The following is a 44,304-nucleotide window of genomic DNA, read 5'->3' as shown; positions in this document are numbered from 1 at the left end:
CAGCAGCACGGTACCTCAGCTGAATTGCTTGACGACCATAGAGCATTGGAACCACCTGATCCCATCCCGAACTCAGTAGTGAAACGATGCATCGCCGATGGTAGTGTGGGGTTTCCCCATGTGAGAGTAGGTCATCGTCAAGCGCCTATACCGAAACCCCAGATCTTGAAAAAGGTCTGGGGTTTCTTCTTTGGGCGCAGGAAAATGCTCGACTTCTTTGCTGTGGCACTGGCCGTGAGGGTTATCTCAGGCTCGTGAATGTGATCAGGTAGGCAACTTCCTGTTTGCATCGTTATCATGCCCGCCTTGTCGGTGTAGGGATCAACATGCAGTCATTACTCGAGCTTCTGCAGGACGGGCGCTTTCATTCGGGCGAGGACCTTGGGCGTATCCTGGGGGTTAGTCGTTCAGCGGTCTGGAAGCAGTTGCAGGTGTTTCAGGGCGATCTGGGCATTGAGGTTCATCGTGTGCCGGGCAAGGGTTACCGCCTTGCGCGCCCGCTCTCTTTGTTGCGCTCTGATCAGCTCGCTGCTGCTGAGCTGCCGTGGCCACTACGCGTTATGGGGTCGGTAGACTCAACCAATGTCCAGGCCGTTCGGTTGTTTGGTGATGGGTGCGCGCCGCCTTTTGCCGTGCTCGCTGAGCGACAGACTGCTGGACGTGGGCGGCGCGGACGTCCCTGGGTAAGCCCCTTCGCCGAGAACCTGTATTACAGCTTGCTTTGGCAAGTAAGCGGCGGCATGCGTCAGCTTGAGGGGCTCAGCCTTGTCGTCGGTCTGGCGCTTGTCCGCACGCTGCATGACATGGGGGTCGGTACTGCAGGCTTGAAGTGGCCAAATGATGTGCTGGTAGACGGTCGAAAGATCGCCGGCATTCTCTTGGAGTTGTCCGGCGACCCTGAGGATGTTTGTCAGGTGGTGATCGGCGTGGGCGTCAATGTGAACATGCCAATGACGATTGCGCGGGAGATTGATCAGCCCTGGATATCAATGCGCGATGCGCTTGGCGAGCCTGTGGACCGCAATGAACTTGCCATCAAATTCAGTCGGCATCTGCAGGATTATCTGCAGCGGCATCAATCTCAGGGATTTTCTGCATTCACTTCTGAATGGGAGCAGCATCATTTGTGGCAAGGGCGGCAGGTCGCTCTCAGTTCCGGTGCCCAGCCGATTGTAGGTATGGTTATTGGCGTTGATAGCTCAGGGGCGCTGCGTCTTATGGTTGATGGCGGCGAACGAGTCTTCAGTGGTGGAGAGCTCAGCTTGAGGTTGCATCATGATTCTTGAGCTCGACTGCGGGAATAGCTTTATCAAGTGGCGCCTGGTCAGCGCCGCTCAGGGTCTGGTTGCCGAGGGCGGGGTGGTCAATTCGGCCGAGGGGTTGCTTGAGTCGGTGCAGCAAATTGCGCCTCAGCTCACGAGCTGTCGTTTGGTAAGCGTGCGTACCGATGAGGAAACCCAGTCGTTGGTGCGAGTCATTGAGTCGACATTTTCAGTGCGCTGCACCTGTGCTCAACCTGCTATTGAGTTAGGCGGGGTGCGAAACGGTTATGAGCAGCATGAGCGTCTTGGCCTTGATCGCTGGCTTGCTGTTGTCGGTGCTTATACGCAGGTAGGTGGCGCTTGCCTCGTACTGGATTTGGGGACTGCTGTAACCTCTGACTTTGTCGATGGGCTGGGGCAGCATCTCGGCGGCTTTATCTGTCCAGGTGTGCCTTTGATGTTGAGTCAGTTGCGGACCCATACGCGGCGGATACGCTACGACCACCAGGTTGCCGAGCATGCTTTGCGTCATCTGGCCCCTGGGCGCTCGACTGCTGAGGCCGTTGAGCGAGGGTGCTCCTTGATGTTGCAGGGCTTTGTGAAAACTCAGCTCGATCTGGCTCATGAGTATTGGGGCAAAGATTTTGTGGTGTTCTTGACCGGGGGGGATGCTTCTCTGGTCGAGGCGTTGGTGCCTGAGGCGCGGGTCGTGCCGGATCTGGTTTTTATAGGGCTGGCGATTGCCTGTCCCCTGAGTTGAGATCGAATGATGCGTTGGATGTTTCTGCTGTTGCTTGTGCTCAATGGTTTTTATTACGTCTGGCATCAGCAGCAGGCACCTTTACGTGCCAAGGAGATCGCCCCGCTGGTGTTAGCTAAAGAGGAGAAGCGCGATATCCGCCTCCTTAGCGAGTCCGATGTGCCTGCTCGTCGCGCGCAGTCAGTTGCACCTGTGGCCGAAGCGGTCTGTTTGTTCCTGGGCAGCTTCGAGCAAGAGCAGCAGGCCCGGCTTGTCGAGCAGCGCTTGCTCAGCTTGGATATACGCTCTCGCGTGCAGTCGATCGATGCGGCGGCAGGCATGGATTACTGGGTCTATTTGGCCCCGCTGGGGTCGCGCCAGGCATCTTTGCGCCAACTGCGTGAACTGCAAGCCCGCAAGATCGACAGTTACATCATTACCCAGGGCGATTTGGCCAACGGTATTTCGCTCGGAATATTTCCGCGCAATGACTCTGCTCAGAGCGTCATGCAGCGTTTGCGCAGCGCAGGGTACGAGCCGCAGATCCGCGAGCTGACGCGCGCACACCGTAATTACTGGGTCCGCATTGCCCCGGAAAGCCGTCGCCTGGCCGATGAGCCGCTGTTGGAGCGTTTGGCTTTTGACTTCAAAGGGTTACAGCACCAATTAATGCCTTGTGAGGGGGTTGCAACCCCTCAATAGAATGCATAGAATGGCGCCCGCTTCGCAGGGTGGCGCTAACAAGTGTTCTGCGAAGTTGCTGTCAATGTAGCTAACCTCAGGTTTTTTAATGAGAAATTGCTTGACAGTAGGTCGGCATAGAATGAGAATGCCGCCCCGTTTGGAGGGATTCCCGAGTGGCCAAAGGGATCAGACTGTAAATCTGACGTCATCGACTTCGAAGGTTCGAATCCTTCTCCCTCCACCAGATTTAGCGTGAGCTGCAAGCTCCGCGGGTATAGTTCAGTGGTAGAACCTCAGCCTTCCAAGCTGATGATGCGGGTTCGATTCCCGCTACCCGCTCCAGTTTTGTTGTTCGCGCAATGTTTTTCGCTCATGTAGCTCAGTTGGTAGAGCACACCCTTGGTAAGGGTGAGGTCAGCGGTTCGAGTCCGCTCATGAGCTCCATTTAAACAAGGCAGATATGCAAGTATCTGCCTTTGTTTTAATGGTGATACGGCTTGCTCAATTCTTCGCTTGGGGGACGGTCAAAATGGCTAAAGAAAAATTTGAACGTAACAAACCGCACGTCAACGTAGGCACCATCGGTCACGTTGACCACGGTAAAACCACCCTGACCGCTGCTCTGACTCGCGTCTGCTCCGAAGTATTCGGTTCGGCCAAGGTCGACTTCGACAAGATCGACAGCGCGCCGGAAGAAAAGGCACGTGGTATCACCATCAACACCGCGCACGTAGAGTACGACTCTGCTGTTCGTCACTACGCACACGTTGACTGCCCGGGCCACGCTGACTATGTGAAGAACATGATCACCGGTGCTGCGCAGATGGACGGCGCTATCCTGGTTTGCTCGGCCGCTGATGGTCCGATGCCGCAAACCCGTGAGCACATCCTGCTGTCCCGTCAGGTAGGTGTACCGTACATCGTTGTCTTCCTGAACAAGGCTGACATGGTTGACGACGCTGAGCTGCTGGAACTGGTTGAGATGGAAGTTCGCGACCTGCTGTCGACTTACGACTTCCCGGGCGACGACACTCCGATCATCATCGGTTCTGCTCTGATGGCCCTGAACGGCCAAGACGACAACGAGATGGGCACTACCGCTGTCAAGAAGCTGGTAGAGACTCTGGACAGCTACATTCCTGAGCCGATGCGCGCTATCGACAAGCCGTTCCTGATGCCGGTAGAAGACGTGTTCTCGATCTCCGGTCGTGGCACCGTGGTAACTGGCCGTATCGAGCGCGGTATCGTCAAGATCCAGGAAGAAGTCGAGATCGTTGGTCTGCGTGACACCGTCAAGACCATCTGCACCGGCGTTGAAATGTTCCGCAAGCTGCTGGACGAAGGCCGTGCTGGTGAGAACTGCGGTATTCTGCTGCGCGGCACCAAGCGTGACGACGTAGAGCGTGGCCAGGTTCTGGCCAAGCCGGGTTCGGTTAAGCCGCACACCAAGTTCGAAGCAGAAGTGTACGTCCTGTCCAAAGAAGAAGGTGGTCGTCATACCCCGTTCTTCAAAGGCTACCGTCCGCAGTTCTACTTCCGCACTACCGACGTAACCGGTAACTGCGAACTGCCGGAAGGCGTTGAAATGGTAATGCCGGGCGACAACATCAAAATGGTTGTCACCCTGATCAAGTCGATCGCCATGGAAGACGGTCTGCGATTCGCGATTCGCGAAGGTGGCCGTACCGTTGGCGCCGGCGTGGTTGCCAAGATCATCGAGTAATCGATTGATCTAGAAAAAGCCCCCGCTTGCGGGGGCTTTTTTATACCCGTCATTTTTTGCTGCCCACTCGGGCTATTCCCAGGGTGGGTTGACACCTGCTAGGGGCGTCTATAGAATCACGCCTCCTTTTAACGGGCGTATTGCGCTCGTTGGGAATAGCAGCTTGGAATCTGAGGTCAAAATGCAAAACCAACAAATCCGTATTCGGTTGAAGGCTTTTGACCATCGCCTGATCGATCAATCAACCCAGGAAATCGTGGAAACCGCGAAACGTACTGGTGCTCAGGTGCGTGGTCCGATTCCTCTGCCTACCCGCAAAGAGCGGTTTACCGTACTGACCTCTCCGCACGTCAACAAGGACGCGCGCGATCAGTATGAAATCCGCACTCATAAGCGTGTTCTGGACATCGTCCAGCCGACGGATAAAACCGTTGATGCGCTGATGAAGCTTGATCTTGCGGCTGGCGTGGAAGTGCAGATCAGCCTCGGCTAAGACCGTTTTAGGTTTTAGTCGTGTAACGCTCTGAAATGGGCGGCCATAGCGGGTGAAAGCCCCGTACACTCATGAGGTTACAACATGACTATTGGTGTAGTCGGTCGTAAGTGCGGCATGACCCGCATTTTCACCGAAGAAGGTGTCTCCATTCCGGTTACGGTCATTGAGATCGAGCCGAATCGCGTCACCCAGTTCAAAACTGAAGAGTCCGATGGCTATCGCGCAGTGCAAGTCACTGTTGGCGAGCGTCGCGTTTCTCGTGTCAGCAAGGCTCAGGCCGGTCACTTCGCCAAGGCGAACGTCGCGGCAGGTCGTACTGTTATGGAATTCCGTCTCGAAGACGGCGATTACCAGGCTGGCGATCTGATCAACGCTGAAATTTTCCAAGCTGGTCAACTGGTGGATGTCACCGGTCAGTCCAAAGGTAAAGGCTTTGCCGGTACCATCAAGCGTTGGAACTTCCGCGGCCAAGACAACACGCACGGTAACTCCGTGTCCCACCGCGTTCCGGGTTCGATTGGCCAGTGCCAAACGCCGGGTCGCGTCTTCAAGGGCAAAAAAATGTCCGGTCACATGGGTGCTGAGCGCGTGACTGTGCAGTCCCTGGAAGTAGTGCGCGTCGATGCTGAACGCAACCTGCTGTTGGTCAAGGGTGCCGTTCCTGGCGCTACTGGCGGCAACCTGGTTGTGCGTCCGGCAGCCAAGGCTCGCGGTTAAGGGGAAGCTGACATGCAATTAAATGTAAATGGCGCTCAAGCAATCGAAGTCTCGGAAGCGACTTTCGGTGGCGATTATAACGAGACCCTGGTTCACCAAGCAGTTGTGGCCTACATGGCCGGCGGCCGTCAAGGCAGCAAGCAGCAGAAGACTCGTTCCGACGTATCCGGTGGCGGTAAGCGCCCATGGCGTCAGAAGGGTACTGGCCGCGCTCGTGCTGGTACCACTCGCGGCCCGATCTGGCGCGGCGGTGGTGTGACCTTTGCGGCCCGTCCGCAGAATCACGACCAGAAGCTGAACAAGAAGATGTATCGCGCAGCCCTGCGCTCCATCCTTGCTGAGCTGGTACGTACTGATCGTTTGGTCGTGGTTGAAGACTTCAGCGTTGACGCGCCGAAGACCAAAGACCTGCTCAACAAACTCAATGGCATGGGCCTGACCGACGTTCTGATCGTGTCCGATGCGATTGATGAAAATCTGTACCTGGCTGCTCGCAACCTGCCGCACGTCGATGTTCGTGACGTTCAAGGTTCCGATCCGGTCAGTCTGATCGCGTACGAAAAGGTGCTGGTCACCGTTTCTGCCGTGAAGAAATTCGAGGAGCTGCTGGGATGAACCAGGAACGCGTATTTAAAGTGCTGCTTGGCCCGCACGTCTCCGAGAAGGCCACGGTTCTTGCTGACAAACAAGGTCAGTTCGTTTTCAAGGTTGCAACTGACGCAACCAAGCTGGAAATCAAGAAGGCCGTCGAAAGCCTGTTCAACGTGAATGTTGCTGCTGTTAATACCGTGAATGTTCTCGGTAAGAGCAAGCGCACCGCTCGCGGTCTGGGCAAGCGTAACGACTGGAAGAAGGCGATCATCTCCCTTCAGCCGGGTCAAGATCTCGATTTCGCCAGCAGTGCTGAGTAAGGAAGGGGTGCATCATGGCAATCGTTAAATGCAAACCGACTTCCGCGGGCCGCCGTTTTGTGGTCAAGGTGGTCAATCAGGAGCTGCATAAAGGCGCTCCTTACGCTCCACTGCTCGAGAAGAAGTCGAAGACTGGCGGCCGTAACAACAATGGCCGTATCACTACCCGTCACATCGGTGGTGGTCACAAGCAGCACTATCGTCTGGTCGATTTCCGTCGCAACGACAAAGATGGCATTCCAGCCACTGTCGAGCGTATTGAATACGATCCGAACCGTACCGCGCACATCGCTCTGCTGATGTACGCAGACGGCGAGCGTCGCTACATCATCGCCCCTAAAGGCGTGAGTGCTGGCGATCAGCTGGTAGCCGGTATCATGGCGCCGATCAAGCCGGGCAACAGCCTGCAGCTGCGCAACATTCCGGTAGGTTCGACCGTTCACGGTATCGAGCTGAAGCCGGGCAAGGGTGCTCAGATTGCTCGTTCCGCTGGTGCTTCGGCTCAGCTGATCGCGCGTGAAGGCGTCTACGTCACCCTGCGTCTGCGCAGCGGTGAGATGCGTAAAGTGCTGGCCGAGTGCCGTGCGACCCTGGGTGAAGTCTCGAACTCCGAGCACAGCCTGCGTTCGCTGGGTAAAGCCGGTGCCAAACGCTGGCGTGGCGTTCGCCCGACCGTTCGTGGTGTTGCCATGAACCCGGTCGACCACCCACACGGTGGTGGTGAAGGTCGTACCTCTGGTGGTCGTCATCCGGTGTCTCCATGGGGCTTCCCGACTAAGGGCGCGAAGACTCGTGGTAACAAACGCACCGATAACATGATCGTCCGTCGTCGCAAGTAAATAGAGGGATACGACAGTGCCACGTTCTCTGAAAAAAGGTCCTTTTATTGATCTTCACCTACTGAAGAAGATCGAAGTGGCGGCGGAAAAGAACGATCGCAAACCGGTGAAAACCTGGTCGCGCCGTTCCATGATCCTGCCACAGATGGTCGGTCTGACCATCGCTGTACACAACGGTCGCCAACATGTCCCGGTCCTCGTGAACGAAGACATGGTCGGCCACAAACTGGGCGAATTTGCCGGCACACGTACCTATCGCGGGCACGTGGCTGACAAGAAAGCCAAGCGTTAAGGGGTAAGGAAATGGAAGTAGCCGCTAAGTTGTCGGGCGCTCGCATCTCCGCCCAGAAAGCCCGCTTGGTCGCCGACCAGATTCGCGGGAAGAAGGTGGGCGAAGCGCTCAACCTGCTGGCTTTCAGCAGTAAGAAAGCCGCCGAAATCATGAAAAAAGTGCTGGAGTCGGCTGTGGCCAACGCCGAGCACAACGAAGGCGCAGACGTTGATGACCTGAAGGTCAGCACCGTATTCGTCAACGAAGGGCGTTCGCTGAAGCGAATCATGCCGCGTGCCAAAGGCCGCGCTGATCGCATCGTCAAGCGGTCTTGCCATATCACTGTCAAGGTTGCGGACAAGTAACGGAGTCGATCAGATGGGTCAGAAAGTACATCCCATTGGCATTCGCCTGGGAATCGTCAAGGAGCACACCTCCGTCTGGTACGCCAGCGGTCGGACTTATGCGGACTATTTGTTCGCTGATCTGAAGGTGCGCGAGTATCTCCAAGACAAATTAAAAAGCGCGTCCGTAAGCCGTATCGACATTGCTCGCCCGGCTCAAACCGCACGCATCACCATCCACACCGCTCGTCCCGGTATCGTTATCGGTAAGAAAGGTGAAGATGTTGAGAAACTGCGTCAGGACCTGACCAAGCAAATGGGTGTGCCTGTGCACATCAATATCGAAGAGATCCGCAAGCCGGAACTCGACGGTATGCTGGTTGCGCAGAGCGTAGCTCAGCAGCTGGAGCGTCGTGTGATGTTCCGTCGCGCTATGAAGCGCGCTGTACAGAACGCCATGCGTATTGGTGCCAAGGGCATCAAAATCCAAGTGAGCGGTCGTCTCGGCGGTGCTGAAATTGCACGTACCGAATGGTATCGCGAAGGTCGTGTGCCGTTGCACACCCTGCGTGCCGATATCGACTATGCCACGTACGAAGCGCACACCACTTATGGTGTGATCGGTGTCAAGGTTTGGATCTTCAAAGGTGAGGTCATCGGTGGCCTCAAAGAAGAACTGAAACCGCAAGCACCTGCGCCTCGTAAAAAAGCTGCTAAGTAAGGGGTACGCCAAATGTTGCAACCAAAGCGTACGAAGTTCCGCAAGCAGATGACCGGCCACAACCGTGGCTTGGCTCAGCGCGGTAGCAAGGTCAGCTTCGGCGAATTCGCGCTGAAGTCTGTCGCCCGCGGTCGTCTCACCGCCCGCCAGATCGAGTCCGCTCGTCGTGCTCTGACTCGTCACGTTAAACGTGGCGGGAAAATCTGGATTCGCGTTTTCCCGGACAAGCCGGTTACCAAGAAGCCTCTCGAAGTGCGGATGGGTAAAGGTAAGGGTGGCGTTGAATATTGGGTAGCCCAGATCCAGCCAGGCAAAGTCCTGTACGAGATCGAAGGCGTTTCCGAAGAGTTGGCGCGTGAGGCTTTTGCCCTGGCTGCTGCAAAGCTGCCGCTCGCCACCACTTTTGTTAAGCGGACGGTGATGTGATGAAGGCGAATGAACTTCGTGAAAAATCAGCACAGCAGCTGAACGAGCAACTGCTCGGCCTGCTGCGCGACCAGTTCAATCTGCGTATGCAGAAAGCAACTGGCCAGTTGGGGCAGTCTCACCTGCTCTCGCAAGTTAAGCGCGACATCGCTCGTGTGAAAACTGTGCTCAACCAGCAGGCAGGTAAGTGATCATGGCTGAAGCCGAAAAAACAGTCCGTACGCTGACCGGCCGTGTCGTCAGCGACAAGATGGACAAGACCATCACCGTACTGATCGAGCGTCGCGTCAAGCACCCGATCTACGGCAAATATGTCAAGCGTTCGACCAAGCTGCACGCGCACGACGAAACCAATCAGAGCAAGATCGGCGACAAAGTTTCCATTCGCGAAACTCGTCCCGTCGCCAAGACCAAATCTTGGGCGCTGGTTGAGATCATCGAACGCGCAGTGGACGTCTAAGGGCTTAGGGTCGGAGAAATTATATGATTCAGACTCAATCCATGCTCGACGTCGCTGACAACAGCGGTGCTCGTCGCGTTATGTGTATCAAGGTGCTGGGCGGTTCGCACCGCCGTTATGCTGGCATCGGCGACATCATCAAAGTCACCGTCAAGGAAGCAATTCCACGCGGTAAAGTGAAGAAAGGCCAAGTGATGACTGCTGTTGTAGTCCGCACGCGTCACGGCGTTCGTCGCCCTGATGGCTCGATCATTCGCTTTGATGGCAACGCTGCTGTTCTGCTGAACAACAAGCAAGAGCCAATCGGCACTCGTATTTTTGGGCCAGTGACTCGTGAGCTTCGTACTGAGAAGTTCATGAAGATCGTCTCGCTCGCCCCTGAAGTGCTCTAAGGAGATCCGACATGCAAAAGATTCGTCGTGACGACGAGATCATCGTGATCGCCGGTAAAGACAAAGGTAAGCGTGGCAAGGTGCTCAAGGTTCTCGCTGACGACCGTCTGGTCGTTGGTGGGATCAACCTGGTGAAGCGCCATACCAAGCCGAACCCGATGTCGGGCGTTCAGGGCGGTATCGTCGAGAAAGAAGCGCCACTGCACGCTTCTAACGTGGCCATCTTCAATGGCGAAACCAACAAGGCTGATCGCGTTGGTTTCAAAGTAGAAGAAGGTAAGAAAATTCGTGTCTTCAAGTCGACCCAAAAAGCGGTTGATGCTTGAACACTGCTAGGTAGAAGACCATGGCACGACTAAAAGAGATTTACCGGAAAGAAATCGCTCCCAAGCTTAAGGAAGAACTTAAGCTGGCTAACGTGATGGAAGTTCCGCGCATCACCAAGATCACCCTGAACATGGGCCTGGGCGAAGCAATCGGTGACAAGAAAATCATCGAGCACGCTGTTGCCGACCTGGAAAAGATCTGCGGTCAGAAAGTCGTTGTGACTCATGCCCGTAAGTCGATTGCAGGCTTCAAGGTTCGTGAGGGCTGGCCGATTGGCGTCAAGGTCACACTGCGTCGCGAACGCATGTATGAGTTCCTGGACCGTCTGCTGTCGATCTCCCTGCCTCGGGTCCGCGACTTCCGCGGCCTGAATGCCAAGTCCTTCGATGGTCGTGGTAACTACAGCATGGGCGTGAAAGAGCAGATCATCTTCCCGGAAATCGATTACGACAAAATCGATGCGCTGCGCGGTCTGGATATTACCCTGACCACCACCGCCCGTACGGATGACGAAGGCCGCGCTCTGCTGCGTGCTTTCAAATTCCCGTTCCGCAACTGATTGGAGTTGGATCATGGCCAAAACCAGCATGAAAAACCGCGAGCTGAAGCGTCAGCAAACGGTAGCCAAGTACGCCAAGAAGCGTGCTGAGCTGAAAGCTACCATCGCCAATCCGAACACCAGTCCGGAAGCGCGTTGGGAAGCCCAGGTGGCACTGCAGAAGCAGCCACGTGACGCAAGTGCTGCGCGCCTGCGTAACCGCTGCCGCATCACTGGCCGTCCGCACGGTGTATACCGTAAGTTCGGTCTGTCGCGCATCAAGCTGCGTGAAGCAGCCATGCGTGGCGATGTACCAGGTCTGGTGAAAGCCAGCTGGTAAAAACAAAGCCGGCCTAGTGCCGGCTTTGTCTTATCTGTGAATCAGGCCCCTTTGGGGCTTGATTCATTTTTGATCAGTCTCTAGAATGCTCGGCTCGCCTGAGCCTGGGTTTGGTTTTTTCCAGAATTCTCAGCGACTGTAGCCGCAAGGCTAATTCTTTTTGTATCAGGAGCGTCTAGCCCATGAGTATGCAGGACCCGTTAGCGGACATGCTAACTCGTATCCGTAATGCCCAGATGGCTGAAAAGTCCGTCGTAAGCATGCCGTCTTCCACGTTGAAGGTGGCTGTAGCCAAAGTTTTGAAAGACGAAGGTTATATTGCGGGTTATCAGATCAGCGGCGAAGTTAAGCCGCAGCTGTCCATCGAGCTGAAATACTTCGAAGGCCGTCCAGTCATCGAAGAAGTGAAGCGCGTGAGCCGTCCAGGCCTTCGCCAATACAAATCCGTCGATGATCTGCCGAAAGTTCGTGGCGGTCTCGGGGTATCCATCGTCTCCACCAACAAAGGTGTGATGACGGACCGCGCTGCGCGCGCTGCCGGTGTCGGCGGCGAAGTGCTTTGCACAGTGTTCTAAGGGGGGATAAGCATGTCTCGCGTTGCTAAGAACCCCGTTGTGCTGCCAGCTGGTGTTGAGGTCAAACTCACCGGTCAGCAGCTCTCGGTAAAGGGTGCCAAGGGCGCTCTCGAACTGAATGTTCACTCGTCCGTTGAAGTCCTGCAGGAAGCTGGTGAGCTGCGTTTCGCTGCTCGCAATGGCGATCAGCAGACTCGCGCCATGGCCGGCACTACCCGTGCTCTGGTCAACAACATGGTGATCGGCGTCAGCACTGGCTTCGAGCGCAAGCTGCAGCTGGTCGGCGTAGGTTACAAGGCGCAAGCCAAAGGTCAGGTGCTGAACCTCGCTCTCGGCTTCTCCCATCCGATCGACTATGAGTTGCCGGAAGGTGTGGTTGCTGAAACCCCGAACCAGACCGAGATCCTGATCAAGGGTGTCGACAAACAACTGGTTGGTCAGGTCGCTGCGGAGATTCGTGACTTCCGTCGTCCTGAACCTTACAAGGGCAAAGGTGTTCGTTACGCTGACGAAGTCGTCCGCCGTAAAGAAGCCAAGAAGAAGTAGGGCATAGCAAATGACCGACAAGAAAGTTACTCGCCTGCGTCGCGCTCGCAAGGCACGCCTGAAAATGCACGAGCTCGAAGCCGTGCGTCTGTGCGTCCATCGCTCGTCGCAGCACATCTACGCCCAGGTCATTTCGGCCGACGGCAGCAAGGTTCTGGCCAGTGCCTCTACCTTGGACAAAGCACTGCGTGACGGCGCCACTGGCAACGTCGACGCGGCCAAGAAAGTTGGTCAACTGGTTGCCGAGCGTGCGAAAGCCGCTGGTGTGACTCAGGTTGCATTCGACCGTTCTGGCTTCAAGTACCACGGCCGCGTCAAGGCGCTGGCTGATGCTGCTCGTGAAGGCGGGCTGGAGTTCTAAGTTATGGCAAATAACGACCAAAAGCGCGACGAAGGCTATATCGAGAAGCTGGTACAGGTTAACCGCGTAGCCAAGACCGTAAAGGGTGGCCGTATCTTCACTTTCACCGCGTTGACCGTGGTAGGTGATGGTAAGGGTCGCGTCGGTTTCGGCCGCGGCAAATCCCGTGAAGTGCCTGCTGCTATCCAGAAGGCTATGGAAGCTGCTCGTCGCAACATGATTCAGGTTGACCTGAAGGGCACCACGCTGCAGTACGCCATGAAGGCCGCCCATGGCGCCTCCAAGGTTTACATGCAGCCGGCCTCCGAAGGTACCGGCATCATCGCCGGTGGCGCCATGCGCGCTGTCCTGGAAGTTGCAGGCGTGCAGAACGTTCTGGCCAAGTGCTACGGCTCGACTAACCCGGTGAACGTGGTTCATGCCACCTTCAAGGGTCTGAAAGCTATGCAATCGCCTGATTCGATCGCTGCCAAGCGCGGCAAGAGCGTCGAGGAGATTCGCTAATCATGGCCAGTACCGTAAAAGTTACGCTGATCAAAAGCATGACCGGCCGCATCCCCAACCATAAGCTCTGCGTTAAGGGTTTGGGTCTGCGTCGTATCGGTCACACCGTAGAAGTCCTGGATACTCCCGAGAATCGCGGGATGATCAACAAGGCTTACTACATGCTGCGAGTCGAGGGTTAATTCATGTACCTGAACGATTTGAGTCCTGCGCCGGGTTCCCGTCGCGAGAAGCACCGTCCGGGCCGTGGTATCGGTAGCGGTTTGGGTAAGACTGGTGGCCGCGGCCACAAAGGTCAGACCTCCCGCTCCGGTGGCACCATTGCTCCGGGTTTTGAAGGCGGCCAGCAGCCTCTGCACCGTCGTCTGCCCAAGTTCGGCTTCGTCTCTTTGAAAGCTATGGATCGCGCAGAAGTGCGTACCTCCGAGCTGAACAAGGTCGAAGGCGGCATTGTTACTCTGCAGTCGCTGAAGGATGCCAACCTGATTAACCAAAACGTACAGCGTGTGAAAGTCATGCTGTCCGGTGAGGTTACTCAAGCGGTCACCCTTAAAGGTATCGCCGTCACCAAAGGTGCGCGTGCGGCTATCGAAGCAGCTGGCGGTAAGTTCGAGGAATAAATGGCTAAGCAAGGTGCTCTCTCAGCGCTCAGCAACGGCGGGTTATCCGAGCTCTGGGCTCGTCTGCGCTTTCTGTTCATGGCGATCATCGTCTATCGAATCGGCGCGCACATCCCAGTTCCAGGCATCAACCCGGACCGTCTGGCGGACCTGTTCCGACAGAATGAGGGGACCATTCTTAGCTTGTTCAACATGTTTTCTGGTGGTGCGCTGGAGCGCATGAGCATCTTTGCACTGGGGATCATGCCGTATATTTCGGCATCGATCATCATGCAGCTCATGACCGCTGTCAGCCCGCAGCTGGAGCAGTTGAAGAAGGAAGGTGAGGCTGGTCGTCGCAAGATCAGCCAGTACACCCGCTACGGCACTCTCGTCCTGGCGTTTGTCCAGGCCATCGGTATGTCCGTTGGTCTGGCCAGTCAGGGCGTAGCGTTTTCGGTTGATTTCGGCTTCCACTTCGTTGCAGTGACCACGTTTGTGGCCGGTGCGATGTTCATGATGTGGTTAGGCGAGCAGATCACCGAGCGTGGTGTTGGCAACGGTATTTCGATGCTGATTTTTGCGGGCATCGTAGCCGGTCTGCCGTCGGCGATTGGGCATTCTTTCGAGTCTGCTCGGCAGGGCGATATCAACATCTTCGCCTTGATCGCCATCGGTTTGCTGGCAGTAGCGATCATCGGTTTCGTGGTGTTCATTGAGCGTGGCCAGCGTCGCATTGCGGTGCACTACGCCAAGCGTCAGCAGGGCCGCAAGGTCTTCGCTGCGCAGACCAGCCACTTGCCGCTGAAGGTGAATATGGCGGGGGTTATCCCGGCTATTTTCGCCAGCAGCCTTCTGTTATTCCCGGCTTCGCTGGGTGCCTGGTTTGGTCAGTCCGAAGGTATGGGCTGGCTGCAGGATATTTCGCAGGCTATCGCTCCTGGTCAGCCGTTGAACATTTTGCTGTTTAGTGCAGGGATCATTTTCTTCTGCTTCTTCTATACAGCGCTGATGTTCAACCCGAAAGACGTAGCGGAAAACCTGAAGAAGTCCGGTGCCTTTATTCCGGGTATCCGTCCCGGTGAGCAATCGGCGCGCTATATCGATGGCGTGTTGACTCGCTTGACCATGTTCGGTGCTCTGTACATGACGGCCGTATGCTTGTTGCCCCAGTTCCTGGTGGTGGCGGCCAACGTACCGTTCTACCTTGGCGGGACCTCGTTGCTGATCGTGGTAGTGGTTGTGATGGACTTTATGTCGCAAGTACAATCGCACCTCGTTTCGCACCAGTACGAATCCCTGATGAAGAAAGCCAACCTGAAGGGCTACGGCAGCGGCATGCTGCGCTGAAGTCCATAAGGTTCGAGGAGTTGGTGATGAAAGTTCGTGCATCGGTGAAAAAGCTGTGCCGCAACTGCAAGATTATCCGTCGCGAAGGTGTTGTTCGCGTGATTTGCAGCGCGGAACCGCGTCACAAACAGCGCCAAGGCTGAGTGTGATTGATCGTTACAAACCCGGCAGCTAGTGCGCTGTCGGGTTGATTATTTGTTTCTACAGCGATAATATCTCGCGCCCTATTTCTTGGCTTCCGGGGCGTAGGTAGCTGTCAATTGGAGTTACACTGAATGGCCCGTATTGCAGGCGTTAACATTCCGGATAACAAACACACTGTTATCTCGCTGACCTACATCTTCGGTGTCGGTCGCACCACTGCACAGAAAATCTGTGCAGCCACCGGGGTTAATCCGGCGGCAAAGATCAAAGATCTCTCTGACGAGCAGATCGAGCAGCTGCGTGGCGAAGTAGCCAAGGTGAATACCGAAGGCGACCTGCGTCGTGAAGTGAATATGAAAATCAAGCGCTTGATGGACCTGGGCTGCTACCGCGGTCTGCGTCATCGTCGTGGTCTGCCGGTTCGCGGTCAGCGTACCAAGACCAACGCACGCACCCGCAAGGGCCCGCGTAAGCCGATCCGCAAGTAATCGCATTCGCGCATCGACAGGAATTTAGTCATGGCAAAACCTGCTGCTCGTACTCGTAAGAAAGTCAAAAAGACGGTGGTTGATGGCATCGCCCACATCCACGCTTCTTTCAATAACACTATCGTGACCATCACTGACCGTCAGGGCAACGCTCTGTCCTGGGCCACCTCCGGCGGCTCTGGCTTCCGTGGTTCGCGCAAGAGCACCCCGTTCGCTGCCCAGGTGGCTGCTGAGCGTGCTGGTCAAGCTGCGCTGGAATATGGCCTGAAGAACCTCGACGTGAACGTCAAGGGTCCCGGTCCGGGTCGTGAGTCCGCTGTCCGTGCTTTGAACGGCTGCGGCTATAAGATCGCCAGCATCACCGATGTGACGCCCATCCCGCATAACGGGTGCCGTCCTTCGAAGAAGCGTCGCGTGTAATCAGGAGACAGTGAGAAATGGCTCGTTACATTGGTCCCAAATGCAAACTGTCTCGTCGTGAAGGCACAGATCTTTTCCTGAAAAGCGGTGTACGCGCCCTGGAATCGAAGTGCAACATCGAAGCAGCCCCAGGTATTCACGGTCAGCGCCGTGGCCGTCAGTCCGACTACGGCACCCAGCTGCGTGAGAAGCAAAAAGTTCGTCGTATCTACGGCGTACTCGAGCGTCAGTTCAGCGGTTACTACAAGCAAGCAGCTAGCCAGAAGGGCGCCACCGGCGAAAACCTCCTGCAACTGCTGGAGTGCCGTCTGGATAACGTCGTTTACCGTATGGGCTTTGGTGCAACTCGCGCCGAATCCCGTCAGCTGGTCTCGCACAAGTCGATCAGCGTAAACGGCCAGACTGTAAACATCCCGTCTTATCAGGTGAAAGCCGGTGACGTGGTGGCTGTTCGCGAGAAGTCGAAGAATCAGCTGCGCATTGTTCAAGCTCTTGAGCTGTGTGCCCAGCGTGGCCGCGTTGAATGGGTAGATGTAGACACCGAGAAAAAGTCTGGCGTGTTCAAAAACGTCCCGGCTCGTGGTGATCTCTCCGCTGACATCAACGAAAGCCTGATTGTCGAGCTCTACTCCAAGTAAGGGCTAGAAAATAGGTGTATCCATGCAGATTTCGGTAAATGAGTTCCTGACCCCCCGCCATATTGATGTGCAGGTGGTCAGTTCGACCCGCGCCAAGATCACTCTCGAGCCTCTCGAGCGTGGCTTTGGCCATACCCTGGGCAACGCGCTGCGTCGCATCCTGTTGTCCTCCATGCCTGGCTGTGCAGTAGTCGAGGCCGAGATTGACGGTGTACTCCATGAGTACAGCGCCATTGAAGGTGTTCAGGAAGATGTCATTGAAATCCTGCTCAACCTGAAAGGCTTGGCCATCAAACTGCACGGTCGTGACGAAGTGACACTGACTCTGGCGAAGAAGGGCTCGGGCGTAGTTACCGCTGCCGATATTCAGCTGGATCACGATGTTGAAATCGTCAATGGCGACCACGTAATCGCCAACCTGGCTTCCAATGGCGCGCTGAACATGAAGCTCACAGTAGCTCGTGGTCGCGGCTATGAGCCAGCGGATGCGCGTCAGAGCGATGAAGACGAAAGCCGCAGCATTGGTCGCTTGCAGCTGGATGCTTCCTTCAGCCCGGTGCGTCGTGTGTCCTACGTGGTGGAAAACGCTCGCGTTGAGCAGCGTACCAACTTGGACAAACTGGTTATCGACCTGGAGACCAACGGTACTCTGGATCCTGAAGAGGCTATTCGCCGCGCTGCAACCATTCTGCAACAGCAGTTGGCTGCGTTCGTCGACCTCAAAGGTGACAGTGAGCCTGTGGTTATCGAGCAGGAAGACGAGATCGATCCGATCCTTCTCCGCCCGGTTGATGACCTGGAACTGACTGTACGTTCGGCTAACTGCCTCAAGGCAGAGAACATCTACTATATCGGCGATCTGATTCAGCGCACCGAAGTAGAGCTGCTCAAAACGCCGAACCTGGGCAAGAAATCCCTGACCGAAATCAAGGATGTTCTGGCTTCTCGCGGTCTGTCCCTCGGTATGCGCCTCGACAACTGGCCGCCGGCAAGTCTGAAGAAAGACGATAAGGCGACTGCCTGATCGTCATCATCACCGAACGTGAGTTTGGTAAGGAATTGAACCATGCGTCATCGTAAAAGTGGCCGTCACCTCAGCCGCACCAGCGCACACCGCAAGGCCATGTTTCAGAACATGGCGGTATCGCTGTTCGAGCATGAGCTGATCAAAACTACTCTGCCGAAAGCCAAAGAGCTGCGTCGCGTTGCCGAGCCGCTGATTACTCTGGCTAAAGAAGACAGCGTTGCCAATCGTCGTCTGGCCTTCGATCGTACGCGCTCGAAAGCCATCGTCGGCAAGCTGTTCAACGACCTGGGCAAGCGTTACGCCACCCGTCAGGGCGGTTATCTGCGTATCCTCAAGTGCGGTTTCCGTACTGGCGACAATGCTCCAATGGCTTATGTTGAGCTGGTTGACCGTCCGGTCGCTGGCGCGGCTGTAGACGCTGAGTAAGTCGTAGGTTGTATAAGAAACCGGGCCTTGGCCCGGTTTTTTTATGTCTGTAGTGCACATCGTTCGCGTTGCGCAATGCGCGCGCACATTGCGCTTGACCCAGAGGCTGGGTACAGCCAGCATCAATTTTGTTTGTCGCTTGTTTGAGGAAGTTCCTATGAAAGGCCATGTAGAAGTTATCGATTACCTGAAGGTGCTGCTCAAAGGCGAGCTGGCCGCTCGTGATCAGTATTTCGTGCATTCGCGCCTGTATGAAGACTGGGGTCTCAGCAAGCTTTACGAGCGCATCAACCATGAAATGGAAGAGGAGACTCAGCACGCTGACGCCATCCTCAAGCGCATTCTGTTTCTCGAAGGCACGCCGGACATGGTTCCAGACAGCTTCAGTTTTGGGCAGACAGTGCCGGAGATGCTCAAGCTCGATCTGGCCCTGGAATACCACGTGCGCGCTGCGCTGAGCAAAGGCATCGCATTGTGTGAGCAGCATCAGGATTATCAGACGCGCGACATCCTGCTGATTCAGCTCAAGGACACCGAAGAGGATCACGCTTACTGGCTGGAAATTCAGCTGGGGCTGATCGACAGGCTGGGCCTGGAGAATTATCTGCAGTCGCAGATGTAGGCTTTAGCTACAAGCTACAAGCTACAAGCTACAAGCTACAAGCTACAAGCCAGGCCAGAGCGGAGATGATCCGTTCTGGCCTGTTTGTTGATGGCCGTTGCAACGCCAATTAGGCTTGTGTAGGAGCGAATTTATTCGCGATGGTGTCGCGAATAAATTCGCATCCTACATGGATGCAACAGCTAGCTCTGCAGCTAAGCGCGGTCGCGCTCCAGCAGCGGCTTGAGGAAGTAGCCAGTATGCGATTGCGGCATTTCGGCGACTTCCTCAGGTGTACCGCAGGCGATGATCTGGCCGCCTTTGGAGCCGCCCTCTGGCCCAAGGTCCACCAGCCAGTCAGCGGTCTTGATGACATCGAGGTTGTGCTCGATGACCACCACGGTATTGCCATGGTCGCGCAAGCGATGCAGCACATCGAGCAATTGTTGGATATCCGCGAAGTGCAGGCCGGTGGTCGGCTCATCGAGGATATACAGGGTCTTGCCAGTGTCACGCTTGCTCAGCTCGCGTGACAGCTTGACCCGCTGCGCCTCGCCGCCGGACAGCGTGGTCGCGCTCTGTCCAAGCTTGATGTACGACAGGCCGACATCCATCAGGGTTTGTAGCTTGCGCGCCAGCGCAGGGACCGCATCGAAGAATTCGCGGGCCTCCTCGATGGTCATTTCCAGCACCTCATGGATACTCTTGCCCTTGTACTTCACTTCCAGGGTTTCGCGGTTGTAGCGCTTGCTCTTGCATACATCGCACGGCACGTAGATGTCCGGCAGGAAGTGCATCTCCACCTTGATCAAGCCATCGCCCTGGCAGGCCTCGCAGCGTCCGCCCTTGACGTTGAAGCTGAAGCGGCCGGGGCCGTAGCCGCGTGAACGGGATTCCGGCACGCCGGCGAACAGTTCGCGGATCGGGGTGAAGATCCCGGTGTAGGTCGCCGGGTTGGAGCGCGGCGTACGGCCGATCGGGCTCTGGTCGATATCCACCACCTTGTCCAGGTGCTGCAGGCCGTCGATGCTGTCGTGGGCGGCGGCTTCCAGGGTGGTGGCGCCGTTCAGCGCAGTGGCGCTGAGGGGGAACAGGGTGTTGTTGATCAGCGTCGACTTGCCAGAGCCGGATACGCCGGTAACGCAGGTCAGCAGGCCGATCGGGATCTCCAGGTCGACATTGCGCAGGTTATTGCCGCGGGCGCCCTTGATCTTCAGCGCGAGTTTCTTGTCGCGCGGATGGCGCTTGGCCGGTACGGCGATCTTCACGCGCCCAGACAGGTATTTGCCGGTCAGCGAGTCCGGGTGCGCCATGACTTCAGCGGCGGTGCCCTGGGCGACGATCTGTCCGCCATGTACGCCGGCGCCGGGGCCGATATCCACCACGTAGTCGGCCATACGGATGGCGTCTTCGTCGTGCTCGACCACGATCACCGTGTTACCGATGTCGCGCAGGTGGCGCAGGGTGCCAAGCAGGCGCTCGTTATCGCGTTGATGAAGGCCGATGCTCGGCTCATCGAGGATGTACATCACCCCGACCAGGCCGGCGCCAATCTGGCTGGCCAGGCGAATGCGTTGCGCCTCGCCGCCCGACAGGGTGTCGGCGCTGCGGTCCAGGGTCAGGTAGTCGAGGCCGACGTTGACCAGAAACTGCAGGCGCTCGCGGATTTCCTTGAGGATTTTTTCGGCAATTTCACCGCGCCGCCCGGTCAGGGCCAGGCTGGCAAAGTAATCGGTGGCATCGCCGATGGGCATGGCGGTAACTGCCGGCAGGGTCTTTTCACCGACCCAGACGTGGCGCGCTTCACGGCGCAGTCGGGTGCCGCGGCAATCCTGGCAGGCCTGTGTGCTGAGGAATTTGGCCAGTTCCTCGCGCACGCTGGTGGATTCGGTTTCCCGGTAACGACGCTCCAGGTTCGGTACGATGCCCTCGAACGGGTGCGAGCGTTTGACGATATCGCCACGGTCGTTGAGGTATTTGAAGTCGACGTTCTGCGTGCCGCTGCCGAACAGGATGCATTTCTGGTGTTCGGCGCTGAGCTCGTCGAACGGCACTTCCAGGCTGAAGCCGTAATGCGCGGCGAGGGAGCCGAGCATCTGGAAGTAATAGACGTTGCGCCTGTCCCAGCCGCGGATCGCGCCCTCTGCCAGGGTCAGCTCGCCATTGACCAGGCGCTTGGTGTCGAAGAACTGTTTGACACCCAAGCCATCGCAGGTGGGGCATGCGCCAGCGGGGTTGTTGAAGGAAAACAGCTTGGGTTCCAACTCGCTGATCGAGTGGCCGCAGACCGGGCAGGCGAAGCGTGCGGAGAAGATGACTTCCTCACCGTCTTCGCCCTCCATGGGTGCGATCAGGGCCAGGCCGTCGGCCAGCTTGAGTGCAGTCTCGAAAGACTCGGCCAGGCGTTGCTGCAGATCGCTGCGTGCCTTGAAGCGGTCGACCACGGCGTCGATGCTGTGCTTCTTCTGCTTGTCGAGCTTGGGCAGTTCGTCCAGCTCGTAAATCTTGCCGTTGACCCGTACACGCACGAAACCCTGGGCGCGCAGTTCGTCGAACACGGCCAGGTGCTCGCCCTTGCGTTCACGAATGATCGGCGCCAGCAGCATTAGTTTGCTGCCCTCGGGCAGGGCCAGTACCTGGTCGACCATCTGGCTGACGGTTTGCGCTTCCAACGGCAGGTCGTGGTCCGGGCAGCGCGGAATGCCGGCGCGGGCATACAGCAGGCGCAGGTAGTCGTAGATTTCGGTGATGGTGCCGACGGTGGAGCGCGGGTTGTGCGAGGTGGATTTTTGCTCAATGGAAATCGCCGGCGACAGGCCTTCGATGGTGTCGACATCGGGTTTTTCCATCATCGACAGAAACTGCCGGGCATAGGCCGACAGGGATTCGACGTAGCGGCGTTGACCTTCGGCGTACAGGGTGTCGAAAGCCAGGGATGATTTGCCGGAACCGGACAGGCCGGTGATCACGATCAGCTTGTCGCGTGGCAGGGTCAGGTCGATGTTCTTCAGGTTGTGGGTACGGGCCCCACGGATCAGAATCTTGTCCAAAACGGCCTCACGCAGCGGGCAGGGTAAGCAGTCAAGTATACGGCTCGCAGCGCCCATGCGGCAAAGCGACACTGCTGCGCCGTAGGGGGTTCGACTGCTAGAATCGCCGGCTTGTTCACGAGAGCTTTTCACATGCACGATTCGCACAGTGAGCGTATGAGCGCGGGCGAAACCCGGGCCGCGGGTGGCCTGGCGCTGGTTTTTGCCTTTCGCATGCTAGGCATGTTCATGGTGTTACCCGTGCTGGCGACCTACGGTCAGGATCTGGCCGGCGCCACGCCCGCCTTGCTTGGCCTGGCCATTGGTGCCTACGGGTTGACCCAGGCGGTGTTGCAGATTCCCTTCGGCATGCTCAGTGATCGCATCGGCCGGCGTCCGGTAATCTATGCCGGCTTGCTGATCTTCGCTGCCGGCAGCGTGCTGGCGGCCAATGCCGATTCGGTCTGGGGTGTAATCGGTGGCCGAGTGCTGCAGGGCGCCGGGGCGATTTCCGCCGCAGTGATGGCCTTGCTCTCGGACCTGACCCGCGAGCAACACCGCACCAAGGCCATGGCGATGATTGGCATGAGTATCGGCCTGTCGTTTGCCGTGGCCATGGTCGTCGGCCCCTTGTTGACCCGCGCATTTGGCTTGTCCGGGTTGTTCTGGGCGACAGCAGCCATGGCTCTGGTGGGTATTCTTATCGTTGCGGGCGTGGTGCCGCGCGCCGCCGGGCCGTTGCAGCACCGTGAGTCGGGCGTCGCCAAGCAAGCGCTGTGGCCCACGCTGCACAATAAGGATTTGCTACGTCTGGATTTTGCCATTCTGGCGTTGCACGCGATCCTGATGGCGAGCTTTATCGCCCTGCCGCTGGCATTGGTCGAGCAGGGCGGTTTGCCCCGCGAAGAGCACTGGTGGGTGTACCTCACCGCGCTGCTGGTCGGCTTCTTCGGTATGGTGCCGTTTATCATCTATGGCGAGAAGAAGCGCCGCATGAAGCAGGTGCTGCTCGGTGCGGTTGTGGTGCTGCTCGGCTGCGAACTGTTCTTCTGGGCCTTTGGTCACAGCTTGCGAGCGTTAGTCGTTGGTACGGTGGTGTTCTTCACCGCCTTCAACCTGCTCGAGGCTTCGCTACCTTCGCTGGTCAGCAAGGTGGCCCCGGCCGGCGGCAAGGGCACTGCGATGGGGGTGTATTCGACCAGCCAGTTTCTCGGGGCGGCCCTGGGCGGCATACTGGGCGGCTGGCTATTTCAGCACGCCGGGTTGGGCGGGGTGTTTCTCGGCTGCGCTGCCCTGGCGCTTCTCTGGCTCGGCTTTGCTGTTACTATGCGCGAACCGCCTTATGTCACCAGTCTGCGTCTGCCGCTGTCCGCGGCGTCCCTGCAGGAAGTCGGGTTGGCCGAGCGCCTGCGCGCCGTGCCCGGGGTGGCGGATGCCGTGGTGGTGGCTGATGAAGCTGCTATCTACATCAAAGTGGACACTCAACAATTGGATCGCACGTCCCTGCAGCGCCTGATCGATATGGCGCCGGCGACGTGCTGAAAGTCTAGGAGAACGTTATGGCCCGTGGGGTTAACAAAGTCATTCTGGTGGGTACCTGCGGACAGGATCCGGAAACTCGCTACCTGCCCAGCGGTAACGCTGTCACCAACCTGAGCCTGGCCACCAGTGAGCAGTGGACCGACAAGCAGACCGGCCAGAAAGTCGAGAAAACCGAATGGCACCGCGTCTCGCTGTTTGGCAAGGTCGCTGAAATCGCCGGCGAATACCTGCGCAAAGGCTCGCAGGTCTACATCGAGGGCAAGCTGCAAACCCGCGAGTGGGAAAAAGACGGGATCAAGCGCTACACCACGGAAATCATTGTCGACATGCAGGGCACCATGCAGCTGCTGGGCGGCCGTCCTGAGGGCGCTGGTGGTGGTGAGTCGCGTCAGTCGCGCCCGGCCCCACAGCGTGAGCCGCAACAGGCTCCGCGTCAGGTCGCTCCGCAGCCGCAGTCACAGGCCAAGCCTGCTCAGGATTTCGACAGCTTCGACGACGATATTCCGTTCTGATCGACCGAGTAAGCGTTTTCTATGCGTATGCGCCTGATGCTGCTCGGCGGCGGCAACTCACTGGGACAGGCGTTGATTCGCCTCGGTGCCGAGGAAGACATCGGCTTTCTCGCGCCGCGGCCGCCCGAGTCGGGCTGGGACGCAGCCAGCCTGACCCAGCTGCTCGATGACACCCGCCCCGATGCTTTGATCAACCTCGCCTACTACTTCGACTGGTTTCAGGCCGAAGCGGTGGGCGCTGCGCGTTTCGATGCCCAGGCCCTGGCCGTCGAGCGTCTCGCCGAGCTTTGTCAGCATCACGAGATTCGCTTGCTGCAGCCATCGAGCTACCGGGTTTTTGATGGTTCGCGCGCCACGGCGTACAGCGAGAAAGAAGAGGCGGTGCCCATTGGTCTGCGTGGTCAGGCGCTCTGGCGTATCGAGCAGCGTGTGCGGGCAACCTGTCCCAAGCATGTGCTGGTGCGCTTCGGCTGGCTGCTGGATGACAGTCCTCAGGGGCTGCTCAGCCGTTTTCTGGCGCGTGCCGAGCGCGAGCAGGCGCTGTACCTGGCCGACGACCGGCGCGGTAACCCCACGCCGGTCGACGACGCGGCGCGGGTGATCCTGGCGATTCTCAAGCAACTCGACTGCGAGACCCCGTTGTGGGGCACTTATCACTACGGCGGCCATGAGGCGACCACCTCGCTGGCGCTAGGGCAGGCGATTCTCGGCGAGGCGCGGCAACTGCGCGGCAACCTGGTGGAGGACGTTTTGCCCCAGGCCCATGCGGCGCGCCCGGATGCGGCTGAGGAACCCCAGCACGCGGTGCTTGCCTGCAAGAAAATCCTCCACACCTTCGGCATCAAACCGCGCGCCTGGCGTGCCGGGTTGCCGGCTCTTCTGGATCGGTATTACCGCCATGTCTGATGCTGTTGCGCCCATTCTGATTACCGGCGGCGCGGGCTTTATTGGCTCGCACCTGGTCGATGCCCTGCTGGCAGTTGGTCGCCGGGTACGGGTGCTGGACAACCTATCGATGGGCTCGCGGGACAACCTGCCCCTTGATCACCCTGGCTTGCAACTGATCGTTGCCGATGTAGCCGATGCCGCCGCTGTTTCTGCAGCCACTGAAGGTTGTGCGGCAGTGGTGCACCTGGCTGCGGTGGCTTCGGTGCAGGCGTCGGTTGATGATCCTGTGGGCACCCACCAGAGCAACTTCGTCGGCACCTTGAATGTCTGTGAGGCCATGCGTTTGCATGGTGTGCGGCGTGTGCTGTTCGCCTCCAGCGCGGCGGTGTACGGCAATAACGGTGAAGGCTGTGCCATCGACGAACAAACCAGCAAGGCGCCTCTGACGCCTTACGCAGCAGACAAGCTGGCCAGCGAGCATTACCTGGAGTTTTATCAGCGCCAGCACGGCCTGGAGCCGGTGATCTTTCGCTTCTTCAATATTTTTGGGCCGCGCCAGGACCCTTCCTCGCCTTATTCCGGGGTGATCAGCATCTTCACCCAGCGTGCCCAGCAGGGTATGCCTATTAGGGTCTTCGGCGACGGCGAGCAGACCCGCGACTTTTTCTATATCGGCGATCTGGTCGATGTGCTGGTGCAGGCGCTGAGCGCTCCGGTCATCGAGCCTGGCGCGGTCAATGTCGGCTGGAGTCAGGCGGTAAGCCTGAATCAGCTGCTGAGTGAAATCGGCGTGTTGCTTGGTGGCTTGCCGGAAGTGACCTATCAGGCGCCGCGCGCCGGTGATATTCGCCACTCGCGTGCGGATAACCAGCGCTTGAGCGACCGCTTTGAGCTGCCCACCCCGACACCACTGGCCGATGGTTTGCGTCAGTTGTTAGGGCGGTGAAAAAAGGCAACAGGCCCTAGCCTTTATTCGCGAAGTTAGTGGCATGATCGCGAATAAATTCGCTCCTACAGCACCATGAAAAAAGCCGGCAATGCCGGCTTTTCTCCATCCTGGGTTTTCTTAGAACTTGTAACCCAGGCCAACCATGTAAACGAAGGGGTCGATGTCCACGTCGACCTTGACCTTGCCTGCGCCCGCCAGGTCTGTAGTGGCGGTGGTGTCGATGTCGACATACCAGACCGAGGCGTTGAACAGCAGGTGCTCGGTCAGGCTGTAATCCATACCGACTTGCAGGGCCAGGCCGATCGAGTTGTCCAGTTCGAGGTTGCTAAAGCCTGCAGCTTTACGTTCGCTGGTCAGGTCCTCATCGAAGAACAGGGTGTAGTTGAGGCCGGCGCCGACATAGGGCTGGAATGCCGAGGTCGGGGCCATCGGGTAGTACTGCAGCGACAGGGTTGGGGGCAGGTGTTTGATGTCGGCCAATTTGCCGTCAAGGCCGCCGAGGCCCTTAACGGTCACCGAGTGGCTGAACGGGGTGGCCGCCAGCAGCTCGATGCCGATGTGATCGGTCAGCATATAGGCACCTGCAAGGCCCAGCTGAGTATCGCTGTCCACTCCAGCCTTGCCGCCGAGGCGGCCGCCGTTGAGGGTGAGCGCCGAGCTGTCTTCCTGCGGGTCCACGGTGGCGACACCGGCACGCACGATGATGTCGCCCGCCTGGTGGGCATAGGCCAGGGGCGCTGCGAGAGACAGGGCGACCAGCGAGGCGGTGAACAGAGGCTTGAACATGGTGAACTCCTTGGCATGTCATCAGTAAGAGCAGATGTGACAAGGGTAGGGCGCTTGCAGCAGGCATCTGTTGACCCAGCTCAATGGTCCGGCGATTCGTTGCGCAGACGCTATTGAGCGTTGCCATTGATACGATTGCAGATGATAATGTTTCTCTTTAATTGCTTGCCCGCTTCCGGGCTTGTCTGTCTGGCACAGCTGCATGCTGAACTGTGCTGCTGATGGCGTCGCTTTCTGCTTACTGGCTGAGGATTGCCCCCGCATGAACCCCTACCCTGTCCGCTCACTGGTTGCAGCCATGCTGCTGAGCAGTGCGCCTTTGTTGGCTGCGCCGCTCGATGCCGCGCTGGATGAAAGCCAGCGCCTGGCCGCCGAGGCCAAATCGTCGCAAGCGCGCATCGAGCAACTCGATGACGCCAGCCGCGAAATGCTCACCGACTACCGCAATGCCATTCAGCAGGCCGAGGCCTTGCGTGGCTACAACGCGCAGCTCAAGGAGCTGGTCGCGGCCCAGGGCAAGGAACTCAGTGGTTATCAGGTGCAACTCGATGGGATTGAACGTACCCAGGAGGCCGTAGCACCGCAGATGCGTCGCATGGTTGAGGTACTGGGCGAATTCATTGCTGCTGATCTACCGTTTCTGCCGGATGAGCGACAGGACCGCCTGGCGCAACTGCAGGACTTGCTGCCACGTGCCGACGTGAGCCTGGCTGAGAAGTACCGGCGTATCCTCGAGGCCTATCAGGTGGAAAGCGATTACGGCCGCACCCTGGAAGCCTGGCGCGGTGAGCTGCCGGTAGAGGACGGTACGCGCAGTGTCGAGTTCCTGCGCCTGGGCCGGGTGATGCTCTATTACCAGACCCTCGACGGTCGCGAGAGTGGTTGGTGGAACCCTCAGGCTTCGGCCTGGCAAACCCTTGACGGTTCTGCCCGTCGTCCTCTGCATCAGGCCATTGCCATCGCTCGCCAGGAGCAGGCTCCTGCGCTGTTGTCTCTGCCCGTCAAGGCGCTGTCCCAGGAGGCTGCACAATGAGCCGTCGTATGCTTGCCGTTCTGGCCCTTGGCCTGGTGACCTTTACTGCCGCAGCGGCTGAGCCGCTGACGCCCGACCAGTTGTTGCAGCGCATCCGCAGTGAGCGTGCGGCTGAGGTCACTGCCATGCAGTCGCGTGAACAGACCTTTATCGCCGAGCGCGGCGAGCGTGCCCAGTTGCTTGCCCAGGCCAACGCAGCTTTGGCCACCCAGAAAGCCGAAGCCGAGCGCCTGAAAGCCGAATTCGATCGTCAGGAAGCGCTGCTGGCCGAGCAGGAAAAACTCTTGGCCCAGCGCGTCGGCCACCTGGGCGAGTTGTTTGGCGTGGTGCGTCAGAGTGCCGGCGATGTCGCCGGGCAATGGCAGGACAGCCTGCTCAATGCGCAGTACCCGGAGCGCCTGAAACGCCTCAAGGCCCTGGCCGAAAGCCGGGCCTTGCCGTCGGCCGCCGACCTGGATGGCTATTGGATGCTGCTGCTGGAAGACCTGGCCGCCAGTGGTCGGGTCGAGCGCCTGCAATTGCCTGTGGTGGCTGCTGATGGCCAGCGCAGCGAGCAGTCGGTATTGCGCGTGGGCGCGTTCTCGGTGTTCAACGATGAAGCCTTCCTGCGCTACGACGCTGACGCTGGCGAGCTGATCGCACCCTTGCGCCAGCCCTCGGGCTTTGGCCAGGTCAGCGATTACCTGACGACGGATGAAGCACTGGCGACGCTGCCGATCGACCCGAGCCGCGGCACGCTGCTGGCGCAACTGCAGCGTGAGCCGACGCTGTGGGACCGCTTGCAGCAGGGCGGCCTGGTCGGTTGGGTGATCGTTGCCCTGGGTGTGTTCGGCCTGTTGCTGGCGATCTGGCGGATGGTCTACCTGGCGCGCGTAGCCTCTGGTGTCAAAGCGCAAGTCCGTGACCTCAGCGCACCGCGCGACGATAACCCGCTGGGCCGGGTGATTGGCGTGCTGGGGCCGAAGCCGCAATTGTCGGACCTGGACACCCTGGAGCTGAAACTCGACGAGGCGATCCTGCAGGAGACCCCGCCGCTGGAGAAAGGCCAGGGCCTGCTCAAACTGCTGGCGGCGGTCGCACCGCTGCTCGGCCTGCTCGGCACCGTGACCGGCATGATCGTTACCTTCCAGGCGATTACCCAGGGCGGTGGGGGCGACTCACGGCTGATGGCCGACGGTATTTCCCAGGCCCTGGTGACCACCGTACTTGGCCTGGTCGTGGCGATTCCGCTGCTGTTCCTGCACAGCCTGCTGGCCAGCCGCAGCAAGGGGCTGATCCAACTGCTGGAGCAGCAAAGTGCCGGCCTGATTGCCCTGCACCTGTCGGGAGCGCCGCGCCGTGACTGATCTGCATGGCCTGTGGCTGCGCCTGGTCGACAGCGCCTATGCGCTGCTCGACTTCATGAGCGCTGGCGGCGTGGTCATGTGGGCCCTGGCGGCGCTGTGCGTGGTGTTCTGGACGCTGGTGTTCGAGCGTTTCTGGTACATGCGCCGGGTGTTCCCGCTGTGGGTTCAGGAGCGCCGTCACGCCTGGCAGCAGTTGCTGGCTGATGAGCCGGGCACCTGGCAGCGCTCGGTGCGCAGTGCCTGGCTGGCCCAGGCGCGCCAGCACCTGACCGGCCCGTTGCGTCTGAGCAAGACCCTGGTGGCGTTGTACCCACTCTTCGGGTTGCTCGGTACCGTCAGCGGCATGGTCGCGGTGTTCGACGTGCTCGCCATCAACGGCACCGGCAACCCGCGCGGCATGGCCGCCGGTGTGTGGCAGGCGACCCTGCCGACCATGGCCGGGATGGTCCTGGCGATATCCGGATTGTTCAGCCTGGCGCGTCTGGAACGTGACGCCCGCCAGGCCCTCGAGCGGCTGGCTGACCAGCTGCGACACGACTGAGACCTGTAAACCATGAGAATGCGACGTCACCATCAGCAAGACGAAGACACCGGCATCGACCTGACGCCGATGCTCGACGTGGTTTTCATCATGCTGATCTTCTTTATCGTCACCAGCTCGTTCATTAAAGAGTCCGGCGTCGAGATCCAGCGGCCCCAGGCAGAAACCGCCAGCCCGCAGGACAAGGGCAATATCCTGATCGCCGTCACCGCCGATGGTCAGGTGTGGATGGACAAGAAAGTTGTCGACGTGCGCAGCGTGCGCGCCCATGTCGAGCGCATGCGCGTGGACCAGCCTGATGGCGCGGTCGTGGTGCAGGCCGATCAGGATGCGCGTACCGGGCTGGTGGTGCAGGTCATGGACCAGGCGCGCCTGGCCGGTGTGCAGGATGTCGCCCTGGCGGCCAGTGCAGGCGTGAACTGATGCGCCTGCCGCTTTCCTTCCTGGCGGCCTGTCTGATGGCCGTGGGTCTGTTCGGCCTGATGCTGTACATGGTCGCGCCGCCGGTCAGCCAGCCGTCGGACGAGCCGATCAGCGTGGCCAACTTCGTGCGCATGGATGGCGACTCCAGCAACACCGCGACGCGCACCCGGCAACAGGCTCCGCAACCGCCACAACCGCAGACGCCGCAACCGCCTACACCGCCAACCCCGACCGCGTCAGCACCCAGCGCCACCTTGCCGGCCCTCGATCTGCCGGTGCCCAGCCTGAGTGGCTCGGTGGCGGTAAACAGCGCACCGACCCCGAGCCTCAGTGGCCTGACGGCAGGCGCGGCGCCAAGCCCACCCGCTCCCGCCACCAGCGATGCCGGTGGTCAGATGGGGGGGGCGGAGAGCGAAGTCATGCCGCTTAACGATGTGATGCCGACCTACCCGCGCTTCGCCGAGCAGCGCGGTATCGAGGGTCACGTCAAGCTGGCGTTCACCATCACCCGTAACGGTACGGTGGAGAATGTGCGTGTGCTGGAGGCCAGCCCGCAGAATGTCTTTGAGCGTGAGGCCCGCCGCGCTGCCGTGCGCTGGCGCTTTGCGCCGCGCACCGAAGGCGGCTTGGCCGTGGCGCGCGAAGCGGTGAAAACCCTGTACTTCCGTTTGGAGCGAGGTCGCTGATGATGCCGCGTCTATTGCTGGTATGGCTGCTCTGCGTGAGCGCCCAGGTGCAGGCCGCCGATCAGGTGGTCGAGCCGGCCGTTTTCCGGGCCCTGAATACGGCCCAGGAGGCCCAACAGAAAGGGGACTATGCGGCCGCTCGACGCGCCCTGGAGGGGGCCAAGGCCCGTGAGGGGAGTCTGGAGCAGGCGCTGGTCTGGCGTAGCCAGGCTTATCTGCACTGGGCGCAAGGGCAGAATGCCCAGGCTGTCGAGTTGCTGGGCAACGCCATCGCCAGCGGCAAGCTGGATGATGAATTACTGGCCAATGAGCAGCTCAACCTGGCCCGCCTGAACCTGGCCGAACGCCGTTATGGCGAGGTGGTGCGGCTGCTGGCCCCGCAGCAAGCCAAGGCTGATGAAGAACAACTGCAAATGCTGGTGCAGGCCTATCAGGGCCTGGGGCAACCGGCCAAAGCCCTGCCGCTTGCCGAGCGTTACGTGCAGGCCAACCCCAAGGCGGCTGACAGCTGGTTGCAGTTTCTGGTGGGCATGAACGCCGAGCTCAAACGCTATTCGGCTGCCGAGCGCTGGCAGCGGCAGTTGCTTGTGCGCCAAGCGGATACGCCAGCCGCCTGGCGTCAGCTGGCGGCTCTGCAGCAACTGGCGGGTGAGCCCGACAAGGCCCTGGCCACCTTGCGTACTGCATACGGCAAGGGTGTGCGTTTCAGCGAAAGCGAGCTGGATAACCTGGTGCTGCTGGCCAGCGCGGCCGAGCAGCCCTGGCAGGGTGCCAAGCTGCTCAATGGTATGTTCGAGCAGGGTGTACTGGCGCGCACTCCAGCGCGCGAGGAACGACTCGGTTTGCTCTGGTGGCAGGCCCGCGAGCGCAGCGCTGCGGCACGTATCTACCGTGCCCTGGCCACCCGCTCCGGCAGCTCCAAGCACTGGTTGAGCCTGGCCCAGCTGGAGCTGGAGCAGGCCCATTGGCAAGCCGGCCTGGATGCCCTGGCGCAGGCTGAGCGTGCCGGTGCCGACCGTGGCAAGGTTCGCTCCTGGCGTAATTGGGCCGAAAGCGAGCTGAGCTTCGAGCGGGAAAAGCGTTTGGCTAGCCGTAGCTGAGGTCGTGATCTGTACTACCGCTTAGGCCCAGCTCTGTACAAAAAAACGCCGCGCCCCCCTGGGGAGCGCGGCGTTTTTTTGAGCGCTGTCCCTGTCATCTAGTGCATGGCAAGGCGTGAGTGGGGCGATCGCTGCGCTGGGCGCAGATGACGCTGGTGTGCACGGCGCACCCTGCGAGGGTCGGTAGGCCCAATGGCCGGGTCACTCAGCTATCGGGCAGCTCATAGGCGTAGATCTTGTCGGCCTGCATCTGGTAGCCCACTTCGGCCAGTTCGCTGCTGCTGTGTTCCACCTTCAACGGGCCTTCGACCCAGAAGGGCTGGTACAGGGCATCAAGCAGGACGCCCAGTTCGGCCTGGACGTGGACAATCTGGTTCGACGGCGGTGGCGGTACATGGATGCAGGCGCCGAAGTAGGGCACCAGGAGAAACTCGGTCACCCGGCCCTCGTCGGTGACGTCCAGCGGCACGATATAGCCGGGCAGCTTGACCGCCTGGCCATCGAGCGCCTTGACCACAGGGGCGGCCGGCGACTGCTGCAGCGCAGCAGGGCCCGCCTCGGACAGTGCATCGGCGAGTTGCGACAGGTCGTGGATCGGGGCGGCTTGCGGTGTTTCTACTGGGGCGTCTGGCGGGACCAGATCAGACCAGTTCAGTTCGCGCACCTCGCCTGCCCACAGGGGCAGGGCGATGGCCAACAGCAGGCCGGCGAACAGGGGGCGTGGCATGGGGGACATCCTCATAAGCGAATCGATAGGCCATCTGCCAGGGACTGGCGGTACGCGCGCCAGGCGGGTACTGCGCCCATCAACAGGGCTGCGCCTAGAATAGCCCCGAGTAGCGTCCACTCATAGCGGCTCGGCAGGGCGAGCGGCAGGTACAGACCGTAATTGGCCTGCACATAGCCCTGGCTGGCGGCGATGCCCAGGTACAACAGAGCCAGGCCCAGCAGCACCCCGGCCAGGGCCAGCGCAAAGGCCTCGACGATCAGCAGGCTGGCGATATGCCAGGGCCGTGCCCCCACCGAGCGCAGAATCGCCATCTCCCGGCGGCGTTCGTTGAGGCTGGTGAGAATGGCTGTGAGCATGCCGATCAGCCCCGTCAGCACGACGAAAAGCGACACCACGAACAGCGCCTTCTCGGCCGTGCTCATCAGGCTCCACAGCTCCTGCAGGGCGACGCCCGGAAGAATCGCCAGCAGCGGCTCGCCGCGGTATTCGTTGATCTCCCGCTGCAGGCTGAAGGTGGCGATCTTGCTGTTCAGGCCGAGCATAAAGGCGGTGATCTGCTTGGGCTGCAGATCCATGGCCCGGGCCTGTTCGGCACTGACCTTGCCCGCTCCACGCGCGGGCATGCCGTTCTGCCAATCGATGTGCAGCGCCTCCATGCCAGCCAGGGAAATGTGCAGGGTGCGGTCCACCGGGGTGCCAGTGCGCGCCAGGATGCCCACCACCGTGAACGGTTTGTCGTCGTGCTTGAGCAGGCTGATGGTGGCCACACCGTGGGCCAGCACCAGTTTGTCGCCCAGCGAATAGCCCAGTGCCTGAGCCACCTCGGCACCGAGGGTGACCTCGAACGGGTCATCCCCGAAGGCGCGGCCCTGGGCCAGTTTCAGGGGTTGACTGCGGGCGTAGCGGTAATGCTCGAAGTAGCGCGCGTCGGTACCCATCACCCGATAGCCGCGGTGTGAGTCGCCGAGAGAAATGGGGATGGCCCACTTCACCTGGCGGTGTTCGGCGAAGTGCTCGAAGCTGTCCCAGCGGATGTTGTTGGTGGCGTTGCCGATGCGGAACACCGAGTAGAGCAGCAGGTTCACGCTGCCTGAGCGGGCGCCGACGATCAGGTCGGTGCCGCTGATGGTGTTGGCGAAACTGGCGCGCGCTTCGGTGCGTACCCGCTCGACGGCCAGCAGCAGGCAGACCGACAGGGCAATGGCGAACACCGTGAGCAGCGCGGTAAAGCGCCGGTTGGCCAGGCTGGCCAGGGCGATGCGGATCAGGTGCATATCAGACCTCGGCGGGTGTGGCGGCGCGGTTCAGCTCGGCCAGCGACAGGCTGCGGTCGAACAGGTGGGCCAGGCTCTGGTCGTGGCTGACGAACAGCAGGCTGGCGCCAGCGGCGCGGCATTCGGTGAACAGCAGGTGCAGGAAGGCCTCGCGGGCGTCGGTATCCAGGGCCGAGGTCGGCTCGTCGGCGATCACCAGCTCGGGTTGGCCGATCAGCGCACGGGCTGCGGCCACGCGTTGCTGCTGGCCGATCGACAGGCTGTCGGCGCGGCGCGCCTGCAGCGCTTCGTCGGCCAGGCCGAGGTGGCTCAGCAGCGCGGCGGCCGCTGCGGCGACACTGCCGTGGCGCTCACAGGCGCGGGTGCTGCGCAGGCGGGAGAAGCGGCAGGGCAGCTCGACGTTTTCTCGCACCGAGAGAAATGGCAGCAGGTTGAACTGCTGGAAGATATAGCCGGTGTGGTCGACCCGGAAGCGGTCGCGGGCGCTGGACGAGAGGCGCCCGAGGTCCTCGCCGAGCAGTGAGACGCGGCCGCTGGCCGCCTGCTGCACGCCGCCGAGCAGGCCGAGCAACGTGGTTTTGCCGCTGCCGCTGGGGCCTTTGAGGAACAGGCTCTGGCCGCGTTCGAGGGTGAACTCGGGGATGTCCAGCAGAGTGGGTTGGCCGGGCCAGGCAAATTGAAGGTCGGACAGGGTGATCAGGGCTGTGCTCATAAAACAAGCGGCCGGGTTACCCCGGCCGATTCACTGCAAGTGGGAAACGGTTCAGAACGCCAGCGTGGCCTTGGCCGGCGTCAGTTCGACACCTTGCTGACCGCTCGGTGCGATCAGTTGTACCTGAATCTTCTCGGTGCCGGGGAACTGCTTGAACAGCCCCCCCAGGTTCAATTGTTGCAAAGCTTCAGGGCGTTGGCAGTCGAACTGGTAGTGCGCGTGAATATCACTGTGGGATTCGCCGTCGGCATGTTCGTGGGCGTGTTCCTTGTGCTCATGTTCTTCGTGTTCATGTTCGTCGTGGGCGTGCTCGCCATCTTCAAACAACGGGCTTTCCAGCTCCTGCTTGGCGACCTTGCAGTTGCCAGCGTCCAGGCCGAACAGTGCCAGGGGCTGTTGCAGGCTGCTGTGTACCGCCGCGACCTTGGCTTTGTCCGCCGCGCTGGTGGCCGCGTGCTCGAAACCCACCAGGTTCATGGCCGGGCTTTCCAGCTCCAACTCCAGGGTCGTGCCCTCGAACACCGCATTGAGTTGCGCGACGCCGTGTTCGTGGGCGCCCAGGCTAGCGTGCTCGGCATGGTCGTGGTCATGCTTGTGATCGTGGTCGGCGGCTTGGGCAATGGCCAGGGGCAGCAGAGCAAAGGGCAGGGCGAGCAGCAGGCGGCGCATGGTGGTCTCCAGAGGATGATTTAATCGTTACGTTATAACAACTTTAGTTGTCCCTGGCCAGTGCGCCCTTGGCGCGGCCGGTTGCCCATGGGAGCATGGCGAGCGAATTTCCTGGAGCAAGCAGATGGTGCGTATACGTGGACAGATCGGCCAGTGGCCGGTCGACCTGAGCGTGGAACTCGATGCGGCGGATTGGGCCAACCTGGCTGCGAGCCTGCCGGCGGCAGCCGCCATACCCTCTGCGCCTGCCTCCTCGGCAGCGGCGCCGGCGGATGACCGGTTATGGCAGACCGCACTGGATCTGCTGCGCCAGGCCGGCCAGGTAGATGGCCCGCAGCTATTGACGGATCTCAGTGCCTTGGCCGGTGGTGAGGTGGCCGGCAAGCGCCTGCTGGTGCGCCTGCGCCATTGCACCCAGGTGCGTATGGAAAACGGCGTCGACGCGCCGATTTATCACTGGGTCGGTTGAGGGTGTCGCCTACCGGGCGTTAGCAGGTGGCCTTGAGCACGACAAACTTGGGCGTTGCCGCGACCTGCTCGACGCCGCGGAACAGCTTCCCGAGCTTTGCGTGATAGCCGAGGTGACGGTTGCCGACGATCCACAGTTCGCCACCGCGAACCAGCGCATTGCGTGCCTGCTGGAACATGCGCCAGGCGAGGAAATCGCCGACCACCTGTTGCTGGTGGAACGGCGGGTTGCACAGCACCAGGTCGAGGGAGTCGGCCGGCTGAGCCGCCAGGCCATCGCCGGCGCGAATCGTCACCGCTCGCTCCCCAAGCGCCGCCTGCCAGTTGGCCTCGGCCGACTGCACGGCCATAAACGATTCATCGACCAGGGTCAGCGCCGCTGTCGGGTTGGCCAGGGCGAAGGCGATGCCGAGCACGCCATTGCCGCAGCCAAGGTCGGCCACCCGGCAAGCGTCGAGACGCCGCGGCAGGTGCGGGAGGAAGGCGCGGGTGCCGATATCCAGGCCCTCGCGGCAAAACACATTGGCGTGGTTGAGCAGCTCGATGGCCGGTTTGTCCAGACGATAACGGCTGGGATAGGGCGAGGTCGGGGTTGGCCGGGATTCGGGTGAAACCTGCAGCAACCGCGCTTTCTTCATCGCGAGGGAGGCCTGTACCGGGCCGATGTAACGTTCCAGCAAGTCGCCGGCGGCGCGCGGCAGGTGCTTGATCATTGCACCGGCCACCATGCGGGCATTCGGCGCGAGCTGGCCATGCAGGCGGATCAATTGTTCCTCCAGCAACGCCAGGGTCTTGGGCACGCGGATCTGCACCCAGTCGAACGGCCCCTGGGGGGTTGCGCTGGCGGAGATAAAGGTCACCGCGTCGGCCGCTAGGCCATTGCGCGCCAGGTTCTGCTGCAACGCCAGGGCGCCCAGGTAGGAGTCGCCGCTGCTGGTGACCTGGCAGTGGCCGGACAAGGAGCAGGCCAGGGCGCCGAAGCCATCGTTGAGCACCAGCACGCGGCTACCAGGGGCCAAGTCCTGTTCGTGCAGGTGCGCCAGCAGGTATTCGTCGGCTGCATCGAAGGCCTGCAGGGGTTCGGCCTGCTGTTCGGGTTGACGCAGCAGGTCGAGTTCGGCGAACGGGGTGGCGAGCAGGGGCATCGGTGGACTCGAACAGAACAATGGGTAGGGGCGAATTATCCGGGTTGTCTGCCCGCGGCGCACCCCTTATCGGCACACAGCAACCCTGCGCTTTGCCGGTGTTTGCGCGGGCATGCCTGGGGCACACTGCACGTTCATTCTAAGCCTGTCGGAGCCTGCCATGAGCGATCACGACGAGCGTGCCACTCGCCAGACCGTGCTTGAGGTCACCCCACTCACGCCGAGCCTGTTTACCCTGCGCACCACGCGCGCGCCCGGCTTTCGCTTTCGCGCCGGCCAGTTTGCCCAACTCGGCCTGCAAGCAGCGGATGGACAGTGGATCTGGCGGCCCTATTCCATGGTTTCGGCGCCCCATGATGAGTACCTGGAATTCTTTTCCATCGTCGTGCCAGATGGCGCCTTTACCTCTGAACTGTGCCGGCTGGCCCCAGGCGATGGGCTCTGGGTCGGCCGCCAGGCGTTCGGCTATCTGACTCTGGAGCGTTTTGCCGACGGCCGGGATTTGTGGCTGCTGGCCAGCGGCACCGGCCTGGCGCCGTTTCTCTCGCTGCTGCAGGATTTTGAGGTGTGGCAGCGCTTCGAGCGCATCGTCCTGGTGTACAGCGCGCGCACGGTCGCCGAACTGGCGTACCAGCCGATGATCCGCAGCCTCGCTGAGCAAGAGCACCTGGCTGAGTTCGCTGACAAACTCATCTACCTGCCGGTGGTCACTCGCGAGCCTGCGCCCGGTTGCTTGAATGCGCGCATCACCGATCTGCTCGATAGTGGCGAGCTGGAACGTGCCGCTGGTCTGGCGTTGAGTCCTGAGCACTCGCGGCTGATGATCTGCGGTAACCCGCAGATGATCGAGGACACCCGCCAGCGCCTCAAGGCGCGTGGCATGCAGTTGAGTCTGAGCCGTCGGCCGGGGCAGATCGCCGTGGAAACCTACTGGTGATAGCCGAAGCGGTTGTTGCTGGAGCCGGCGGCGTGATGCGTTGAGCCATAAAAAACAGGGCACCTTTGGGCGCCCTGTTTCGTTAACGTGTTGCTTACGGCTTGTTCTGTTGCTGCGCTTTGAGCAGGTCGCGGATTTCGCTCAGCAGGGTTTCCTGCGCGCTGGGCACCGGCGGTGCCGAGGGCGCCACGGCCTCTTCACGTTTGAGCCGATTGATCGCCTTGACGCCCATGAAGATGGCGAAGGCGACGATGGTGAAATCGATGATCGTCTGGATGAACTTGCCGTAAGCCAGCGTCACGGCGGGCGCATCGCCGACAGCGGCCTTGAGCACGATGGCCAGATCCGAGAAGTCGACGCCGCCGATCAGTAGACCGAGCGGTGGCATCACCACGTCGCCAACGAAGGAGGAGACAATCTTGCCGAACGCCGCACCGATGATGATGCCGACAGCCATGTCGACGACATTGCCCTTGACCGCGAAGGCCTTGAATTCACTGATGATGCTCATGGATGCTCCCTGTTCGATATTTATACACGCAGTGTACTGCAGCCCTGGCGGCTTGCCAGTGGGGCGTTTCAGGGGTAAGCGATGTCTGGCAGCGACTCGAAGCCGGGGCGTGCCAGCAGGTAGCCCTGAAATAGATCAATGCCCAGACTCTGTAGAGCCTGCAGCTCGCCGAGGGTTTCAATGCCTTCGGCGATGATCTCGATGCCCAGCGTGCGGCATATCTTTACGGTGCCCTCGACCAGCACCTGGCGCACGCTGTCCTGATCGATGCCGCGGATCAGTCCCATATCCAGCTTGATCAGGTCCGGCTGGAAGTCGGCCAGCAGGTTGAGCCCGGCATAGCCGGCGCCAAAGTCATCAATGGCGGTCATGAAGCCCTGCTTGCGGTACGCGCGCAGGATGCTGGTGAGGTGGTCGATGTCGAGCACCTGCTCCTGTTCGGTGACTTCGAAGATGATGCGATCGAGCGGGAAGGCGTAGCGCTCTGCCGCATCCAGAGTGGCACGGATGCAGGTTTCCGGTTTGTACACCGCGTTGGGCATGAAGTTGATCGAGAGCATGGCGGGAATCTGCAACCGCGAAGCCCATTCCAACGCTTTGATCCGGCACATCTGGTCGAACGGATAAAGGTTGGCGGCGTTCACCTGGCTCAGCACGCTGGCTGCTGACTGACCCTCGGGGCCGCGCACCAGCGACTCATGAGCGAATACGCTGCGTGTGCGCATATCGACGATAGGCTGGAAGGCAACGCTGATGGGGAAATCCAGGGCTTTGCCATCGCGGCAGGCTGAGCATCCGGTTGATGTCGTCATGGGTGTGGTCGTCTCGTGTACGCGCAAAAAAGGAAAAGGCTATGAGTTCGCCATTACCGTGAAGATAGCAGGTCGTTGCTGGGGACTGTTCTCGTTTCGTCGCACGCTGCGTTGCCGTGAAAAATCTCGCGCCAGCGCGGCCACGAACGAAACGGCAACACAGCCTAGGTCTGCAGGGGATTACAGATGGGCCACAGACCTTGGCACAGCATTGCCATTGATCTCGATCAAGTGCCTGGCGATAGCGCTCGTTAGGCTTGTGCTTCATTCACAGTGAGGCGTTTGATCATGCACGTTGACCATCATTCCCTGGTTCATGACTTTTCCGATCAGCGCGACGCACTGCATCGCCTGCGCCAGGACGACGCCGAGTTTGCTCGCCAGGCCGAGGCCTATGAGGCCTTGGACAAGCGCATCTGCCGGGTCGAGGACGGTATCGAACGGCTGGATGATGTGACCCTCGCCAGCCTCAAACTCAGCCGGGTTGCGCTCAAGGATGACCTGGCGCGCCGGCTCAAGCGTGCTGCCGGGCAGTGTTGTGGCTGTGGCAATGGCTGCAAGAGCTGAGCTCAATGCCGCGCAGGCATGATCCGGTAGCTCAGCAGGTCGCTGTCATCGCAGGCTTGTCGCGGGGCACCGCTGTGGCCCAGGTCGGCCATCACCTGGTGGCAAAACGCGAGTGCCACGGTGTCCTGGCGATAGACGTTGAGCAGCCAGGCGCGACCATCGCCTAACGTCTGCACCGCCAATGCCCGGCCGATGCCGAGGCGGCGGTATTTGCGCAGGATAAATAGATCGGCGAACTCCATGATCTGCCGGCCGGTTTCGTCGCAGCATTCCAGCAGCAGAAAGCCGGCGATAAAGCCGTCGATCAGAATCAGCTGTGCGCTCCAGTTCGGCTCCTGCCAATAGCGCAGCAGGTGTTCGTCATTGACGTAAAAGCGCCCATCGAGCTCGACATCCTCCTGCTCCCAGTCCGAACTTTCATAGGCATAGAACTGATAGAGGTTACGGATCAGCGGCAGCTGTTCGATTTCGGCAGGTAGCAGTTCGATCTGCATGGCGGGGGACTCGGGCGGAGTAGGGCGGTATTATCGCCTTTTACCGCGACGGAGAGTTCCATGGCCAAGGCCAAACGCATGTACGGCTGCACCGAGTGCGGCGCCACCTTCCCGAAGTGGGCGGGGCAATGCGGCGAGTGTGGGGCCTGGAACACCCTGGTGGAAACCGTACTCGAGGCCAATGCGGCGACGCCCAGTGGGCGTACCGGTTGGGCGGGGCAGCAGGCCCAGTTGAAAACCCTGGCCGAGGTCAGCGTCGAGGAAATGCCGCGTTTCTCCACCGCTTCCGGCGAGCTGGACCGAGTGCTCGGCGGTGGCCTGGTGGATGGCTCGGTGGTGCTGATTGGCGGTGATCCGGGGATCGGCAAGTCGACCATCCTGCTACAGACCCTGTGCAATATCGCCCAGCGTTTCCCGGCGCTCTATGTCACCGGTGAGGAATCCCAGCAGCAGGTGGCCATGCGCGCCCGCCGCCTGGGCTTGCCGGAAGACAAGCTCAAGGTGATGACCGAGACCTGCATCGAGGCGATCATCGCCACGGCGCGCCTGGAAAAACCCAAGGTGATGGTCATCGACTCGATCCAGACCATCTTCACCGAGCAACTGCAATCGGCCCCCGGCGGCGTTGCCCAGGTGCGTGAAAGCGCGGCGTTGCTGGTGCGTTTTGCCAAGCAGAGCGGTACGGCGATCTTCCTCGTCGGCCACGTCACCAAGGAAGGCGCCCTGGCCGGGCCGCGGGTGCTTGAGCACATGGTCGATACCGTGCTGTATTTCGAGGGCGAGGCCGATGGCCGCCTGCGCCTGCTGCGCGCGGTGAAGAACCGCTTCGGCGCGATCAACGAACTGGGCGTGTTCGGCATGACCGACAAGGGCCTCAAGGAGGTCACCAACCCCTCGGCGATCTTTCTTACCCGCGCCCAGGAAGAGGTGCCTGGCAGCATTGTCATGGCCACCTGGGAAGGCACCCGACCGATGCTGGTCGAGGTGCAGGCACTGGTCGACACCAGTCATATGGCCAACCCGCGCCGGGTAACCTTAGGGCTTGATCAGAACCGCCTGGCGATGTTGCTGGCGGTGCTGCACCGCCACGGCGGCATTCCGACCTATGACCAGGACGTATTTCTCAACGTAGTCGGCGGGGTCAAGGTGCTGGAGACGGCATCCGACCTGGCGTTGATGGCTGCAGTGATTTCCAGCCTGCGCAACAAACCCTTGCCCCATGACCTGCTGGTATTCGGTGAGGTGGGGCTGTCTGGCGAAATCCGTCCGGTGCCGAGCGGTCAGGAGCGTCTCAAGGAGGCGGCCAAGCACGGCTTCAAGCGCGCCATCGTGCCCAAGGGCAATGCGCCCAAGGAAGCGCCACCAGGATTGCAGGTGATTGCCGTGACCCGTCTGGAGCAGGCACTGGATGCGTTGTTCGAGTAGGGCTCGGCTCGGTTGGCGCCCGTTGCTCAGGGCTGCGGCGTTCTGCCGCTGAGGGCGGTAGGAAGAAATTGACCCCGGTCAACGGATAGTGGAGACAGGGCGCGCAGCATGCAGGTGTACCCACAGAGGAGTCACCGTCATGACCCTGTTCTTCGATATCGTCGCCAAAGCCTTTCACATCGAGCCGGTACGGCGTGAACACAAGATCTGCCAGGAGCGTCAGCGTATGCAGGCGCGCCGTCAACGGCGTCAGGATGCCGATGCAGTCTGCTGTGCGCTCTAATTGCAGTCTGTATATGGCAAGAGGTGCCCGGTTTTGCCGGGCTCCGGTCTCTTGCTAACCGCTGAGCTCAGGCTGCCGCTTCACCCAGAGCAGCCAGTTCGCGTTCAAGCAGGTCTTCATCGCCCAGGTTGAGTTCGACGAGACGGCGCAGGTGGCTGATCGAGTCGAGGTCGATGTGTCGGCAGATAAAGCCCAGCTGGTCATCCTGCACGCGGGTCAGCTCCACCTCCATGCGTACGCGGGTGTCGGGCCCCAGTTCGACCTGAGCCTCGAAGGCTTGTTGGGTGTCACCGCTCCAGTCAGCAGGGCGTTGCACCAGTAGCCCCTTGAGTGACAGGTCGATCAGTTGGACCTGCCAATGCAGATCCCCTTGGGTGAGGGCAGTGGGGGCGTCGAACGCGATGCGCTGGAAGCGCCGGCGTTCGTGTGCGGTTTCGCTCATGCGACAACTCCTTGGTGTTTTACTCACTATAGCAAGGCCGCAACCGGGCAACGTGCTTTGCATCAAGGGTTCGGCATGACCGGGCGTCGGTTGGTGCGCTGCAAAAGCGTGCGCCAGCGCCCTTTGTGCACATTAGCGTTTGACAGGCCGGTCAGTCTCGCTAAAGCTCCAATGGCAGTTTTATTACAAATAATTTGTGGAGCGACAGAATGGATACTCGTCTACTGAGCAAAGGTCTGATCTTCGGTTTGTTGAGTGCTGCCAGCGTGGCAGCCCATGCAGACGCGCCCGGCGGTAATGGCTGCGGTTGGGGCAACATGCTGTTCGAAGGGCAGCGCGGTATCGCTCCCCACTTTCTGGCTACCACGACCAATGGCACCTCCGGCAATGCCACTTTCGGCATGACCTCGGGCACCAACGGCTGCGACACCAGCGGTTCGCTGGGTTACAACGGCCGCTCGCTGCTGGCAATGAACGGCATGCTCGATTCGATCGCCGAAGACATGGCCCAGGGCCAGGGCGAAGCCCTCGATGCCTACGCCACCCTGCTGGGTGTAGAGCAGGCGGATCGTGAGCACTTTGCCAAAGTGACCCACGCCAACTTCAGCACCATCTTCGCCTCGGCCGACGCGACCGGTGAGCAGGTGCTCGCTGCGACCCTGGCAGTGATGGAGCGCGATACCCAACTGGCGCGCTACGCTAAAACATCGGCCTGATAAACGCCGACTCCATGAAAAAGCCCGCCGATTGGCGGGCTTTTTCATGGACGCTGGTTCAGGGTCTGTTCCCGTTTCGCTCGCGGCAACTTGGCTCGCGACGAAACGGGAGCAGACCCCTAGTTCTAGTTGCCGTACACCGGGAACTTGGCACAGACCGCTTTGACTTGCTCGCGCACGCGTGCTTCGACTGCTTCGTCGCCCAGGTTGGCGAGGATCTCGCAGATCCAGCCAGCCAATGCGCGGCACTCGTCTTCCTTGAAGCCGCGGGTGGTCACGGCTGGGGTGCCGATGCGCAGGCCGGAGGTGACGAACGGCGAACGTGGGTCGTTCGGTACGCTGTTCTTGTTCACGGTGATAAAGGCGCGCCCCAGGGCGGCGTCGGCGTCTTTACCGGTGATGTCCTGTTTGATCAGGCTGAGCAGGAACAGGTGGTTCTCGGTACCGCCGGACACTACGTCGTAGCCGTTTTCGATAAACACGCTGGCCATGGCCTGGGCGTTCTTGATCACTTGCTGCTGGTAGGCCTTGAACTCAGGCTGCAGGGCTTCCTTGAAGCACACGGCCTTGGCGGCGATGACGTGCTCCAGCGGGCCGCCTTGGCCGCCTGGGAATACCGCAGAGTTGAATTTCTTCTCCAGCGCTTCGTTGGCGCGGGCGAGGATCAGGCCGCCACGCGGGCCGCGCAGGGTTTTGTGGGTAGTGGTGGTGACCACATCGGCGAACGGCACCGGGTTCGGGTACACGCCAGCCGCAACCAGACCGGCTACGTGGGCCATGTCGACAAACAGGTAAGCACCGACTTTGTCGGCGATGGCGCGGAAGCGTGGGAAGTCGAGAATCTGCGAGTAGGCGCTGAAGCCGGCGATGATCATCTTCGGCTTGTGCTCGACCGCCAGGCGCTCGACTTCGTCGTAGTCGATCAGGCCGGTGACGTTGTCGATGCCGTACTGCACGGCGTTGTACAGCTTGCCGGAGAAGCTGACGCTGGCACCGTGGGTCAGGTGGCCGCCGTGGGCCAGGCTCATGCCCAGTACGGTGTCACCGGCTTCCAGCAGGGCCATGTAGACGGCCGAGTTGGCTTGGCTGCCGGAGTGCGGCTGGACGTTGGCGTAGTCGGCGCCAAACAGCTCCTTGGCGCGGTCGATGGCCAACTGCTCGACGATATCGACGTACTCGCAGCCGCCGTAGTAACGCTTGCCCGGATAGCCTTCGGCGTACTTGTTGGTCAGTACCGAACCCTGGGCTTCCATCACCGCTGGGCTGGTGTAGTTCTCCGAGGCGATCAGCTCGATGTGATGTTCCTGGCGCTGGGCTTCTTGCTCCATCGCGGCAAACAATTCGGCGTCATAACGGGCAAGAGTCAAATCACGGCTGAACATGGCATTCCCCTGAGAAAAAGCAGCTGGGCAGTA

General features: G+C 60.2%; 61 protein-coding genes, 3 tRNA genes and 1 rRNA gene. 53 read left to right on the top strand and 12 right to left on the bottom strand.

From position 1 onward, the window contains the following. Positions 1 to 27: 27 nt before the first annotated feature. The 37 genes from rrf (at position 28) to bfr (ending at position 18,890) form a co-directional block, all read left to right on the top strand. A 5S ribosomal RNA gene (gene rrf / locus BMW49_RS13370) occupies positions 28 to 143 on the top strand. Between the two features lie 183 nt (positions 144 to 326). Then, entirely contained in the window at positions 327 to 1,286 is a 960-nt protein-coding gene (birA, locus tag BMW49_RS13365) for a bifunctional biotin--[acetyl-CoA-carboxylase] ligase/biotin operon repressor BirA (RefSeq protein WP_069522630.1), read from the top strand. Then, the gene (locus tag BMW49_RS13360; RefSeq protein ID WP_069522632.1) at positions 1,276 to 2,022 is read left to right on the top strand and encodes a pantothenate kinase; all 747 of its coding nucleotides are present in this window, start codon (positions 1,276 to 1,278) and stop codon (positions 2,020 to 2,022) included. The genes birA and BMW49_RS13360 overlap by 11 nt, the downstream gene beginning before the upstream one ends. Positions 2,023 to 2,031: 9 nt before the next feature. Continuing rightward, on the top strand, positions 2,032 to 2,703 hold the full coding sequence (locus BMW49_RS13355; RefSeq protein WP_069522634.1) for an SPOR domain-containing protein: 672 nt from the start codon (positions 2,032 to 2,034) through the stop codon (positions 2,701 to 2,703). 141 nt (positions 2,704 to 2,844) lie between these two features. Next, positions 2,845 to 2,929: transfer RNA gene (locus tag BMW49_RS13350), tRNA-Tyr, on the top strand. Positions 2,930 to 2,953: 24 nt separating this feature from the next. Beyond that, a tRNA-Gly gene (locus tag BMW49_RS13345) sits at positions 2,954 to 3,027 on the top strand. Positions 3,028 to 3,053: 26 nt separating this feature from the next. Then, positions 3,054 to 3,129: transfer RNA gene (locus BMW49_RS13340), tRNA-Thr, on the top strand. Between the two features lie 85 nt (positions 3,130 to 3,214). Then, positions 3,215 to 4,408, top strand: a complete 1,194-nt coding sequence (gene tuf, locus BMW49_RS13335; protein ID WP_090390967.1) for an elongation factor Tu — start codon at positions 3,215 to 3,217, stop codon at positions 4,406 to 4,408. Positions 4,409 to 4,589: 181 nt separating this feature from the next. Further along, positions 4,590 to 4,901, top strand: coding sequence for a 30S ribosomal protein S10 (gene rpsJ, locus BMW49_RS13330; RefSeq protein ID WP_013789756.1), 312 nt, complete (start codon positions 4,590 to 4,592; stop codon positions 4,899 to 4,901). Between the two features lie 84 nt (positions 4,902 to 4,985). After that, the gene (rplC, locus tag BMW49_RS13325; protein WP_069519911.1) at positions 4,986 to 5,621 is read left to right on the top strand and encodes a 50S ribosomal protein L3; all 636 of its coding nucleotides are present in this window, start codon (positions 4,986 to 4,988) and stop codon (positions 5,619 to 5,621) included. Between the two features lie 12 nt (positions 5,622 to 5,633). Continuing rightward, a complete protein-coding gene (rplD, locus tag BMW49_RS13320) occupies positions 5,634 to 6,236 on the top strand; it encodes a 50S ribosomal protein L4 (protein ID WP_069519910.1) in 603 nt (200 codons plus the stop codon). Continuing rightward, positions 6,233 to 6,532 (top strand): 50S ribosomal protein L23, encoded by a 300-nt coding sequence (gene rplW, locus BMW49_RS13315; RefSeq protein ID WP_069519909.1) that lies wholly within the window; start codon positions 6,233 to 6,235, stop codon positions 6,530 to 6,532. The genes rplD and rplW overlap by 4 nt, the downstream gene beginning before the upstream one ends. Before the next feature lie 14 nt (positions 6,533 to 6,546). Beyond that, entirely contained in the window at positions 6,547 to 7,371 is an 825-nt protein-coding gene (rplB, locus tag BMW49_RS13310; protein ID WP_069519908.1) for a 50S ribosomal protein L2, read from the top strand. Positions 7,372 to 7,387: 16 nt separating this feature from the next. Continuing rightward, a complete protein-coding gene (rpsS, locus tag BMW49_RS13305) occupies positions 7,388 to 7,663 on the top strand; it encodes a 30S ribosomal protein S19 (RefSeq protein WP_002555486.1) in 276 nt (91 codons plus the stop codon). 11 nt (positions 7,664 to 7,674) lie between these two features. Beyond that, the gene (gene rplV, locus BMW49_RS13300) at positions 7,675 to 8,007 is read left to right on the top strand and encodes a 50S ribosomal protein L22 (protein ID WP_003103908.1); all 333 of its coding nucleotides are present in this window, start codon (positions 7,675 to 7,677) and stop codon (positions 8,005 to 8,007) included. 13 nt (positions 8,008 to 8,020) lie between these two features. Then, positions 8,021 to 8,707: a 30S ribosomal protein S3 gene (gene rpsC / locus BMW49_RS13295; protein ID WP_069519907.1), complete on the top strand. Its 687-nt coding sequence runs from the start codon at positions 8,021 to 8,023 to the stop codon at positions 8,705 to 8,707. A 12-nt stretch (positions 8,708 to 8,719) separates the two neighbouring features. Beyond that, the gene (rplP, locus tag BMW49_RS13290) at positions 8,720 to 9,133 is read left to right on the top strand and encodes a 50S ribosomal protein L16 (protein ID WP_003243901.1); all 414 of its coding nucleotides are present in this window, start codon (positions 8,720 to 8,722) and stop codon (positions 9,131 to 9,133) included. Further along, a complete protein-coding gene (gene rpmC, locus BMW49_RS13285; protein WP_002555481.1) occupies positions 9,133 to 9,324 on the top strand; it encodes a 50S ribosomal protein L29 in 192 nt (63 codons plus the stop codon). Before rplP ends, rpmC begins: the two co-directional genes overlap by 1 nt. A 2-nt stretch (positions 9,325 to 9,326) precedes the next feature. After that, entirely contained in the window at positions 9,327 to 9,593 is a 267-nt protein-coding gene (gene rpsQ / locus BMW49_RS13280) for a 30S ribosomal protein S17 (RefSeq protein WP_069519906.1), read from the top strand. Between the two features lie 23 nt (positions 9,594 to 9,616). Beyond that, entirely contained in the window at positions 9,617 to 9,985 is a 369-nt protein-coding gene (gene rplN, locus BMW49_RS13275; RefSeq protein ID WP_003281831.1) for a 50S ribosomal protein L14, read from the top strand. Between the two features lie 11 nt (positions 9,986 to 9,996). Then, positions 9,997 to 10,311 carry a 50S ribosomal protein L24 gene (gene rplX / locus BMW49_RS13270; protein ID WP_008374158.1) on the top strand — a complete coding sequence of 105 codons (315 nt, stop codon included), beginning with the start codon at positions 9,997 to 9,999 and terminating at the stop codon, positions 10,309 to 10,311. Positions 10,312 to 10,331: 20 nt separating this feature from the next. Beyond that, the gene (gene rplE / locus BMW49_RS13265) at positions 10,332 to 10,871 is read left to right on the top strand and encodes a 50S ribosomal protein L5 (protein WP_069519905.1); all 540 of its coding nucleotides are present in this window, start codon (positions 10,332 to 10,334) and stop codon (positions 10,869 to 10,871) included. Positions 10,872 to 10,884: 13 nt separating this feature from the next. Next, positions 10,885 to 11,190 carry a 30S ribosomal protein S14 gene (gene rpsN, locus BMW49_RS13260; protein WP_069519904.1) on the top strand — a complete coding sequence of 102 codons (306 nt, stop codon included), beginning with the start codon at positions 10,885 to 10,887 and terminating at the stop codon, positions 11,188 to 11,190. Between the two features lie 182 nt (positions 11,191 to 11,372). Next, positions 11,373 to 11,765: a 30S ribosomal protein S8 gene (rpsH, locus tag BMW49_RS13255; RefSeq protein WP_069519903.1), complete on the top strand. Its 393-nt coding sequence runs from the start codon at positions 11,373 to 11,375 to the stop codon at positions 11,763 to 11,765. Between the two features lie 12 nt (positions 11,766 to 11,777). Continuing rightward, positions 11,778 to 12,311: a 50S ribosomal protein L6 gene (gene rplF / locus BMW49_RS13250; RefSeq protein WP_069519902.1), complete on the top strand. Its 534-nt coding sequence runs from the start codon at positions 11,778 to 11,780 to the stop codon at positions 12,309 to 12,311. A gap of 10 nt (positions 12,312 to 12,321) precedes the next feature. Then, positions 12,322 to 12,672: a 50S ribosomal protein L18 gene (gene rplR / locus BMW49_RS13245; RefSeq protein ID WP_069519901.1), complete on the top strand. Its 351-nt coding sequence runs from the start codon at positions 12,322 to 12,324 to the stop codon at positions 12,670 to 12,672. 3 nt (positions 12,673 to 12,675) lie between these two features. Continuing rightward, positions 12,676 to 13,176 (top strand): 30S ribosomal protein S5, encoded by a 501-nt coding sequence (gene rpsE / locus BMW49_RS13240; RefSeq protein ID WP_069519900.1) that lies wholly within the window; start codon positions 12,676 to 12,678, stop codon positions 13,174 to 13,176. A 2-nt stretch (positions 13,177 to 13,178) separates the two neighbouring features. Continuing rightward, positions 13,179 to 13,358 carry a 50S ribosomal protein L30 gene (gene rpmD / locus BMW49_RS13235; protein ID WP_069519899.1) on the top strand — a complete coding sequence of 60 codons (180 nt, stop codon included), beginning with the start codon at positions 13,179 to 13,181 and terminating at the stop codon, positions 13,356 to 13,358. A gap of 3 nt (positions 13,359 to 13,361) precedes the next feature. Then, a complete protein-coding gene (rplO, locus tag BMW49_RS13230) occupies positions 13,362 to 13,796 on the top strand; it encodes a 50S ribosomal protein L15 (protein WP_069519898.1) in 435 nt (144 codons plus the stop codon). Next, the gene (secY, locus tag BMW49_RS13225; RefSeq protein WP_069519897.1) at positions 13,797 to 15,125 is read left to right on the top strand and encodes a preprotein translocase subunit SecY; all 1,329 of its coding nucleotides are present in this window, start codon (positions 13,797 to 13,799) and stop codon (positions 15,123 to 15,125) included. Positions 15,126 to 15,151: 26 nt separating this feature from the next. Beyond that, on the top strand, positions 15,152 to 15,268 hold the full coding sequence (gene rpmJ / locus BMW49_RS13220; protein WP_002555468.1) for a 50S ribosomal protein L36: 117 nt from the start codon (positions 15,152 to 15,154) through the stop codon (positions 15,266 to 15,268). 132 nt (positions 15,269 to 15,400) lie between these two features. Beyond that, positions 15,401 to 15,757, top strand: a complete 357-nt coding sequence (rpsM, locus tag BMW49_RS13215) for a 30S ribosomal protein S13 (protein ID WP_010487012.1) — start codon at positions 15,401 to 15,403, stop codon at positions 15,755 to 15,757. A 30-nt stretch (positions 15,758 to 15,787) separates the two neighbouring features. Next, the gene (rpsK, locus tag BMW49_RS13210) at positions 15,788 to 16,177 is read left to right on the top strand and encodes a 30S ribosomal protein S11 (RefSeq protein WP_013789773.1); all 390 of its coding nucleotides are present in this window, start codon (positions 15,788 to 15,790) and stop codon (positions 16,175 to 16,177) included. A 17-nt stretch (positions 16,178 to 16,194) separates the two neighbouring features. Beyond that, a complete protein-coding gene (gene rpsD / locus BMW49_RS13205) occupies positions 16,195 to 16,815 on the top strand; it encodes a 30S ribosomal protein S4 (protein WP_069519896.1) in 621 nt (206 codons plus the stop codon). A 22-nt stretch (positions 16,816 to 16,837) separates the two neighbouring features. Further along, on the top strand, positions 16,838 to 17,839 hold the full coding sequence (locus BMW49_RS13200) for a DNA-directed RNA polymerase subunit alpha (RefSeq protein ID WP_069519895.1): 1,002 nt from the start codon (positions 16,838 to 16,840) through the stop codon (positions 17,837 to 17,839). Positions 17,840 to 17,881: 42 nt separating this feature from the next. Then, positions 17,882 to 18,268 (top strand): 50S ribosomal protein L17, encoded by a 387-nt coding sequence (gene rplQ, locus BMW49_RS13195; RefSeq protein ID WP_069519894.1) that lies wholly within the window; start codon positions 17,882 to 17,884, stop codon positions 18,266 to 18,268. 157 nt (positions 18,269 to 18,425) lie between these two features. Further along, entirely contained in the window at positions 18,426 to 18,890 is a 465-nt protein-coding gene (bfr, locus tag BMW49_RS13190; protein ID WP_069519893.1) for a bacterioferritin, read from the top strand. A gap of 194 nt (positions 18,891 to 19,084) precedes the next feature. Here the strand turns inward: bfr and uvrA are convergent, their stop codons facing one another. Next, positions 19,085 to 21,919, bottom strand: a complete 2,835-nt coding sequence (uvrA, locus tag BMW49_RS13185; RefSeq protein WP_069519892.1) for an excinuclease ABC subunit UvrA — start codon at positions 21,917 to 21,919, stop codon at positions 19,085 to 19,087. Positions 21,920 to 22,051: 132 nt separating this feature from the next. On the opposite strand from uvrA, the gene BMW49_RS13180 reads away from it, so the two are divergent. Genes BMW49_RS13180 through BMW49_RS13165 form a run of 4 tightly spaced genes read left to right on the top strand, consistent with a single transcriptional unit; the run spans position 22,052 to position 25,786 of the window. Next, on the top strand, positions 22,052 to 23,440 hold the full coding sequence (locus tag BMW49_RS13180) for an MFS transporter (protein ID WP_069519891.1): 1,389 nt from the start codon (positions 22,052 to 22,054) through the stop codon (positions 23,438 to 23,440). Between the two features lie 17 nt (positions 23,441 to 23,457). Continuing rightward, positions 23,458 to 23,952 carry a single-stranded DNA-binding protein gene (locus tag BMW49_RS13175; protein WP_069519890.1) on the top strand — a complete coding sequence of 165 codons (495 nt, stop codon included), beginning with the start codon at positions 23,458 to 23,460 and terminating at the stop codon, positions 23,950 to 23,952. A 21-nt stretch (positions 23,953 to 23,973) separates the two neighbouring features. Continuing rightward, positions 23,974 to 24,858 carry a sugar nucleotide-binding protein gene (locus BMW49_RS25140; RefSeq protein ID WP_069519889.1) on the top strand — a complete coding sequence of 295 codons (885 nt, stop codon included), beginning with the start codon at positions 23,974 to 23,976 and terminating at the stop codon, positions 24,856 to 24,858. Beyond that, positions 24,851 to 25,786 carry an NAD-dependent epimerase/dehydratase family protein gene (locus BMW49_RS13165; protein ID WP_069519888.1) on the top strand — a complete coding sequence of 312 codons (936 nt, stop codon included), beginning with the start codon at positions 24,851 to 24,853 and terminating at the stop codon, positions 25,784 to 25,786. Before BMW49_RS25140 ends, BMW49_RS13165 begins: the two co-directional genes overlap by 8 nt. A gap of 120 nt (positions 25,787 to 25,906) precedes the next feature. On the opposite strand, the gene BMW49_RS13160 is transcribed toward BMW49_RS13165, so the two are convergent. Then, positions 25,907 to 26,575, bottom strand: a complete 669-nt coding sequence (locus tag BMW49_RS13160; protein WP_069519887.1) for an OmpW/AlkL family protein — start codon at positions 26,573 to 26,575, stop codon at positions 25,907 to 25,909. 262 nt (positions 26,576 to 26,837) lie between these two features. Between BMW49_RS13160 and BMW49_RS13155 the strand changes: the two genes are divergently transcribed. From BMW49_RS13155 to BMW49_RS13130, 6 genes are read left to right on the top strand one after another with little or no spacing between them, the layout of a single operon-like run. After that, a complete protein-coding gene (locus BMW49_RS13155) occupies positions 26,838 to 27,608 on the top strand; it encodes a DUF3450 domain-containing protein (protein ID WP_069519886.1) in 771 nt (256 codons plus the stop codon). Beyond that, a complete protein-coding gene (locus tag BMW49_RS13150; RefSeq protein WP_069519885.1) occupies positions 27,605 to 28,954 on the top strand; it encodes a MotA/TolQ/ExbB proton channel family protein in 1,350 nt (449 codons plus the stop codon). The genes BMW49_RS13155 and BMW49_RS13150 overlap by 4 nt, the downstream gene beginning before the upstream one ends. Then, positions 28,947 to 29,495, top strand: a complete 549-nt coding sequence (locus BMW49_RS13145; protein ID WP_069519884.1) for a MotA/TolQ/ExbB proton channel family protein — start codon at positions 28,947 to 28,949, stop codon at positions 29,493 to 29,495. Before BMW49_RS13150 ends, BMW49_RS13145 begins: the two co-directional genes overlap by 8 nt. Before the next feature lie 12 nt (positions 29,496 to 29,507). Next, on the top strand, positions 29,508 to 29,918 hold the full coding sequence (locus BMW49_RS13140; RefSeq protein ID WP_069519883.1) for an ExbD/TolR family protein: 411 nt from the start codon (positions 29,508 to 29,510) through the stop codon (positions 29,916 to 29,918). Then, positions 29,918 to 30,604, top strand: coding sequence for an energy transducer TonB (locus tag BMW49_RS13135; protein WP_069519882.1), 687 nt, complete (start codon positions 29,918 to 29,920; stop codon positions 30,602 to 30,604). Before BMW49_RS13140 ends, BMW49_RS13135 begins: the two co-directional genes overlap by 1 nt. Positions 30,605 to 30,606: 2 nt before the next feature. After that, entirely contained in the window at positions 30,607 to 31,704 is a 1,098-nt protein-coding gene (locus tag BMW49_RS13130; RefSeq protein ID WP_069519917.1) for a tetratricopeptide repeat protein, read from the top strand. A 205-nt stretch (positions 31,705 to 31,909) separates the two neighbouring features. Here BMW49_RS13130 and BMW49_RS13125 read toward each other — a convergent pair whose 3' ends face one another. From BMW49_RS13125 to BMW49_RS13110, 4 genes are read right to left on the bottom strand one after another with little or no spacing between them, the layout of a single operon-like run. Continuing rightward, on the bottom strand, positions 31,910 to 32,431 hold the full coding sequence (locus BMW49_RS13125; protein WP_069519881.1) for a DUF3299 domain-containing protein: 522 nt from the start codon (positions 32,429 to 32,431) through the stop codon (positions 31,910 to 31,912). An 11-nt stretch (positions 32,432 to 32,442) separates the two neighbouring features. After that, on the bottom strand, positions 32,443 to 33,708 hold the full coding sequence (locus BMW49_RS13120) for an ABC transporter permease (RefSeq protein WP_069519880.1): 1,266 nt from the start codon (positions 33,706 to 33,708) through the stop codon (positions 32,443 to 32,445). A 1-nt stretch (position 33,709) separates the two neighbouring features. Beyond that, complete coding sequence (locus BMW49_RS13115; RefSeq protein ID WP_069519879.1) at positions 33,710 to 34,420, bottom strand: ABC transporter ATP-binding protein; 711 nt, start codon at positions 34,418 to 34,420, stop codon at positions 33,710 to 33,712. A gap of 51 nt (positions 34,421 to 34,471) precedes the next feature. Then, complete coding sequence (locus BMW49_RS13110) at positions 34,472 to 35,089, bottom strand: DUF2796 domain-containing protein (RefSeq protein WP_069519878.1); 618 nt, start codon at positions 35,087 to 35,089, stop codon at positions 34,472 to 34,474. A 124-nt stretch (positions 35,090 to 35,213) separates the two neighbouring features. Between BMW49_RS13110 and BMW49_RS13105 the strand changes: the two genes are divergently transcribed. After that, positions 35,214 to 35,558 (top strand): hypothetical protein, encoded by a 345-nt coding sequence (locus BMW49_RS13105; RefSeq protein WP_069519877.1) that lies wholly within the window; start codon positions 35,214 to 35,216, stop codon positions 35,556 to 35,558. Positions 35,559 to 35,577: 19 nt separating this feature from the next. Here BMW49_RS13105 and BMW49_RS13100 read toward each other — a convergent pair whose 3' ends face one another. Continuing rightward, entirely contained in the window at positions 35,578 to 36,702 is a 1,125-nt protein-coding gene (locus tag BMW49_RS13100) for a methyltransferase (protein WP_069519876.1), read from the bottom strand. Between the two features lie 160 nt (positions 36,703 to 36,862). Here BMW49_RS13100 and BMW49_RS13095 point away from each other — a divergent pair, with 160 nt between their 5' ends. Further along, the gene (locus BMW49_RS13095; protein ID WP_069519875.1) at positions 36,863 to 37,639 is read left to right on the top strand and encodes a ferredoxin--NADP reductase; all 777 of its coding nucleotides are present in this window, start codon (positions 36,863 to 36,865) and stop codon (positions 37,637 to 37,639) included. 94 nt (positions 37,640 to 37,733) lie between these two features. Here the strand turns inward: BMW49_RS13095 and mscL are convergent, their stop codons facing one another. Together mscL and BMW49_RS13085 are read right to left on the bottom strand one after the other, a co-directional pair. Further along, a complete protein-coding gene (gene mscL / locus BMW49_RS13090; protein ID WP_069519874.1) occupies positions 37,734 to 38,150 on the bottom strand; it encodes a large-conductance mechanosensitive channel protein MscL in 417 nt (138 codons plus the stop codon). Positions 38,151 to 38,218: 68 nt separating this feature from the next. Beyond that, positions 38,219 to 38,962, bottom strand: a complete 744-nt coding sequence (locus BMW49_RS13085) for an EAL domain-containing protein (protein ID WP_069519873.1) — start codon at positions 38,960 to 38,962, stop codon at positions 38,219 to 38,221. A 288-nt stretch (positions 38,963 to 39,250) separates the two neighbouring features. Here BMW49_RS13085 and BMW49_RS13080 point away from each other — a divergent pair, with 288 nt between their 5' ends. Further along, the gene (locus BMW49_RS13080) at positions 39,251 to 39,529 is read left to right on the top strand and encodes an HP1242/YdcH family protein (RefSeq protein WP_069519872.1); all 279 of its coding nucleotides are present in this window, start codon (positions 39,251 to 39,253) and stop codon (positions 39,527 to 39,529) included. Between the two features lie 2 nt (positions 39,530 to 39,531). Here the strand turns inward: BMW49_RS13080 and BMW49_RS13075 are convergent, their stop codons facing one another. After that, complete coding sequence (locus tag BMW49_RS13075) at positions 39,532 to 40,023, bottom strand: GNAT family N-acetyltransferase (protein WP_069519871.1); 492 nt, start codon at positions 40,021 to 40,023, stop codon at positions 39,532 to 39,534. A gap of 60 nt (positions 40,024 to 40,083) precedes the next feature. Here BMW49_RS13075 and radA point away from each other — a divergent pair, with 60 nt between their 5' ends. Both radA and BMW49_RS24805 read left to right on the top strand, forming a co-directional pair. Further along, positions 40,084 to 41,448 (top strand): DNA repair protein RadA, encoded by a 1,365-nt coding sequence (gene radA, locus BMW49_RS13070; RefSeq protein WP_069519870.1) that lies wholly within the window; start codon positions 40,084 to 40,086, stop codon positions 41,446 to 41,448. A 139-nt stretch (positions 41,449 to 41,587) separates the two neighbouring features. After that, on the top strand, positions 41,588 to 41,731 hold the full coding sequence (locus BMW49_RS24805) for a hypothetical protein (protein WP_167362803.1): 144 nt from the start codon (positions 41,588 to 41,590) through the stop codon (positions 41,729 to 41,731). Positions 41,732 to 41,798: 67 nt separating this feature from the next. On the opposite strand, the gene BMW49_RS13065 is transcribed toward BMW49_RS24805, so the two are convergent. Continuing rightward, the gene (locus BMW49_RS13065) at positions 41,799 to 42,173 is read right to left on the bottom strand and encodes a PilZ domain-containing protein (protein WP_069519869.1); all 375 of its coding nucleotides are present in this window, start codon (positions 42,171 to 42,173) and stop codon (positions 41,799 to 41,801) included. A gap of 209 nt (positions 42,174 to 42,382) precedes the next feature. On the opposite strand from BMW49_RS13065, the gene BMW49_RS13060 reads away from it, so the two are divergent. Further along, complete coding sequence (locus BMW49_RS13060) at positions 42,383 to 42,889, top strand: DUF3015 domain-containing protein (RefSeq protein WP_069519868.1); 507 nt, start codon at positions 42,383 to 42,385, stop codon at positions 42,887 to 42,889. 125 nt (positions 42,890 to 43,014) lie between these two features. Here the strand turns inward: BMW49_RS13060 and glyA are convergent, their stop codons facing one another. Beyond that, the gene (glyA, locus tag BMW49_RS13055) at positions 43,015 to 44,271 is read right to left on the bottom strand and encodes a serine hydroxymethyltransferase (RefSeq protein WP_069519867.1); all 1,257 of its coding nucleotides are present in this window, start codon (positions 44,269 to 44,271) and stop codon (positions 43,015 to 43,017) included. Between the last annotated feature and the right edge of the window lie 33 nt (positions 44,272 to 44,304).

This window comes from Pseudomonas cuatrocienegasensis (genome assembly GCF_900110925.1).
Lineage (GTDB): Bacteria > Pseudomonadota > Gammaproteobacteria > Pseudomonadales > Pseudomonadaceae > Aquipseudomonas > Aquipseudomonas cuatrocienegasensis.
Note: the sequence above shows the minus strand (reverse complement) of the source record. Positions and strands in the feature narration are given on the sequence as shown.

What these genes read in the sequence shown, in the direction of transcription:
- birA (WP_069522630.1), top strand. Translation starts at nt 327, where the DNA reads ATGCAGTCATTACTCGAGCTTCTGCAGGACGGGCGCTTTCATTCGGGC.
- BMW49_RS13360 (WP_069522632.1), top strand. Translation starts at nt 1,276, where the DNA reads ATGATTCTTGAGCTCGACTGCGGGAATAGCTTTATCAAGTGGCGCCTG.
- BMW49_RS13355 (WP_069522634.1), top strand. Translation starts at nt 2,032, where the DNA reads ATGCGTTGGATGTTTCTGCTGTTGCTTGTGCTCAATGGTTTTTATTAC.
- tuf (WP_090390967.1), top strand. Translation starts at nt 3,215, where the DNA reads ATGGCTAAAGAAAAATTTGAACGTAACAAACCGCACGTCAACGTAGGC.
- rpsJ (WP_013789756.1), top strand. Translation starts at nt 4,590, where the DNA reads ATGCAAAACCAACAAATCCGTATTCGGTTGAAGGCTTTTGACCATCGC.
- rplC (WP_069519911.1), top strand. Translation starts at nt 4,986, where the DNA reads ATGACTATTGGTGTAGTCGGTCGTAAGTGCGGCATGACCCGCATTTTC.
- rplD (WP_069519910.1), top strand. Translation starts at nt 5,634, where the DNA reads ATGCAATTAAATGTAAATGGCGCTCAAGCAATCGAAGTCTCGGAAGCG.
- rplW (WP_069519909.1), top strand. Translation starts at nt 6,233, where the DNA reads ATGAACCAGGAACGCGTATTTAAAGTGCTGCTTGGCCCGCACGTCTCC.
- rplB (WP_069519908.1), top strand. Translation starts at nt 6,547, where the DNA reads ATGGCAATCGTTAAATGCAAACCGACTTCCGCGGGCCGCCGTTTTGTG.
- rplV (WP_003103908.1), top strand. Translation starts at nt 7,675, where the DNA reads ATGGAAGTAGCCGCTAAGTTGTCGGGCGCTCGCATCTCCGCCCAGAAA.
- rpsC (WP_069519907.1), top strand. Translation starts at nt 8,021, where the DNA reads ATGGGTCAGAAAGTACATCCCATTGGCATTCGCCTGGGAATCGTCAAG.
- rplP (WP_003243901.1), top strand. Translation starts at nt 8,720, where the DNA reads ATGTTGCAACCAAAGCGTACGAAGTTCCGCAAGCAGATGACCGGCCAC.
- rpmC (WP_002555481.1), top strand. Translation starts at nt 9,133, where the DNA reads ATGAAGGCGAATGAACTTCGTGAAAAATCAGCACAGCAGCTGAACGAG.
- rpsQ (WP_069519906.1), top strand. Translation starts at nt 9,327, where the DNA reads ATGGCTGAAGCCGAAAAAACAGTCCGTACGCTGACCGGCCGTGTCGTC.
- rplN (WP_003281831.1), top strand. Translation starts at nt 9,617, where the DNA reads ATGATTCAGACTCAATCCATGCTCGACGTCGCTGACAACAGCGGTGCT.
- rplX (WP_008374158.1), top strand. Translation starts at nt 9,997, where the DNA reads ATGCAAAAGATTCGTCGTGACGACGAGATCATCGTGATCGCCGGTAAA.
- rplE (WP_069519905.1), top strand. Translation starts at nt 10,332, where the DNA reads ATGGCACGACTAAAAGAGATTTACCGGAAAGAAATCGCTCCCAAGCTT.
- rpsN (WP_069519904.1), top strand. Translation starts at nt 10,885, where the DNA reads ATGGCCAAAACCAGCATGAAAAACCGCGAGCTGAAGCGTCAGCAAACG.
- rpsH (WP_069519903.1), top strand. Translation starts at nt 11,373, where the DNA reads ATGAGTATGCAGGACCCGTTAGCGGACATGCTAACTCGTATCCGTAAT.
- rplF (WP_069519902.1), top strand. Translation starts at nt 11,778, where the DNA reads ATGTCTCGCGTTGCTAAGAACCCCGTTGTGCTGCCAGCTGGTGTTGAG.
- rplR (WP_069519901.1), top strand. Translation starts at nt 12,322, where the DNA reads ATGACCGACAAGAAAGTTACTCGCCTGCGTCGCGCTCGCAAGGCACGC.
- rpsE (WP_069519900.1), top strand. Translation starts at nt 12,676, where the DNA reads ATGGCAAATAACGACCAAAAGCGCGACGAAGGCTATATCGAGAAGCTG.
- rpmD (WP_069519899.1), top strand. Translation starts at nt 13,179, where the DNA reads ATGGCCAGTACCGTAAAAGTTACGCTGATCAAAAGCATGACCGGCCGC.
- rplO (WP_069519898.1), top strand. Translation starts at nt 13,362, where the DNA reads ATGTACCTGAACGATTTGAGTCCTGCGCCGGGTTCCCGTCGCGAGAAG.
- secY (WP_069519897.1), top strand. Translation starts at nt 13,797, where the DNA reads ATGGCTAAGCAAGGTGCTCTCTCAGCGCTCAGCAACGGCGGGTTATCC.
- rpmJ (WP_002555468.1), top strand. Translation starts at nt 15,152, where the DNA reads ATGAAAGTTCGTGCATCGGTGAAAAAGCTGTGCCGCAACTGCAAGATT.
- rpsM (WP_010487012.1), top strand. Translation starts at nt 15,401, where the DNA reads ATGGCCCGTATTGCAGGCGTTAACATTCCGGATAACAAACACACTGTT.
- rpsK (WP_013789773.1), top strand. Translation starts at nt 15,788, where the DNA reads ATGGCAAAACCTGCTGCTCGTACTCGTAAGAAAGTCAAAAAGACGGTG.
- rpsD (WP_069519896.1), top strand. Translation starts at nt 16,195, where the DNA reads ATGGCTCGTTACATTGGTCCCAAATGCAAACTGTCTCGTCGTGAAGGC.
- BMW49_RS13200 (WP_069519895.1), top strand. Translation starts at nt 16,838, where the DNA reads ATGCAGATTTCGGTAAATGAGTTCCTGACCCCCCGCCATATTGATGTG.
- rplQ (WP_069519894.1), top strand. Translation starts at nt 17,882, where the DNA reads ATGCGTCATCGTAAAAGTGGCCGTCACCTCAGCCGCACCAGCGCACAC.
- bfr (WP_069519893.1), top strand. Translation starts at nt 18,426, where the DNA reads ATGAAAGGCCATGTAGAAGTTATCGATTACCTGAAGGTGCTGCTCAAA.
- BMW49_RS13180 (WP_069519891.1), top strand. Translation starts at nt 22,052, where the DNA reads ATGCACGATTCGCACAGTGAGCGTATGAGCGCGGGCGAAACCCGGGCC.
- BMW49_RS13175 (WP_069519890.1), top strand. Translation starts at nt 23,458, where the DNA reads ATGGCCCGTGGGGTTAACAAAGTCATTCTGGTGGGTACCTGCGGACAG.
- BMW49_RS25140 (WP_069519889.1), top strand. Translation starts at nt 23,974, where the DNA reads ATGCGTATGCGCCTGATGCTGCTCGGCGGCGGCAACTCACTGGGACAG.
- BMW49_RS13165 (WP_069519888.1), top strand. Translation starts at nt 24,851, where the DNA reads ATGTCTGATGCTGTTGCGCCCATTCTGATTACCGGCGGCGCGGGCTTT.
- BMW49_RS13160 (WP_069519887.1), bottom strand. Translation starts at nt 26,575, where the DNA reads ATGTTCAAGCCTCTGTTCACCGCCTCGCTGGTCGCCCTGTCTCTCGCA.
- BMW49_RS13155 (WP_069519886.1), top strand. Translation starts at nt 26,838, where the DNA reads ATGAACCCCTACCCTGTCCGCTCACTGGTTGCAGCCATGCTGCTGAGC.
- BMW49_RS13150 (WP_069519885.1), top strand. Translation starts at nt 27,605, where the DNA reads ATGAGCCGTCGTATGCTTGCCGTTCTGGCCCTTGGCCTGGTGACCTTT.
- BMW49_RS13140 (WP_069519883.1), top strand. Translation starts at nt 29,508, where the DNA reads ATGAGAATGCGACGTCACCATCAGCAAGACGAAGACACCGGCATCGAC.
- BMW49_RS13135 (WP_069519882.1), top strand. Translation starts at nt 29,918, where the DNA reads ATGCGCCTGCCGCTTTCCTTCCTGGCGGCCTGTCTGATGGCCGTGGGT.
- BMW49_RS13130 (WP_069519917.1), top strand. Translation starts at nt 30,607, where the DNA reads ATGCCGCGTCTATTGCTGGTATGGCTGCTCTGCGTGAGCGCCCAGGTG.
- BMW49_RS13125 (WP_069519881.1), bottom strand. Translation starts at nt 32,431, where the DNA reads ATGCCACGCCCCCTGTTCGCCGGCCTGCTGTTGGCCATCGCCCTGCCC.
- BMW49_RS13120 (WP_069519880.1), bottom strand. Translation starts at nt 33,708, where the DNA reads ATGCACCTGATCCGCATCGCCCTGGCCAGCCTGGCCAACCGGCGCTTT.
- BMW49_RS13115 (WP_069519879.1), bottom strand. Translation starts at nt 34,420, where the DNA reads ATGAGCACAGCCCTGATCACCCTGTCCGACCTTCAATTTGCCTGGCCC.
- BMW49_RS13110 (WP_069519878.1), bottom strand. Translation starts at nt 35,089, where the DNA reads ATGCGCCGCCTGCTGCTCGCCCTGCCCTTTGCTCTGCTGCCCCTGGCC.
- BMW49_RS13105 (WP_069519877.1), top strand. Translation starts at nt 35,214, where the DNA reads ATGGTGCGTATACGTGGACAGATCGGCCAGTGGCCGGTCGACCTGAGC.
- BMW49_RS13100 (WP_069519876.1), bottom strand. Translation starts at nt 36,702, where the DNA reads ATGCCCCTGCTCGCCACCCCGTTCGCCGAACTCGACCTGCTGCGTCAA.
- BMW49_RS13095 (WP_069519875.1), top strand. Translation starts at nt 36,863, where the DNA reads ATGAGCGATCACGACGAGCGTGCCACTCGCCAGACCGTGCTTGAGGTC.
- mscL (WP_069519874.1), bottom strand. Translation starts at nt 38,150, where the DNA reads ATGAGCATCATCAGTGAATTCAAGGCCTTCGCGGTCAAGGGCAATGTC.
- BMW49_RS13085 (WP_069519873.1), bottom strand. Translation starts at nt 38,962, where the DNA reads ATGACGACATCAACCGGATGCTCAGCCTGCCGCGATGGCAAAGCCCTG.
- BMW49_RS13080 (WP_069519872.1), top strand. Translation starts at nt 39,251, where the DNA reads ATGCACGTTGACCATCATTCCCTGGTTCATGACTTTTCCGATCAGCGC.
- BMW49_RS13075 (WP_069519871.1), bottom strand. Translation starts at nt 40,023, where the DNA reads ATGCAGATCGAACTGCTACCTGCCGAAATCGAACAGCTGCCGCTGATC.
- radA (WP_069519870.1), top strand. Translation starts at nt 40,084, where the DNA reads ATGGCCAAGGCCAAACGCATGTACGGCTGCACCGAGTGCGGCGCCACC.
- BMW49_RS24805 (WP_167362803.1), top strand. Translation starts at nt 41,588, where the DNA reads ATGACCCTGTTCTTCGATATCGTCGCCAAAGCCTTTCACATCGAGCCG.
- BMW49_RS13065 (WP_069519869.1), bottom strand. Translation starts at nt 42,173, where the DNA reads ATGAGCGAAACCGCACACGAACGCCGGCGCTTCCAGCGCATCGCGTTC.
- BMW49_RS13060 (WP_069519868.1), top strand. Translation starts at nt 42,383, where the DNA reads ATGGATACTCGTCTACTGAGCAAAGGTCTGATCTTCGGTTTGTTGAGT.
- glyA (WP_069519867.1), bottom strand. Translation starts at nt 44,271, where the DNA reads ATGTTCAGCCGTGATTTGACTCTTGCCCGTTATGACGCCGAATTGTTT.